Consider the following 57159-nt stretch of genomic DNA (forward strand, 5'->3'; position numbering starts at 1 on the left):
AGGAACGGACCGGGGAGGTGCCGGGCATGCCGGAGCTGTCGCAGGAGACCGAGCGGGGGAGGGCCGTGGCGCCCTTCGGGCTGGCCGAGGTGACGGGGCCGTCGATGGTTCCCACGCTCCACCACGGTGACCAGCTGGTGGTCCGGTACGGGGGGATGGTCAGGCCCGGTGACATCGTCGTACTGCGGCATCCGTTCCAGCAGGACCTGCTCGTCGTCAAGCGGGCCGCCGAGCGGCGCGAGGGCGGCTGGTGGGTGCTCGGCGACAACCCGTACGCGGGGGGCGACAGCACGGACTACGGGGTCGTGCCCGACGAGCTGGTCCTCGGCAGGGCGCTGCTGCGGTACCGGCCGCTCAAGGCCGGTCAGCGTTCGCCGCTGGCGCTCGCGCGCTGGGTGTTCTCCGCGGCCAGGCCACTGCTCACCGACCGGTCGGCCTCCAGGCGCTTGCGCGCCCGGTAGGCGGCCACGTTGGCGCGGGTGGCGCAGCGGTCGGAGCAGTAGCGCCGGGAGCGGTTGGTCGAGGTGTCCAGGTAGGCGTTGCGGCACGGGGGCGCCTGACACAGGCCCAGGCGGTCGACGCCGTACTCGGTGAGGTGGAAGGCCAGGCCCATCGCCGCGATGGCCGCGTAGCCCGCGGTGGCGTTGGACGGGTGGTCGGCCAGGTGCATGTGCCACAGGGGGCGGCCGTCCTCGTCGCGGTGGTCGTGCCCGGAGATCTGCGGGCTGACCGGGAACTCCAGCAGCAGGGAGTTCAGCAGGTCGACGGCCAGCGTCTCGTCGCCGTTGTCGGCCGCCTCGAAGACCGCGCGCAGCCGGGCCCGCACCGAGCGGAAGCGCGTGACGTCGGCGTCGGTGGCGCGGCGGGCCGCCGACGCGTTGGCGCCGAAGAGGTCGCGGACGGCCTCGACCGAGGTCAGGGAGTCCTTGCCCCGGACCGGCTCCTCGCTGTTGACGAGACGGACGGCGTAATCCGAGTAATAGGCCAGTTCCACTTGAAGTCCTTACGAGGGCGCTCTATGGTCACGAGCACGACCTTGTAACAGCCGGTCGCGCTTCCAGGGTATTACGCGGACGAGGGGAGACGGGGTTTCCATGACCACCAGTACCAGCACCGGAACCGACTGGGCCGGCTGGCAGGAGAGCTGGGACCGGCAGCAGGAGTGGTACATGCCCGACCGCGAGGAGCGGTTCCGGATCATGCTCGACATGGTCGAAGCGCTTGTCGGCACGGCACCGCGCGTCCTCGACCTCGCCTGCGGCACCGGCAGCATCACCGCCCGGCTCCTGCAGCGGTTCCCGGCGGCCACCAGTACCGGCGTCGACCTCGACCCGGCCCTGCTCGCCATCGCCCGCGGCACCTTCGAGGGCGACGACCGGGTCACGTTCGTCGAGGCCGACCTCGAGGACCCCGGCTGGCCGGCGGGACTGCCGTACGACTCCTACGACGCCGTCCTGACCGCCACGGCCCTGCACTGGCTGCACAGCGAACCCCTCGCGGCCCTCTACGGTCGGGTCGCGGAACTGGTCCGCGACGGCGGTGTCTTCATGAACGCGGACCACATGATCGACGAGAGCACGCCCCGGATCAACGCCGCCGAGCGGGCCCAGCGGCACGCGCGCATGGATCAGGCCAAGCGGGACGGCGTACCCGACTGGTCCGAGTGGTGGCAACTGGCCGCGCAGGACCCCGTCCTCGCCGGACCCACCGCCCGCCGCTTCGAGATCTACGGCGACCACGCCGACGGCGACATGCCCTCCTCGGCGTGGCATGCGCGCACCCTGCGCGCGCACGGCTTCGGCGAGGCTCGGCCGGTGTGGTGCTCGCCCTCGGACACCCTGCTGCTCGCCGTGAAGTGAACCGGCCGGGACGGGCCGAAGACGCGAGAGGGGCGGTACGGGAAGCCCGTACCGCCCCTCTCGCCCGGTGACGCTCAGAGCACCTTGGACAGGAACGACTGCGTCCGCTCGTGCTGGGGGTTCGTCAGGACGTCGCGCGGATGGCCGGATTCGACCACCACGCCCTCGTCCATGAACACCAGGCTGTCGCCCACCTCGCGGGCGAAGCCCATCTCGTGGGTGACCACGACCATCGTCATGCCCGACTCGGCGAGGTCGCGCATGACGTCCAGGACGTCACCCACCAGCTCCGGGTCGAGGGCCGAGGTCGGCTCGTCGAACAGCATCAGCTTGGGGTCCATCGCCAGCGCCCGGGCGATCGCCACCCGCTGCTGCTGGCCGCCGGAGAGCTGGGAGGGGTAGTTCCCGGCCTTGTCGGCGAGGCCCACCCGCTCCAGCAGGCTCAGGGCGCGCTCCCGCGCCTGGCCCTTGCTCGCGCCCTTGACCTGGACCGGCGCCTCCATGACGTTCTCGACCGCCGTCATGTGCGGGAACAGGTTGAAGCGCTGGAAGACCATGCCGATGTCCCGGCGCTTGAGGGCGACCTCGCTGTCCTTCAGCTCGTACAGCTTCTCGCCCTTCTGGCGGTAGCCGACCAGCTCGCCGTCGACGTACAGCCGGCCGGCGTTGATCTTCTCGAGGTGGTTGATGCACCGCAGGAAAGTCGACTTGCCCGAGCCGGAGGGGCCGATGAGGCAGAACACCTCGCCCGGCTTCACCTCCAGGTCGATGCCCTTGAGGACCTGGACGTGACCGAAGGACTTGTGCACGCCCTCGGCCCTGACCATCGGGACGCTCCCCTTCGGCGGGGTGTCCTGCACCTTGCTCAGCCTGTCCGTCATGCCATGCCTCCCTTCGGCCGGCCCAGGGAGATCATGTTCGCCTTCACCTTCTGCCAGGGGGTCGCCGGCAGCTGGCGGCTGGAGCCACGCGCGTAGTACCGCTCGATGTAGAACTGGCCCACGCTCAGCACCGAGGTCATGATCAGGTACCAGGCCGCGGCGAGGAAGTACATCTCCACCGGGGCACCGGAGTTCTGGCCGATGTCCTGGGCGAAGCGGAACAGCTCGGGATACTGGACGGCCGCCACGAGCGAGGTCGTCTTCAGCATGTTGATCACTTCGTTGCCCGTCGGCGGCACGATCACGCGCATCGCCTGCGGGATGATGATCCGGCGCAGGGTCCGGCCGTGGCTCATGCCCAGGGCGTGGGCGGCCTCGGTCTGGCCCTCGTCCACCGCGAGCAGACCGGCGCGGCAGATCTCGGCCATGTACGCGGCCTCGTTCAGGCCGAGGCCGAGCAGCGCCGTCAGCAGCGGCGTCATGAAGTCGGACCAGTAGTTCTTGTAGATCGGGCCGAGGTTGATGTACTCGAAGACCAGGCCCAGGTTGAACCACAGGAACAGCTGCACCAGCACCGGGGTGCCGCGGAAGAACCAGATGTAGAACCACGCGATCGACGAGGTCACCGGGTTCTTCGACAGGCGCATCACCGCGAGGATGATGCCGCCGACGATGCCGATCAGCATCGACAGGACCGTCAGCAGCAGCGTCTTGCCGACACCCTGCATGATCCGGTCGTCGAAGAAGTAGTCCGGGATCGCGTGCCAGTTGATCTTGCCCTGGCTGAACGCGTAGATGATCGCGACCAGGAGCGCGATGGCGATGACGGCGGAGACGTAGCGTCCGTAGTGCCGGACCGGAATGGCCCTGATGGCCTCCGGGCCGGCCGGGGGAGTGCCCTGCTCCCCGGCCGCCGTTGTGTCGATGTCAGTCACGGGTGTTGCCTCTCGGTGCCGCAGGCGCGGTCACTTGCCGCCGTTGATCACGGACTCCTTGACGGCGCCGTCCTGGGCGCCCCACTTCTGCAGGATCTGCTGGTACTCACCGTTCTTGATGACGGCGTTCATCGCGGCCTGCAGGGCGTCCCGCAGCTTCGTCTGGTTCTTGGCCACGGCGATGCCGTACGGCGCCGCCTCGACCTGGTCGCCGACGATCTGGAAGTCCTTGCCGCCGCCGGAGGTCTTCACCGCGTACGCGGCGACCGGGAAGTCGGAGGAGGCCGCGTCCACGCCGCCCGAGCGCAGCCGGGTCTGGGACTGCTGGTCGTCGTCGAACGGCTCGATGGTGAGCTTCTTCCCGGCCGGGCACTTCTTGGCCTCCTGCTTGGCCAGGTCCTCCGACACGGTGCCGCGCTCGACGGCGAGCTTCTTGCCGCACAGGTCCGCCCAGGAGGTGATGCCCTTGGTGTCGCCCTTGCGGGTGTAGATGGAGACGCCGGCGGTCAGGTAGTCGACGAAGTCGACGCCCTGGCCGACCTTCTTGCCGGTGTCCGGGTCGACGCCCTCCTGGCGGTTCTTGTTGTCGGTCATCGCCGACATCGCGATGTCGTAGCGGCCCGAGCGCAGACCGGTGAGCAGGGCGTCGAAGGTGCCGTTCTGGAACTCGAGCTTCACACCGAGCTGCTTGCCCATGGCGGCGGCGAGGTCCGGGTCGAGGCCGGCGACCTTGCCGGAGGAGTCCTTGAACTCCACCGGGGCGTAGGCGATGTCCGATCCGACCCGGATGACACCCTTGCTGCGGATGTCCTGGGGGAGCTTGTCGGCCAGCGGGGCAGTGCTGGTGGACGCGCTGCCGGAGTCCTTGTTCTTGGTCTGGTCACCGCAGCCGGTGAGCAGCAGGGCGCCTGCGACCGCGATCGCACCGACCGCGGCCAGGCGGGAGTGCGCGGCGGTCGTACGACGGGTGGAGCTTGCGGTCATCGTGGGTTCCTCCGGCGGATGGGAAGCGTTGCCGATGGGTCGACGGAAACACACACCTTCGGGTGTCGCGACCTCGTGGGTTTACGGCATCTTGCCATTCGGACTCCGCCAATCAGGCGAGTGCCAATGTCAAAATCGGATAACGGGTGACCCCCGAACCACGTCATGTCCCGTCCGGACGGCACATCCGGGCCGCACCATCTGCGGAAACCCGTCTTTCCGGCCGGAAAATCTTCGGATCGTCTCACGATGTGATCAAGGCTTGCGTGTGCGGCCCACGGCGAGGCGCGGACCGGGTCCCAGCCGTCGTCGAGTCACACCCGTGTCGCACTCGTGTCGGCCCCGTGTCATTCGCGTGTGGCGTTCCGGTGTCGCGATGTGACCTTGCACCTAATGGACTCGTCGTGAGCGCCGTCCGTCCGGTAAGAAGGTTCTTTACACCCCTCATCCGGGGCTCAGGGCGCGTGTGCGGCGCGCCCGTCGCGCAGCCGCTCGTACGTATCAGCAACCGGGCCTGCGCGGTGCCCGCCCACCCCTCACCAGGAGTGGTCGACCCTCAAACCATGCATACCTAAGGGGTAAGACAAAGTGGCAGCGGAGATCGTCAATCCTCGCAGCGACAGCAGTACGGATCAGGAAGGGGCCGAGCCCCTCGATTCCTTCGATCCGGCGTTCGCGCTGCACCGCGGCGGCAAAATGGCCGTGCAGGCCACCGTGCCGGTGCGCAACAAGGACGACCTTTCCCTCGCGTACACGCCCGGCGTCGCGCGCGTGTGCACCGCGATCGCGGAGCAGCCGGAGCTGGTCAACGACTACACATGGAAGTCCTCCGTGGTCGCCGTCGTCACCGACGGCACGGCCGTGCTGGGACTCGGGGACATCGGTCCCCAGGCCTCCCTCCCCGTGATGGAGGGCAAGGCGATCCTGTTCAAGCAGTTCGGCGGCGTCGACGCGGTGCCCATCGCGCTCGACTGCACGGACGTCGACGACATCGTCGAGACCGTCGTCCGGCTCGCTCCCTCCTTCGGCGGAGTGAACCTGGAGGACATCTCGGCGCCCCGGTGCTTCGAGATCGAGCGCCGGCTCCAGGAGCGGCTGGACATCCCGGTCTTCCACGACGACCAGCACGGCACGGCCGTCGTGACGCTCGCGGCGCTGCGCAACGCGGCGCGGCTGAGCGGACGGGAGATCGGTCAGCTCCGGGCCGTCATCTCGGGCGCCGGCGCGGCCGGTGTCGCCATCGCCAAGATGCTGGTCGAGGCCGGTATCGGGGACGTGGCCGTGGCGGACCGCAAGGGCGTCGTCTCGACCGACCGCGAGGACCTGACGCCGGTGAAGCGGGAGCTCGCCTCCTTCACCAACAAGGCCGGGATCAGCGGCTCGCTGGAGGACGCCCTCGCGGGTGCGGACGTGTTCATCGGCGTCTCCGGCGGTACGGTCGCGGAGGCGGCGGTCGCCTCCATGGCTGAGGGCGCCTTCGTGTTCGCGATGGCCAACCCGAACCCGGAGGTGCACCCGGAGGTGGCGCACAAGTACGCCGCCGTGGTCGCCACCGGGCGGTCGGACTTCCCCAACCAGATCAACAACGTGCTGGCCTTCCCCGGGATCTTCGCGGGCGCGCTGCAGGTGCGGGCCACACGGATCACCGAGGGCATGAAGATCGCCGCGGCCGAGGCACTGGCCGCTGTCGTCGGGGACGATCTCGCCGCCGACTATGTGATTCCGTCGCCCTTCGACGAGCGGGTCGCTCCGGCCGTGACCGCCGCGGTGGCCGCGGCCGCTCGTGCCGAGGGCGTCGCCCGTCGCTGAGTGAACCGGCCCCGCCCGGACGGGCGGGGCCGCCTCTTCACCCACCACGCGATCGGGTGATTCCACGGCACCGCCGCCCGGGGGCCACCGTCCCCGGGAGGCGTGCACCGGCTGTCACGCAAGAGGGCATGTGTCACAGCCCTGCCTGGTTCCGTCGGCTGCACGGCGCACCTATCGTCGAGCCATGTTCGCTGCCTACGCCGCCCGAATCGACCGCGACCAGCCGCTGACCGGCCTGGAGTTGGGGGAGCGTCCGGCCCCCGAGGCCCGGCCCGGCTGGAGCACCGTCACCGTGCGGGCCGCTTCCCTGAACCATCACGACCTCTGGTCCCTGCGCGGCGTGGGCCTCGCGGAGGACAAGCTGCCGATGATCCTCGGCTGCGACGCCGCCGGGATCGACGAGGACGGCAACGAGGTCGTCCTGCACTCCGTCATCGGCCAGACCGGTCACGGCGTCGGCCCCAGGGAGCCCCGCTCCATCCTCACCGAGCGCTACCAGGGCACCTTCGCCGAGCAGGTCGCCGTGCCGACCTGGAACATTCTGCCCAAGCCCAAGGAGCTGTCCTTCGCGGAGGCCGCGTGCCTGCCGACGGCGTGGCTGACGGCGTACCGGATGCTGTTCACCAACGCCGGTGTGCGGCCCGGTGACTCCGTCCTCGTCCAGGGAGCGGGCGGTGGTGTCGCCACAGCCGCGATCGCGCTCGGCCGTGCGGCGGGCCTCAGGGTCTTCGCCACCAGCCGGGACGAGGCGAAGCGCAAGCGGGCGCTGGAACTCGGCGCGGTCGAGGCGACGGAGCCCGGGGCCCGGCTGCCGCAGCGGGTGGACGCCGTCATCGAGACCGTGGGCGCCGCCACCTGGTCCCACTCGGTGAAGTCCCTGCGGCCCGGCGGCACGCTCGTCATCTCCGGCGCCACCAGCGGCGACCGGCCCTCGAACGCCGAGCTGACCCGGATCTTCTTCCTGGAGCTGAAGATCGTCGGCTCCACGATGGGCACCAAGGACGAGCTGGAGGACCTGCTCTCCTTCTGCGCCGCCACGGGCGTACGCCCCGTCATCGACGAGGTGCTGCCCCTGGACCGGGCCCGCGAGGGCTTCGAACGGCTGGCGTCCGGCGAGCAGTTCGGCAAGATCGTGCTCACCAACTCCTGAGCCCCTGCCCGGAGGCACGGCGAGGCGGGTCCGGGGCCGGGCCCGCCCCTCGCGTTCCGGCGGCTCAGACTCTGGGGCGGCGCAGTATCGCCCCGATGTGCGCCGCCGCCGCCGACAGGTGGCGGCGGGCGTCGCGGAGCTGGTCGTCGGTGACGCCGTGGTCGCGGGCCGCGTCGCGGATGTCGTCACGGAAGCGGTCGAGCAGGCGGTCCAGGTCGCGGGACGGGTCGCCGCTGCCGGCCTCATGGGCCCAGGACGGCTCGTACTCGGCGGGGAAGTCCTCCGGGGCGGCGGAGTGGTCCGGCCCCGCCGCCGGGGCGGACTTGCGGGGGCCCGGGCCTTCGGCGGTGCGGCCGAAGCCCCAGTCCTTGCCGAACTCCCTGCCGTGGTCCCGACCGAACTCCCCGAACTCCTTGGCCAGTTCGGCCAGGCCGTCGCGCACGCCGGTCGGCCAGTCGCCGCGCGCGAAGTGATCCTGCACGCGCTCCTGGACCCGGCGGGCGATGCGCTGCATCTCCTCCTGCGCCTGGGCCCGCGCCCGCGCCTGGGCCTCCTGCGCCTGGTGCCGGGCCCGCTGGGCCTCCTCGCGGGCGCGCCGGCTCTCGTCCTTGGCGCGGCGGGCCTGCTCCTTCCACTCCTGCTTGACCCGGCGCATCTCCTCCTTGGCGGCCTGCCAGGCCTCCTTGTCGTCCAGGTCGCCGTACTCCCCGGAGAAGCCCGCGCGGGCGCCGGAGGCCCGGGAGCCCTTGCGGGCCTCGGAGGCGGCCGCGCGCATCTCGCGCCGCAGATCACCGGCCGCGCCCCGTACGTCGGCCCTTATCTCGGCGGCCAGTTCGGCGACGGACTCGCGGATCTCCAGCTCCAGGTCGGCCAGCTCACCGCTGCGGTCGGCCAGCTCGGCACGGCCGGCGTCCGTGATGGCGTACACCTTGCGGCCGCCCTCGGTGGTGTGCGTGACCAGGCCCTCGGCCTCCAGTTTGGCCAGGCGCGGGTAGACCGTGCCCGCCGAGGGGGCGTACAGGCCCTGGAAGCGCTCCTCGAGGAGCCTGATCACCTCATAGCCGTGGCGCGGGGCCTCGTCGAGCAGCTTGAGCAGGTAGAGGCGGAGGCGGCCGTGGGCGAAGACGGGAGGCATGTCAGAGCACCTTCTTGTCGGTCGTGCCGTCGGCCGGGGCGCCGGGGGCGTCGGCACCGGGCCGGCCGGAGACGGAATTGTCTCCCGAGGTGGGCTCGGAGCCGGCTGTCGGGCCGGCGGCGGGACCGGTGAGGTCGGGTGAGCCGGCGCCGGCGGGGCGCGCGGGGCTGCCGGCGCCGTGTGAGGCGGACTCCCAAGGGGTGTCGTGGTCGTCCTCCGCCGGTGGGCGGCGCAGCAGGGCGATGGAGCCGGAGACCGTGGTGGCCCGCAGCTTGCCGTTGCCCGCGCCGAGGCGGCCGGTGATCTTGTGGGCGCCCCACTGGCCGTGCACGCGCAGACCGTCGAAGGCGTTGGAGATGGTGCCGCTCGCGGTGTTCGCCTCCACCTCCGCGTCCGCCGGGTGCGGCAGCCGGATGGCGATCTCGCCGGAGACGCTGGTCAGCCGGATGTCGGTGGGACCGTCCGGGTCCAGGTCGACGATCATGGAGCCGCTGACGGAGTCGGCGCGGACGGAGGAGCCCGAGCCCTCCACCACGGTCAGATCGCCCGACACCGAGTTGAACCGCAGGTCGCCGGTGACGGCCTGGGCCTCCAGGCTGCCGGAGACGGTGTCGGCGCGGACCGGGCCGGACAGGCCGACGAGCGTGGTGTCGCCGGTGACCCCCTTCACCACCGAGGGCCCGCTGATCCCGGAGACGACCGCGCCGGCGCCGACCACGCCCACCTCCACACGTGTCTCGGCGGGCACGGCCAGGGAGACGACCGCGCTGCGCCGCCAGCCCTTGCGGTCGAGCCACTTCAAAAAGCCCTTCCAGGGCAGGTCCTCATAGGCCACGGTGAGGGTGCCGCCCCGGTGCGTGACGATCAGGGGCGGTCCCTCGATCTCCGTGACCTCCAGACGGGCGGAACCTTCCTCGGTGCCCACCACGTTCACCGTTCCGTTGACGATGCGTACCTGGAGGTCTCTGACGGGCGTGTCGAAGGTCAGCTTCTGGGGCTCGGCGACGGACCACTCGGACATGGGGACCTCCTCGGCCGGACGGAACACGACGCGGGCGTCGGGATGCGACACGCCATATCGCGTCTTCTACGAACACGATATATCGCGGGCAGGTGAAGTCAAGGCACTCTTTCGGGTGAGGAGTGGGGTGGGTACAGGTGGCCAAGTGGGCACATCGACTCGCCGATGGCTGCGTCCGGGCATGCGTCGCCCCCGGATTCCGGGGCCGGGGGCCGTTGCGGAACCGGGGGCGGTCTCGCGTGGTGGTGCGGGGCGTGGAACGCCGGGGCTACTCGTCGTCCTCGTCGTCGAGCCGGGCCAGCCAGGTCGCCAGGCGTTCCACCGGCACCTCGAAGTCGGGGTTGAGGTCGACGAACGTACGCAGCTGCTCGGCGAGCCACTCGAAGGTGAACTCCTCCTCGCCGCGCCGCTTCTCCAGTTCTTCGATGCCTCGGTCGGTGAAGTACATGGATGCCGCTCCGTCGGTCAGTGCAGGGGTAGGGGCGCTTCCGGGCGGGAAGAACCCTCATCCTGCGAGAGCGAGGAAGTGATGCCTTTCCGCCGGGAGAGCCGGGCGAGAACAGGAAAATGATAGGCAGCCGTCCGGCGGGACGGGCCAGGTGGTGCCACGGGGCCAGGGGGGAACGGGGGAGCGGGGATGAACGGGGAGAGTTCGGCGACGGGAGCCACTGGGGCCACCGGAGGGGGAACCACCCGGGTGGCGCGGGTCCGGCTGCCCGACGGTACGCCGGTGTGGGCGCGCATCTCGGGGGCCGAGGAGCTGGCCGTGCCGTCGGGCGGGCTGTCGTACACGGACACCGGATTCGCCGAGCGGGTCGAGGCGAGCGTGGAGAGCCTGCACTCGCTGATCACCGGGGTCGCCCGGTCGCTGACGGGTCCGCTGCGCGCGGTGAAGCCGGACGAGGTGAGCGTCGAGTTCGGCATCGAGCTGACCGCGAAGGCCGGCAAGGTGGTGGGGCTGCTCGCGGACGGCGAGGCCAAGGCGGGCATCACGGTCACCCTGACCTGGAACGGCGGCGGCCCACCAGACCCGGACGCCCCCGCCGCCACGACACCGCCGACCACGGCACATCCGCCCGCGGCCCCCCCGACGCAGCCACCCGCACCTGCGCAGTCACCCTTGTCTGCGCAGCCACCCATACCTGCGCAGCCACCCATATCTGCACAGTCACCCCTGCCTGCGCAGCCCCCCGCTGCCGCGCAGCCCTCTGGAGCCGCGCCGCCGCCCCCAGCCACGCCGCCGGCGGCCGCAACCATGTCCGCGCGGCAGCCGGCGGCCACGCCGCCACGGCCGCCCGCAGCCGCGCCCACTTCCGACGCCGCCCCCGCGCCCGCGCCGACCCCGGATGCTGCGCACGTGCAGCTCCCCGCCTCCGCGCCGACCCGCGACGCCGCCCCCGCAGACACTGCAGCGCAGCTCCCCACAGCCGCGCCGACCCCGGGCGCCGCCCCTGTGCAGCTCCCCGACGCCGCCCCCGCGCCGCCCCTCGCCCCCGCTGCCCCGGCGCCCGCGCCTCCACCGCCCTCCGGCGCCCCCCACCCCGGCGCACCGCCCGGCGGCCGGAGGCACGAGGGGTTCGGGGTGGGCGACGGTGGGGGCAGGGCATGACGGACGGGTACGACGGGGGCGCATCGGAGGGGTTCGATGCTGCGCACCTTGCGCTGCGTGAACTCGTTCTCGCGGCCACCGTGCGCATTCATCGCCCGGGCGCCGGGTATGCCCACGACGAGCCCGGGGGGTTCCTCGGCAGTGGCTTCTTCGTCGCGCCGAACTGGGTTCTGACCTGCGCGCACGTGGTCCACGAGGGGGAGGGGGGCGAGGTCGCCGTGGTGTACCGGACGAGCCCCTACGAGGAGCCGCGTGCGGTTCCCGCGCGCGTGGCGGTCACCCTGCCCGAGCACGCCGGTGGGCCGCCGGCCGGCGGCTGGCCCGCGCCGGACCTGGCCCTCGTCCGGCTGCGCGAGCCCGCCGAGCACGCGTGCGTGTACGTCTCCGAGCGGCCCGCCGTGCACGTCGGCGGGCGCAGGGTGTTCTACGCCGGCTGGACCGCCGCCCGGGGCCGGCTGGAGATCCTGGACGGCGAGCTGTCCGTGCAGGGCACCATCAGCGCGTGGTCGTCGGAGGAGCAGGTGCGGCTCGGCCAGAACGACCTGCCGCCCGGCGTCTCCGGCGGGCCGGTGGTCGACCCGGTGCGCGGAGAGGTCGTGGGCGTCCTGAAGTCCCGCGCGGACCACGGGACGGGCGGCACCTGCATCGGCGTCCAGCAGCTGCGCACCCTCCAGCCGCCGCAGCCGGCGCGTGCCGAGCACGGCGACCCGTACCAGGTGGTCTTCCACGCCCACGACCGCTACCACCGAGACCGCCAGCAACCCTCCGACTCGCCCACCCCCACCTGGGCCGACGTCCAGGGCGAACTCGGTGTGCGCCCCGGCCGGACGCTCAGCCCGCACGAGCGCAGCGAGCTGCTCGGGCGGCTCGCCGACCTGCCGCCGCCGCTCAGCACCCGCGGCCTGCTCGACATCCTCGGCTCGCTGCCGGACTTCCGGCTGCCGTCCACCGCGCCCGCCCCGCGCGGCTGGCGGGACGGGCTGGGCACCCTGTACGAACACGCGCGCCAGGACGGCGCGTTGAAGCTCGTGCTGGACTACGCGATGCGCATCCTCGCCGTGGAGCGCCCGCGCAAGCCCGGCACGATCGCCGCCGAACAGGCCCTGTGGGACTGGGTGAAGCACGCGGCGACGGGCCTGGACAGCGGCTACCGGCGCGGTCTCGCCGAGCAGCGCGCCGAGCTGCTCGGGCCGCGCCGCACGGTACCCGGCGTGCACCAACGGGCGGAGCACACCGTGCTGCGGGAGCTGGAGGAGCGCGCGGCGGCGCATCCGCTCGTCGCGCCGCCGGGCCCCTCCGTGCTGCTGGTGGTGTTACGCCGGGGCTGGGAGCCCGACCGCTGCGACTGGTCGGTCTCGGTCGCCGAGCCCGACGGCGCGACGACCCGGCTGCACGAGGCCGAGCGCGCCCCCCTGGACGATCTGGCCGCCCATGTGGCCGCGCCGCTCACCGAGGCCTTCCGCCGCTGCGACGAACCCGGACGGCCCGCCACGTTGTACGCGGCCCTGCCGCATCTGCTGCTGGACCTGGCCGTGGACGAGTGGCGGCTGCGGCCCGGCGGGGTCCCGCTGGGCGCCGAGCGGCCCGTCCTCGTCCGCTGCGCCGACCGCGACCAGCTCCCCGACGACGAGGAACCGGCGTTCCCGGGCACCCGCCACCCGGCGGCCTGGGACCCGTACGACGACGAGGACGGCGAACGCCGGGACCGCTGGCGCCGGTTGCACGCCGGCCAGGCGCAGGCCGAGGTGCTGGACTGCGACGACGGCGTCAGAAAGCCGGTGCCCGGCGTGGCGGCCCTGCGCGGTCTCGCGCCGCACACCGTGCCGGTGCTGTGCCGCCTGGGCGACCTGCGCTACGACAACGACCCCGCCTCGCTCGGCCGGATCCTGCGGTCCGGTTTCGGTGTCGCGCTGTGGCGCCACCGCGGCACGCCCAAACCCGAGTCCGTGTGCGGCGAGTTCCACCGGGGCGTCAAGGCGGTCGTCGACGACGGGGACGGCGTGGCCTTCCTGCCCGACGTGGTGCACGGGCTGCGCCTGGATGTGCGCGCGGGGCGCACGGAGGCCTTCTGGGCCGACGGAATAGCTCTGTTGTACGACGATCCGCACCGCCCCCTGCCCGGAACCGGCGATCTGCTGGAGGCTCCGTGATGCGATCCGTTCGAGGCCCCGTGGCGCAACTCGCCAGTTCCCTCCTGTTCCCCTTACCAGGGCACCTGCGGGTCGATACGGTGATGCACGTTCGACGGCTGCCGCGGACGAGTGACGAGGACCGGACATGACCGAACCCAGTGAGTGGCTCATCTACCGGGGCGCCGGGGAACCCCACGACGGCATGAGCAGGCTCCCCCCGCCGCCGCCCTGGCGGGACTTCTCCGGACGGGACGCGGCCGGCGCCGGCGACGGCTCCCGGGACCGCAGGCTCGGCGCGTACCGGCATCTGGCGGAGCTGCACCGGCCCGGCGCCGAAGAGCTGGAGATGATCAACGCGGCCCTGTATCTGCGCCGCCCCCTGCTGGTGACCGGAAGCCCCGGTGCCGGAAAGAGCACGCTGGCCCACTCGGTCGCGTACGAGCTCGGACTGGGCGAGGTGCTGCGCTGGTCCATCGTCAGCCGCTCCACGCTCCAGGACGGGCTGTACCACTACGACGCCATCGCCCGCCTCCAGGACGTGCAGATCGCCGCCCAGGGAGACGGGGGTACCTCCCGCTCGAGCGAAGCCGAGAGGGGGGGAGGGACGGTCGGCGCCGGCCCCGGAGCCGTCGAGGCCATCGGGAGCTACATCCGGCTCGGCCCGCTCGGCACCGCCCTGCTGCCCACCGACACCCCGCGCGTGCTGCTCATCGACGAGCTCGACAAGAGCGACATCGACCTGCCCAACGACCTCCTGAACGTACTGGAGGAGGGCGAGTTCGAGATCCCCGAGTTGCAGCGCATCGCCGACCGGCTGCCCGGCGGCGAGGCCGAGGTGCTCACCGCGGACGGCACCAAGGTCGCCGTGCGCGACGGCCGGGTGCGCTGCCGCGCCTTCCCGTTCGTGGTGCTCACCAGCAACGGCGAACGGGACTTCCCGGCCCCGCTGATGCGCCGCTGCATCCACCTGGAGCTGGACCGGCCCGACCACAACCGGCTCGCCACCTTCGTCCGCGCCCACCTCGGCGACGAGGCCGCACGCGCGGGCGACGATCTCATCGGCCGCTTCCTGGAGCGCTCCCGGAGCGAACTCCTCGCCACCGACCAGCTGCTGAACGCGATCTACCTGACCGACGCGGCTGCCCCGCCCAGCCGGGAACGGCTCGCCGACCTGCTCATCCAGCGGCTCGACCGCCCGAGGTGAGGCGCTGATGCCCGACGCACCGGCGGGACACGGCCCCGTTCCCCCCGGCCCGGAGGATCCCGAGGCCGGCCGGTCCGGCGCGTCCGGCGGCGGCGATCCGCTCGCCCAACTCGTCCGCCGTCTGCGGGAGGTCGGGCTCGACCCGGACGCGGAGCAGCTGAGCGACGCGGTGTGGCTCGCCCGCTGGGCCCGGCCCGCGCCCGCGGACCACCCGGACGGCCCCGGCGCCACCGCGCGCCCCGGTGCACCGCCCCTGGCGGCCTCCTCGCCCCGGGAGCGCACGACGGCCGCCGCCCCTGCCCCGGACACCCCGGAGCAGCGGCCGCCGGTCCCGCCCCCGCCCGCTCGCGCGGACGGGCGCATCACGCTGTACTCGCTGCCCCGCGGCGCCACCCCCGGCGTCACCGTCGCCGGGCAGGTGACGGCGCTGCCGGTCGGGGTGCCCGCCGCGTCCGTGCTGCCGTCCCCGATCCGGCTCCAGCGCGCCCTCAGGCCGTTGCAGACGTACCGGAGCGTCGCACCGCCCCTGCGCACGGAGCTGGACGAGGCGGCCACCGCCGAGCTGAGCGCCCGCGCGGGCGGCTTGATCATCCCCGTCCACCGCGCCGTCACCCGGGGCGACGCCCGGCTCCAGCTCGTGCTGGACGCCGCGCCCTCGATGCGCGTGTGGGACCGGTTGTTCACCGAACTGCAGCAGGTCTTCGTCCAGTTGGGTGCCTTCGGGGACATCCAGGTCAGCCATCTGCACACCGGGCCGGACGGCGAGCCCGCGGTCGGCCGCAGCCCGGACGCCCACGCGGCCCCGCTGCACACCGTGGATCGGCTGAGCGACCCCACCGGACGTCGTATCACCCTGCTGGTCAGCGACTGCACGGGCCCGCTGTGGCGCACCGGGCACGCCCACCGGCTGCTGCACCACCTGGCCCGGCTCGCCCCCGTCGCAGTGCTCCAGCCGCTGCCGCAGCGCCTGTGGAACCGCACCCGGCTGCCCGTGACGTACGGGCAGCTGACCCGCGGCGAGAGCCCGGGCGGCGCCGTGCTGCACGTGCACACCCCGGACGGCGCCCAGGTCGCACCGCCCCCGGGCGTCCTGCCCGTGCCCGTGCTGCCGCCCGAGCCGGTGGCCCTCGGCGCGTGGGCGCGGCTGCTGTCGGGGGCCGGCTCCGGACCGGTGCCGGGCGCGGTGGGCTGGGTGCGCGCGGACCAGCCGCCCGCGCCCGAGTCCCGCGGCACCCGCCGCCCGACGTCGGTGGAACGGGTCAGCCGGTTCCGCTCCGCGGCCTCCCCGGCCGCCGGCCGCCTCGCCGTCTACCTCGCGGCCGCCCCGCTGTGCCTGCCGGTGATGCAGCTGGTGCAGCGCACGATGCTGCCCGACTCCGGGCCCTCGGAACTCGCCGAGGTGCTCCTCGGCGGGCTCGTCACGCGCGCGGGGGAGGCGTACGGGCAGGACGGCACCCAGTGGTACGAGATGGAGCCGGAGGTCCGCGAGGCGCTGCTGTCGACGCTCGGCCGGGACGAGGCCGTTCTGGTCCTCAAGCACGTCTCCGAGTACATCGAGCAGCGCTTCGGCAAGGGCGGCGCCAACTTCCCGGCCCTGGCCCTGGCCCAGCTCGGCGACGCGGGCGCCGGGCGCCCCCGCGCGTCCGGCGCCCCCTACCCCGGTGCGGACGGCGACAACGGTGACACCACGCTGGTCCCGCAGCCCTTCGCCGAGGTCGCGGCCCGTGTCCTGGAGCGCTTCATGCCCCTGCCGGAACAGTTCCGCCTCTACGGCGGCTCCGACGTCACCGCCTCCGGTGCGCGGCCCACGCACCCGGCCGTCGTCCGCGCCCGCGCGCTGCTCGAGCGGTTCGACGCCGAGGGCATGGTGCAGGACCTGATCGACGCCGTGCAGCTGCTGCGCGGCGCCACCGAGCACGAGCGCCCGCGCGGGGCCGACCCGGAGCTGTGGGCGGAGTACGCGCGCTGCACGCTGCGGCTGTGGGAGGTGCAGGGCGGCGGGGCCGAGCTGCTGCGCGAGGCGGAGCAGGCCGCCGAACGGGCCGTGGCCCATCCGCACGCCCAGCACCAGCGGGCCGCGCTGGCCCGTGTCCTGCACGCGGCTGCCACCGACCGCAGACGCCGCGGCGACCAGCACGGCGCCCTGGACCTGCTGCGCCGCGCCGCCCGGGAGTACGAGGTGGCCTGCGCGGCCCCCGGTCTGGAGCAGCAGGAGGCGCTGGCGCTCACCCTGGAGCACGTCGCCGCCCTGGAGGCCCAGTGGCGGCTCGGCGCCGACAGCGCGCTGCTGCAGACCGCGGTCGGCATGCTGGAGGCCTTCGCCGACGCCTGGCCGGACCGCGGCAGCCGCCCGCCCGAACTCCCGCTGGCGCACGGCCGCGTCCTGCTGCGGCTGGCGGACGCCACCACCGACCCGGAGCAGGCCCGCGGGTACGCCGAGCAGGCGGCCCGGTCGCTGCGGGACGTGCTGGCGGCGGCCCCCGAGAGCGGGACCGACCCGAAGGGCGAGCGGGTGCGGGTCCACCTGGACCTGGTCGACGCCCTGCTGAAGTCGGACGGCGACCTGGACGAGGCCCGGCACCGGGTGGAGGAGGCGCTGGCCGGCCCCCTCAAGCGCGGCCAGCGGGCCGCCCTGCATGTGCGCGCCGGACGCATCCGGGCCGCCCGGTACGCCGAGACCGGGGACCCGCGTGAACTGCGGGAGGCCGCCGCCTCGTTCGCGACGGCCGCCGCGGACACTCCGCGCGACGCGGCCGGATACCCCGACGTGCTGCAGGAGTGGGGCGAGGTGCTGCTGCGCCACGCGGCCTCGCAGACCGGCTTCCGTGCCTGGGAGCCGCTCTCCCAGGCGATCCGGGTGCTGCGCGACTGCCGGGCGGAGACGCCCACCGGCAGCGAACACACCGCCTACCGCCTGCTGTTGCTGGGCCGTGCTCTGATCCTGCGCTACCGGCTGCGCGGGGACCGGGTGGACCTGCGTGAGGCGGAGCACCTGTTCGGCCTGGCGGCGGCGGAGGCGAACCACCCGCTGGTGGCCGCCCGTTGCCGACTGGAACTGGGGCAGACCCAGTACGAGGCGTACCAGAGCCTCGGCCGGCCGACGCGGCTGGACGACGCGATGGACGCCTTCCGGCTGGCGGCGGAAGCGGCCCGGGACGCGGAGGAGATGGCCGAGACCGATCGCCGGCGGCAGGAGGCGGTGGAACTGGCCGCGCAAGCGCACCACTGGCGGGGTATGTCCTACGAGGCGGCGGCCCGCCCGCGCGCGGCCCGCGACGCCTACCGGTCGGCCCGCGCCGAGTGGGCGCGGCTGCCCGACGGCAGCCTCGGCACGGGCGAGCCGACCGCCGAGGACACGGCGGCCCGGCTGGCCGCACTGGAGTGACCGAGCCGCCGTACCGGCGGACCAGGGAGAGGAACGGGGACATGAGCACACGGGACGCGTCACCGCTGACGCAGCACGAGGAGCCGCTGCCGGATCTGCTGACGCTCGACCTGGAGGAGCTGAGCACCCTGCAGCACCCCGTCCTGCGCGAGGTGCTGGCGGATCTGCGTGAGCGGGCGGAGAACCCGAGCGAGATGCTCTGGGGCTTCAACAACTGTCTCTGAACGCTTGCTTGGTGAGACAGACCCCTGAAGACGAGTATCGCTATCGGTCAAGTAGGGGCAGAAAAAGACAACTTCGATCGCGCCGGGTTTGGGTCCGGTCACCGGCCGGGAATGCGCGTCCATACGGGCGGAAGAGAGCCGTGGCGCACGGACGGAAAAACGGCCGTGGCGCGCTCGTCACGCGGCTGCGCGGGGCGTACGGCATGGGGGTGCTGCAGTGTCTGGACGGACCGCGGCGCATCCGGCACCCCCGGCGCCCCGCCCCTTCCGGCAGTTCATCGTGAAGGTGCACGGCCGGTGCAACCTCGCCTGCCGCTACTGCTACCTCTACGAGGGCCCCGACCGCACCTGGCGCACCCGCCCGGCCACCGCCCCGGCCGAGGTGCTGGAGCGCACCGCCGACCGCATCGGCCGGCATGCCCGCACCCACGGCCTGAAGGCCCTCTCCCTCGTCCTGCACGGCGGCGAGCCGCTGCTGGCCGGCGCGGACACGCTGGCCCGGTTCACCGACGACGTGCGCGGGCGCGTCCCCGAGGGCTGCACCGTGCAGGCCACCGTCCAGACGAACGCCACCCTGCTGACGCGCGAGCGCGTGGCCGTCCTCGCCCGGCACGGCATCAGCATCGGCATCAGCCTCGACGGGGGCCGTGCCGCGCACAACGCACGGCGCGTCGACCACGCCGGCCGGCCGTCCTGGCCCGCCGCAGCACGCGGCGCGCGCCTGGTCGCCGACCACTTCCCGCAGGCGTACGCCGGAGTCCTCACCGTCGTCGACCCGACGACCGACCCGGTCGAGCTGTACGAGTCCCTGCTCGACCTGCGCCCGCCCGCGCTGGACCTGCTGCTGCCGCACGGGAACTGGTCGGCCCCGCCCCCGCACTGGTCCGGCGCGCGCCACGGCGCGTGGCTGTGCCGCGTCTTCGACCGCTGGTGGTCGGCCGGGCGGCGGGAGACACGGGTACGGCTCTTCGAGGAGTGCCTCGCGCTGCTGCTCGGCCTGCCCGCGGCCACCGAGTCCCTCGGGCTCGCCCCCTTCGACGCCGTGGTCGTCGAGACCGACGGGTCGATCGAACAGGTCGACTCGCTGAAGTCGGCGTACGACGGGGCCGCCGAGACCGGTCTGGACGTCTTCGGGCACGACTTCGACGACGCCCTGCGCCACCCCGGCGTGGCCGCCCGCCAGGCGGGCGCGGCGGCGCTCGCGGACCGCTGCCGCGCCTGCCCCCTGCTCACGGTCTGCGGCGGCGGCCACTACGCCCACCGGTACCGGGCCGGGCACGGCTTTCGCAACCCGTCCGTGTACTGCGCGGACCTCCAGCGTTTCATCCTGCACGTGGCCGGACGGCTCGCCGGGGACGCCAAGGGCGCGAGCCCCGCCGTCCCGGCCTCACTCGAAGGGGGCACCCCGTGATACTTCCGGCGGTCCCGGACCGGGCGCTTGCCGAACTCAGCCGTACCGAGGGAGGCCCCGACACCCTCGCGCTCCTCGTCCGCGACCAGGACACCAGGCGGCTGCTCATGGTGCGCGCCGTCCTCGACGCGGCGGAGGCCGCCGACCCCGCCGTCTGCCCGGACGCGGCGAAGCGCCGGCTGCGCGAGGACTGGGCCCTGCTGACGGCGGCCGACCGCGCGGCCCCCGGCCCCGGATCACCGGCCCGGACCCGGCTCACCCATCCGCTGATGGGCCCCTGGGCCAGGCGGTGCCTGACCGGGCTCACTCCGCGCACCGGACGCCTCTTTGCCGCGGACGCGCGCGAACTGCGCCGCGATCTGGCGCACTTCAGCGTGAACGCCGCGGTCGCCGCCGCCCGCGCGGGCCTCGCCTTCACCACCCGGCTGACCGCCCGCGACGGCGTGCTCATGCTGCCCTCGCTGGGCGCCCTGCACACCGCCGAGCGGGGCGACACGGAGGTCGAAGTCCGGCATGCGAACGGCGTCCTGACGCTGCGCCAGCCCGGTGCGCCCGACGTGACGGTGCACCTGGAGCACGGCACCGGCGCCTGGTCCGGCGCCCTCGCCTGGACCCCTGCCCACGCCCTGCCCGGGCTGGAGCCCGGCGGCGCGCCCATGCCCCTGGACGACCTCGACCCCTACCGGGTCCCGCCGCGCGAGCCGGGCCAGTCCGCGCTGAGCGGCCCCGCCGCCCCCGACGACGCCGAACGCAAGCGCTGGCTGCAGACCTGGGCCGGTACGGCCGCGGTCCTGCACTCGGGCGGGGAGCACCGGCCGGCGGAGGCGCTCGCCCTGCTGCGCTGCCTGGTGCCGCTGGAGACGCCGCCCGGCGCCGACGGCCGCGGGAGCTGCAGCGCCACCCGGCGCGAGGCGTTCGGCGCGCTGCTGAGCAGTGCCCCGGCGACCCCGGTGGCCTTCGCCGCGACGCTCGTCCACGAACTGCAGCACACCAAACTCGCCGCGCTGAGCGAGATGGTGGAACTGCACCGGGCCGGACCCGAGGCCCGCTACTTCGCGCCCTGGCGCACGGACGCCCGGCCGTACGACGGACTGCTCCAGGGGGCGTACTCGCACCTGGCGCTCGCGGACTTCTTCCAGCGCCGCGCCCTCGCCGCCGTGGACCCGGCCCAGCGGGCCCAGGCCTGGGCGGAACACGCCCGCTACCAGGCCCAGGTGGGGGCGGCCCTGCCCGCGCTCGTCGGCTCGCCCGACCTCACCCCGGTGGGCCGGCGGTTCGTGGACGGCATGGTCGCCGCCCATGAACGGCTGGCGGCGAACCCCGCGCCCCGGGGGTACGCGGCGCGCGCGCAGGCGTACGTCAAGGCCGTGCGCACCCTGTGGACACAGCGTCAGCCTCCGGCTCCCCCGCTCACGAATCGGTGAAATGCCGACTTCGCAGGCTCCGCTGCGCGAAGATCGTCGGGCCGAGGCGTTCGTTCCTGCAGTCGCCGGACTCCCCAGAGTCACGCCGAGGTTCTAGGATTTTATGACTACGCGCTGGAGGCCGCTGCATGTCTGAAGCTCGTACGCCGGTCCGCTCGACCGGGAAGGGGGCCGCGAGGCAGACCGTCACCATCAGCTTCGCCGGGTTCAACCGGGCCTGGGCGGCGTGGATCGGGGACAGGCTGGAGCGGCGCGGTCTGCGAGTGGTCTATCTGCGCTGGGACGCCCCGCCGGACCAGTCGCTGGTGAGTCTGCTGGGCGACCTCACCCTGGCCGAGGGCCGGATCCTGATCCTGGTCAGCGAGTGGTACTTCCAGCTCGGCCCGCGCACCCACGAGGAGTGGAACGCCGCCCTGCGCGAGGTCGTGGCGCCCGACCCCGACCGGTTCGCCGCCGTGTCGGTCACCAATGCCTCCGTGCCCTCCGCCACCGCCGCACTGGCCCCGGTCGACCTGACCAACATGGGCGCCGACGAGGCCGAACGGCGCCTGCTCGACCGCATGGACATCCCGCTCACCACCCCGCTGACCGCGGACGCCTCCCGCCCTGCCCCCCGCTTCCCGGCGTCCATGCCCGACGTGTGGGGCGGTGTACCGCGCCGCAACACCCGCTTCACCGGCCGCGAGCCCCTGCTCAACGACGCCTACCACCTGCTCCAGGGCAGCGAGACCGGCGCCGGCGTCCTCACCCTGCACGGCATGTCCGGCGTCGGCAAGACCCAGCTGGCCGCCGAGTACGTCTACCGGTTCGGCTCCGAGTACGACGTCGTCTGGTGGGTCAACGCCGAGAAGCGGGTGACCTACCGCCGCGGCCTCGCCGAACTCGCCCCCAAGCTCGGCCTGCAGACCGGCCAGGAGTACGGCGAGCGGCTGCGCGCCGTCCGCGACTCCCTGCGCAGAGGCGACCCGTACGCGCGCTGGCTGCTCGTCCTCGACGGTGCCGACGAACCCGACCAGGTCTGGGACCTGGTGCCCACCGGCCCCGGACACGTGCTCATCACCTCCCGCAACCCCGAGTGGGGCGAGCACAACAGCAAACTGCTCGAGGTCCGCGTCTACGACCGTGACGAGTCGGTCGCCTTCATCCGCCGCCGCGCCCCCCGCCTGACCGAGCAGGAGGCGGACCAGCTGGCGGAGGCCCTGGAGGACCTCCCCCTGCTCCTGGACCAGACCGCCGGCTGGCTCAACGACTCCGACCTGTCCGTCGAGGAGTACATCGGCCTCCTCGACGGCGGCATCGACCAGGACGTCGTCAAGGTCTCGGCCGACTTCCCGCTCGCCTTCCAGACCGCCTGGTCGATACTGCTGAACAAGCTCCGCGAGACGGTGCCCGAGTCCGTCGACCTGCTGCGGCTGTGCACCTTCTTCGCCCCCGGCTTCATCCCCGTACGGCTGCTGAAGGAGATGTCGCACGACGACCTGCCGGAGCAGCTCGCGGGGCTGCTGGACGACCCGCTGCTGTGGAACAAGGCGATCAACCAGCTCCGCCAGTACTCCGTGGTCCGCCTGGACCAGCACGAGACGGCCATGGACGAGGCCGCCTCCTCGGGCGAGTCGCTGTACCTGCACCGGATGGTGCACCAGATCGTGCACAAGGACATGCCCGAGGCGGACCGGCGGGAGTTCATCGAAGTGGTACGACGGGCCCTGGCCGACGCCGACCCCGGCCGCCCCACCGACACCCGCAACTGGGACGCGTACGCGGAGATCGTGCCGCACCTGAAGTACGCCGACGTCCTGCAGAGCAAGGACCGCAAGGTCCAGCTGCTGGTCCTCAACTGCCTGCGCTACATGTGGTTCGCCGGCGAGTACACCGCAGGCGTCAAACTCGGCGCCCGCACCCTGCGCTCCTGGCGCCGCCTCCTCGGCGAGTCCCACCCGCGCGTCTGGGAGGCCACCTACCACCACGCCAACCTGCTCCGCTCGGCGGGCCGCTTCGAGGAGACGGAGGCGATCGACCGGGCGGCGATGGAGCGGCTGCGGGAGGAGAGGGGCGAGCGCGACCTGGACTATCTGCGGATGGCCGGCGGGCTCGGAGCCGACCTGTGGAACCTCGCCCGGTACGACGAGGCGCTGGAGGTCTACGAGTGGCTCTACCCGGCCTACCGCGACCTCTTCGGCGAGCAGGACTCACGCACCCTCAACGCGCTCAACAACCTGGGCTTCAGCTTCCGTCTGCTCGGCCGGTACGAGCGGGCCCTGGACATCGACCTGAAGACGCTGGAGTCACGCCGTCTGCTGCTGAAGGGCCGGCATCCCTGGACCCTGTTCTCCGAGGTGTCCTACGCCGTCGACCTGCGCCTGCTCGGCCGGTACGCGGAAGCCGAGTCCATCCAGGCGAGAAACGTACGCGAGTACGCCAAGGTCATGGGCCAGGACAACCAGGACTCCCTGCGCGCCCAGCACAACCTCGCCCTGTGCCAGTTGCGCGGCGGCGACCGCTCCGGGGCGGGCGAGCTGCTCACCGGAGTCCTGGAGGGATACGAGCGCAAGCTCGGCGACACCCACATGCTGACCCTGGCCGCCGCCGTCAGCCAGAGCTGCTTCGCGCGGGAGCACGGCGACATCGACCAGGCCCGGGAGGCCAGCGAGTCGATCATCGCCCGCTACGAGATGCTGCTCCCCGAAGGGCACCCCTTCACCATCGGAGCCCGCTCCAACCACGCGATGATCCTGCGCAGCGTCGGCGAGCGCGAGCACGCCCACGTGCTCGTGGAAGAGGCTCTGGCCGGCATGACCGCGGCCGTCGGGGAGCACCACCCCTACACCCTCGGCTGCGCCATCAACGCCTCGGCGCTGCGCAACCTGGTCGGGGAGACGGAGTCCGCCGCCGAGCTGTCCCGGACCACCATCGCCAGGGCCACCGAGACCCTGGGCCGGACCCACCCCCTGACTCTCTCAGCGCGCATCGCCCACGCGGCCGATCTGCGCGCGCTGAGAGACCGTCAGCAGGCGGAGAAGGTCGAGCAGGAGGCCCTGTCCGATCTGGCCGCCACGCTGGGCGCGCAGCACGTCCACACCATCTCGGCCCGCTCCCGCAACCGGCCGTACTGGGACTTCGAACCCCAGGCGAGCTGAGCCAAGGGCCCGCCCCCGGATCCTTCCGGGAGCGGGCCCTTGCGCGTGCCGTGCGGTGCCGTGCCCTGAGGCCTACGCCTCGAACACCTCACGCACCAGCTGCTCCTGCTCGGCCTGGTGGCGCTTGGCGGAGCCCACCGCCGGGGACGAGCCGTGCGGGCGCGAGATGCGCCGCAGCCGCTCGCCGGCCGGGATGTCCGCGCCGACCGCCAGGTCCAGGTGGTCGATCAGGTTGAGCGCGATGAACGGCCAGGCACCCTGGTTCGCCGGCTCCTCCTGGGCCCACAGGTACTTCTCGGCGTTCGGGTACTTCTTGATCTCCGCCTGGAGCTCGGCACCCGCCAGCGGGTACAGCCGCTCGATGCGGATGATCGCCGTGTCCGTGACCCCGCGCTTGACCCGCTCGGCCTCCAGGTCGTAGTAGACCTTGCCGGCGCAGAAGACAACCTTGCGGACGGCGGCCGGGTCGACCGAGTCGTCGCCGATGACCGGGCGGAACTGGCCGGTGGTGAACTCCTCCGCCTTCGACGCAGCGGCCTTCAGGCGCAGCATCGACTTCGGGGTGAAGACGATCAGCGGCTTGTGGTGCGGGTTGTGCACTTGCCAGCGCAGGAGGTGGAAGTAGTTCGACGGGAGCGTGGGCATCGCGACCGTCATGTTGTTCTGGGCGCAGAGCTGGAGGAACCGCTCGGGACGCGCGGACGAGTGGTCCGGGCCCTGGCCCTCGTAGCCGTGGGGGAGCAGCAGGACGACGCCGCTGGTCTGGCCCCACTTCTGCTCGGCCGAGGAGACGAACTCGTCCACGACCGTCTGGGCGCCGTTGACGAAGTCGCCGAACTGCGCCTCCCACATCACCAGCGCGTCCGGGCGGGCCAGCGAGTAGCCGTACTCGAAGCCCATCGCCGCGTACTCGGAGAGCAGCGAGTTGTAGACGTTCAGGCGGGCCTGGTCCTCGGAGAGGTACTGCAGCGGGGTGTACTCCTCGCCGGTCTCCCGGTCGATGAGCACCGCGTGCCGCTGGCCGAAGGTGCCGCGCTGGGAGTCCTGGCCCGCGAGGCGGACCGGGGTGCCCTCCAGCAGGAGGGAGCCGATGGCGAGGGTCTCGCCCATGCCCCAGTCGATCGTGCCGTCCTCGACCATCGACGCCCGGCGCTGCAGCTGCGGCTGCAGACGCGGGTGGACGGTGATGTGGTCGGGGACGTTGACCTGGGACTCGGCGATCCGCTTGACGACCTCGGTGGAGATCGCGGTCGGCACGGCGACCGGGAAGCCGTCCTGCGGGGCCTGGGCGGCGCCGGCGGGCGGCTGCGAGGTGGCCTCGCGGACCTCGGTGAAGACCTTCTCGAGCTGGCCCTGGTAGTCCTGCAGCGCCTGCTCGGCCTCTTCCAGGGTGATGTCGCCGCGACCGATCAGGGACTCGGTGTAGAGCTTGCGCACCGAGCGCTTCTTGTCGATCAGGTCGTACATCAGCGGCTGGGTGAAGGCCGGGTTGTCCGACTCGTTGTGACCGCGGCGGCGGTAGCAGATGAGGTCGATCACCACGTCCTTGTTGAACGCCTGGCGGAACTCGAAGGCAAGGCGTGCGACGCGGACGACGGCCTCGGGGTCGTCGCCGTTCACGTGGAAGATCGGGGCCTCGATCATCCTCGCCACGTCCGTCGCGTACATCGACGAGCGGGACGACTCGGGCGCGGCCGTGAAGCCGACCTGGTTGTTGATGACGATGTGGACCGTGCCGCCGGTGCGGTAGCCGCGCAGCTGGGACATGTTCAGGGTCTCGGCCACCACGCCCTGGCCCGCGAAGGCCGCGTCGCCGTGGATCGCCACCGGCAGGACCGTGAAGTCCGTGCCGCCCTTGTTGATGATGTCCTGCTTGGCGCGCGAGACGCCCTCCAGGACCGGGTCCACCGCCTCCAGGTGCGAGGGGTTCGCGACCAGGGAGACCTTGATCTGCTCGCCGTCGAGGCCGGTGAAGGTGCCCTCGGCGCCCAGGTGGTACTTCACGTCGCCGGAGCCGTGCATCGACTTCGGGTCGAGGTTGCCCTCGAACTCGCGGAAGATCTGGGCGTACGACTTGCCGACGATGTTCGCCAGCACGTTCAGGCGGCCGCGGTGGGCCATGCCGATGACGACCTCGTCCAGGCGGGACTCGGCGGCCGAGTCCAGCACCGCGTCGAGCAGCGGGATGACGGACTCGCCGCCCTCCAGGGAGAAGCGCTTCTGGCCGACGTACTTGGTCTGCAGGAACGTCTCGAAGGCCTCCGCCGCGTTCAGCCGGCGCAGGATGCGCAGCTGCTCCTCGCGCTCCGGCTTGGAGTGCGGGCGCTCGACGCGGTCCTGGATCCACTTGCGCTGCTTGGGGTCCTGGATGTGCATGAACTCGATGCCGGTGGTGCGGCAGTACGAGTCGCGCAGCACGCCGAGGATGTCGCGCAGCTTCATCATCGACTTGCCGGCGAAGCCGCCGACGGCGAACTCGCGCTCCAGGTCCCACAGGGTGAGGCCGTGCTCGACGATGTCCAGGTCGGGGTGCTTGCGCTGGCGGTACTCCAGCGGGTCGGTGTCGGCCATGACGTGGCCGCGGACCCGGTAGGAGTGGATCAGCTCGAAGACGCGGGCGGCCTTGGTGACGTCGTCGTCGTGCGAGGCGTCGATGTCCCTCAGCCAGCGGACCGGCTCGTAGGGGATGCGCAGCGCCTCGAAGATGTCGTCGTAGAAGTTGTTCTCGCCCAGCAGCAGGTTCGCGACCTGGCGCAGGAACTCGCCGGAGGCGGCACCCTGGATCACCCGGTGGTCGTAGGTCGACGTGAGCGTCATGACCTTGGAGATGCCGAGCTTGTTCAGGGTGTCCTGGCTGGTGCCCTGGAACTCCGCCGGGTAGTCCATGGAGCCGACGCCCATGATCACCGACTGGCCGGGCATCAGGCGCGGCACGGAGTGGACGGTGCCGAGGCCGCCGGGGTTGGTCAGGGAGACCGTGACGCCGGTGAAGTCGTCCATCGTCAGCTTGCCGTCGCGGGCGCGGCGGACGATGTCCTCGTAGGCCTGCCAGAACTCGAAGAAGTTCAGCGTCTCGGCCTTCTTGATGGCGGCGACGACGAGCTGGCGGTCGCCGTTGGGCTTCACCAGGTCGATGGCCAGGCCGAGGTTGACGTGCGGCGGCTTGACGAGGGTCGGCTTGCCGTCCTTCTCGCCGAACGACCAGTTCATCGACGGCATGGCCTTGATGGCCTGCACCATCGCGAAGCCGATCAGGTGCGTGAAGGAGATCTTCCCGCCCCGGGCGCGCTTGAGGTGGTTGTTGATGACGATGCGGTTGTCGAACAGCAGCTTCACCGGTACCGCGCGGACCGAGGTGGCCGTCGGCAGCTCCAGGGAGGCGTTCATGTTCTTGGCGACCGCGGCGGACGGACCGCGCAGCGTCACGAACTCGGGACCTTCAGGGGCCTCGGCGGCGGGGGCGGCCTTGGCCTTCGGCTGAGCGGGCGCCTGTGCGGGCGTCGCCGGCTTGGCCGGGGCCGGGGCCGGGGCCGCGGCCTTCGCCGCGGGAGCGGGAGCCGCAGCCGGAGCGGGCGCGGGAGCGGCCTGCTGCGGAGCGACCGGGGCCGGGGCCGCGGGCTGGGCCGGGGCAGCCGAGGGGGAGGTGGTCTCTGCGGCCCCCGCGGCCGCAGTACCCGCCGGAGCCGAGGCGGCGGGCGCCCCCGGCTTGTAGTCGGCGAAGAAGTCCCACCAGGCACGGTCTACCGAATTCGGGTCCTGGAGGTACTGCTGATAGATCTCGTCGACGAGCCACTCGTTGGGACCGAACGCAGCAGCGGGGTTCTTCCCGGCTTGGTCGTCGGTCGAGATGCTCGAGTTACTGGGGGACTGTGGCGACACGGCGGCAACCGCCCTCTTCCGCTTCACAAGGTGATGGACAGCGGGAATAAAGGCTACGCCTCCAAGACCGCGAAGGTCAGGTCGGGCCGGTTCATCGTCGCGTAAGTCACATCAGAAATCTTGTTTCAGGGCTTGATATGGCGGGAAACAAGCGTGGTTCCGCATCGGGACGGGGGTGTGCGGGATCGCCGAGCGGGGCCCGGCGCGACGGCGTCACGGGCCCGCCCCTGATCACACGTGCCCGGGTGCCCGGACGCCGGTGGATCTTGCGGCTCCGGTTCGGACTTTACGTCAACTTGGGGCGGAAGTCAGTCCCGGAAGAGTGACGATGATCCGGCAGCCCCGCTCGGATTCGGCCACACCGATCCGGCCGCCGTGCAGGTCGACGGCCCACCGCGCGATGGCCAGACCGAGCCCCGTACCGCCGTCGCTGCCCGGGCCGTGCGGCCGGGTCACCGCACCGCGGTTGAACCGCTCGAACACGCGGCGCCACTCCGAGCGCGGAATGCCCGGACCCTCGTCCAGCACCTCCAGCTCCAGCGACTCCGGCTGCGGCCCGCGTCGCGCCTTGAGCGTCACGCGGCCGTACGGCGGGCTGTGCTTGACCGCGTTGTCTATGAGGTTCGCGACCACCTGGTGGATGCGCTCGGGGTCCGCGTGCGCGGTCAGCTCCGGCGGGGAGACGTCGAGGTGCAGATGGACGTCCGTACGGGTGTGGCTGCCGGAACCGGAGGCCATGCCCGCGCGCGCGGAGGCGACCATGTTGGCCTCCTTCAGCACGCCCGACAGATACGGCCACACCTCGAAGCGGCGCATCTTCAGCGGGACGACGCCGTTGTCCAGCCGGGACAGGTCCAGCAGGGTCTCCACCAGCCGGCCGAGCCGCTCGGTCTGTTTCAGGGCCGTCCGCATGGTCTCCGGGTCGGCCTCGGTGACGCCGTCGACGATGTTCTCCAGCACCGCGCGCAGGCCCGCGATCGGGGTGCGCAGCTCGTGCGAGACATTGGCCACCAGCTCCTTGCGCTGGCGGTCCTGCGCCTCCAGCTCGTCGGCCATGACGTTGATCGTCTCGGCCAGGTGGCCCAGCTCGTCGCGGCGGTTCTCCTTCACCCGGCGCGTGTAGTCGCCCTGCGAGATGGAGCGGGCGACCGCGTTCATCTCGTCCAGCGGAGCGGTGAGCGAGTGCGCGACGAACTGCGTGATGAGCAGGGTGGCGATCATCGAGAAGACCGTGATGAAGCGCAGCTCCGTCTTGGTGTGGACGGCGATCATCGACAGACCGGTGGTGATCAGCACCGAGATGACGACCAGCGCGCCCAGCTTGGTCTTGATCGAGAACGGGCGTACGCCGCCCCAGGGTTCCTCCCCGGGGCCTCTTCGTGCGGGCTCCCGTCCGTCGCTCATGGCGTCGGTGTCTCCAGCGCGTACCCGACGCCGTGCACCGTGCGGATCCGCTCGGCGCCGATCTTCCGGCGCAGCGCCTTGATGTGGCTGTCGACGGTCCGGGTGCCGGAGGCGTCCGCCCAGTCCCACACCTCGGCCAGCAGCTGTTCCCGGGAGAGCACCGCGCGCGGGGTGTTCGCCAGGCACACCAGCAGGTCGAACTCCGTGGGCGTCAGATGGACGTCCTCGGACTTCACCCGCACCCGGCGCTGGGCGTGGTCGATCTCCAGCTCGCCGAGGCGCAGGATGCCCGAGCGCGGGGTGGACGCGGCGATCGCCGCCCGTTCCACCCGCCGCAGCAGCACGTGCACCCGGGCGGCCAGCTCGCGCATGGAGAACGGCTTGGTCATGTAGTCGTCGGCGCCGACCCCGAGCCCGACCAGCATGTCGGTCTCGTCGTCGCGGGCGGTGAGCATCAGCACCGGCACCGGACGCTGGGCCTGCACGCGCCGGCAGACCTCCAGGCCGTCGAAGCCGGGCAGCATGATGTCGAGGATCAGCAGGTCGGGCTGCCAGGCCTCGGCGGTGTCGACCGCGGCCGGCCCGTCGCCCGCGGTCTGCACGAGGAAACCCTCGGCGCGGAGCCGGGCCGCGATGGCGTCGACGATCGTGGGGTCGTCCTCGACGACCAGCACCCGGCGCTGCGCGCCCGGGGTGGTCGTGGCCGCGCCGGTCTGGGAGGTGTGTGTCTGCTCCATCGCCCGCCCCTGTTGCTTTCCGGAATCCGTGGGGTGATCCCATGACTGCGATTGACGCTTGAATGATCCGCGTCAGGGCAGCACATTACGGGGACACACCGCGCCGTCGCTATCCAGGGCGGACGCCGAGGTGCACGGCGTCCGGAACGCCCCGGGCAACGGCCACCTCTTCGGTACGCACCTGCTGGAACCCGGCATTCCGCAAGGTACCTTCAAATTCCGGAGAGGGCTGCGCCGACCATACGGCAATCACCCCGCCCGGCTTCAACACCCGTGCGCACGCCTGGAGTCCAGGACGCGTGTAGAGGCCCCCGTTGTCCTCGGTGACGGTCCAGCCGGGGCCGTTGTCGATGTCGAGACACAGGGCGTCGAACGTGTCCGATGTCTCATGGACGTACCGCACGAGGTCGGACTCGACGATCTTTGTCCGCGGATCGGCGAGCGCGTCCGCGGTCAGCGCGGACAGCGGCCCGCCCTCCCGGTGCCAGTCGACGACGGCCCGCTCCCGCTCCACGACGGTGATCCGCCCCCAGCGCCGGCCGGCCGCCGCGTGCGCCAGGGAGAAGCCCACCCCCAGTCCGCCGATCAGCACGTGCGGCGCCGGGCGTCCGTCCAGTGCGGCGTACGCGGCGTCGACCAGCAACCGCTCCGAGCGGCCGTCGGAGGTGTCCATCAGGAAGCACCCGTTGGCGATGATCTGCAGCAGCGCACCGTGTCTGCGCAGCACCACCTCGCCGTACGGGCCTTCGCGACGGTCCAGGACCACGGGAGAGTCGTAGGCGGCAGTCATACGTCCATCCTGCTCGAACTCGCCATGACCTTCACGTGAATTGACGGCGGACCGGCGCCGCGCGGCGCTGATGCACCCGTTCGAGGGACCCCCGCGCGACCGGGGGCGATCCCGCTGATGCCTGAGAGGTTGTTGAGAATCCGCCCCTGGGTGGCGCCGGTCATAGACAGGTGCCTCGGCAAGGGCGAAGGGTGGGGCCGCGACGGAAGGAGCGCTGCACGTGGAACGGACCGTGACCGGCCCCGAGACGGCCGTGTCCCCGCCCCTGGACGCGCCCCTCCTCGACGGGATCCCCCGGCAGCGCGGGATGCCGGCCACCGCACCGGCCACCGCACCGGCCGCAGCGCCGGTCCCGGCGCCGGCCCGCCCCGCCTTCCGTCCCTGGCGCCTCCTGCCCACCCCCACCGGCACGCCGTTCACCTTCGGCTACGCCGCCGTCCTCGCCGCCACCTCCCTGTTCGCCGCCCACGCCAGTCCCGCGCTCGTGCACGCCCTGTACCAGGGCTCCAGCACGGACGTCGCCCACCTGGTGCGGACACCTGTCCTGGTGCTGCTGGCGAGCGCGCTGTGGATCGCAGGCGGGGTGCTGTCGCCGTACGCGGTTGCCTTCGTGCTGGTGCTCACCGCGCTGGAACGCCGGATCGGCGGCGCCCGGGCGGCCTGCGTGTTCCTGGCCGGGCACGTCCTGGCCACCCTGGCGACCGAGGTCCCGGTGGGCCTCGCCGTCCTCGTGGGTCACCTCCCCGACACCTCGCTGCACCGCCTCGACTACGGCATCAGCTTCGGCGTCGCCGCCAGCACGGGCGCCCTGGCCGGCCTGCTCCGGCCGTGGCTCCGTCGGCCCCTCCTCGCCCTCGTCACCGCCCGACTCCTCACCGACCTGATCGCCTTCCGGGACCCCATGACCAACTGGGGCCACCTGATCTCCCTGGCGATAGGCATCGCGTGCTGGCCGGCACTCCGCCGCAGCACGGCCTGAGGAACGGCCCGTACATCCAGGGGCGCGGGAGCGCCCAGCCGCACCCGCAGGCGATCGGCACCCCCAATCGCCCTGTGCGCCCCCTCTCACCTGCGCAGTCCTCTTGATCGCTCACAGCGAACACGCCGCCGGGAACAACGGCGGATCCCCCCGCAGTTGAGTCGGCATAGCTCAAGTTGACTGCCTAAGGGGAGATCATGGCTGCTGAGTCCACGGCGTTCACGCTCGCCCTGCCCGTGCTGCCGCTCGACGACGAGGTCGTGCTGCCCGGCATGGTGGTTCCGCTGGACCTGAGCGACGCCGAGGTGCGTGCCGCGGTGGAGGCCGCCCAGGCCGCCGCCCGGTCGGAGCCCGGGAAGCCCAGGGTGCTGCTGGTTCCGCGCATCGACGGCACGTACGCCAAGACGGGTGTGCTCGGCACGGTCGAGCAGGTCGGCCGGCTGGCCGACGGCGACCCGGGGGCGCTGATCCGTGGCCGCAGCCGCGTCCGCATCGGCGCCGGCACCACCGGCCCCGGCGCGGCCCTGTGGGTCGAGGGCGCCCGGATCGACGAGAGCGTGCCCGAGCCGCTGCCGGGCCACGTCGCCGAACTCGTCAAGGAGTACAAGGCCCTCGCCACCAGCTGGCTGAAGAAGCGTGGCGCCTGGCAGGTCGTGGACCGGGTCCAGGCCATCGACGGCGTCTCCGCGCTCGCCGACAACTCCGGCTACTCGCCCTTCCTCACCACCGACCAGAAGGTCGCCCTGCTGGAGACCGCCGACCCGGTGGCCCGCCTCAAGCTCGCCACCCAGCAACTGCGCGACCACCTCGCCGAGCAGGACGTGGCCGAGACCATCGCCAAGGACGTCCAGGAGGGCGTCGACAAGCAGCAGCGTGAGTTCCTGCTGCGGCGTCAGCTCGAGGCCGTCCGCAAGGAACTGCGCGAGCTGAACGGCGAGAAGGACGGCGAGGAGTCCGACGACTACCGCGCCCGCGTCGAGGCCGCCGACCTGCCCGAGAAGGTCCGCGAGGCGGCCCTGAAGGAGGTCGACAAGCTGGAGCGGTCCTCCGACCAGTCGCCCGAGGGCTCCTGGATCCGGACCTGGCTGGACACGGTCCTGGAAATGCCGTGGAACGAGCGGACCGAGGACGCGTACGACATCCAGGGCGCCAAGGCGATCCTCGACGCCGAGCACGCGGGCCTGGACGACGTCAAGGAGCGCATCACCGAGTACCTGGCCGTGCGCAAGCGGCGCGGCGAGCGCGGCCTCGGCGTCATCGGCGGGCGGCGCGGCGGTGCCGTACTGGCCCTGGTCGGCCCGCCCGGCGTCGGCAAGACCTCGCTCGGCGAGTCCGTCGCGCACGCCATGGGCCGCAAGTTCGTCCGGGTCGCCCTCGGCGGCGTCCGGGACGAGGCCGAGATCCGCGGGCACCGGCGCACGTACGTCGGCGCGCTGCCCGGCCGGATCGTCCGTGCCGTCAAGGAGGCCGGGTCCATGAACCCGGTGGTGCTGCTGGACGAGATCGACAAGGTGGGTTCGGACTACCGGGGCGATCCGGCCGCGGCCCTCCTCGAAGTCCTCGACCCCGCGCAGAACCACACCTTCCGGGACCACTACCTGGAGGTCGAACTGGACCTGTCCGACGTGGTGTTCCTCGCCACGGCCAACGTCCTGGAGGCCATCCCGGAGGCGCTCGCGGACCGCATGGACATCGTCCGGCTGGACGGCTACACCGAGGACGAGAAGATCGTCATCGCCCGGGACCACCTGCTCCCGCGCCAGCTCGAGCGGGCCGGCCTCGGCACGGACGAGGTCACGATCGACGAGGGCGCGCTGCGCAAGCTGGCCGGCGAGTACACCCGCGAGGCGGGCGTGCGCACCCTCGAGCGGTCCATCGCGCGGTTGCTGCGCAAGGTCGCCGCCCAGCACGAACTCGGCGAGCGAGAACTGCCGTTCACCGTCCGGGACGAGGACCTGCGCGGTCTGATCGGGCGTCCGCACCACGTGCCCGAGTCCGCCCAGGACCCGGCCGAGCGCCGCACGGCCGTGCCCGGCGTGGCGACCGGCCTCGCGGTCACCGGAGCGGGCGGCGACGTGCTCTTCGTCGAGGCGTCCCTCGCCGACCCGGAGACGGGCGCCGCGGGTCTGACCCTGACCGGCCAGCTGGGCGACGTGATGAAGGAGTCGGCGCAGATCGCGCTGAGCTTCCTGCGCAGCCACGGCGCCGAACTGGAGCTGCCGGTGGCCGACTTGAAGGACCGGGGCGTGCACATCCACTTCCCGGCGGGCGCCGTCCCGAAGGACGGCCCGAGCGCGGGCATCACGATGACCACGGCCCTCGCGTCCCTGCTCTCCGGCCGCCTGGTCCGCACCGACGTCGCCATGACCGGCGAGGTCTCGCTGACCGGCCGGGTGCTGCCCATCGGCGGCGTGAAGCAGAAGCTGCTCGCCGCCCACCGCGCCGGGGTGACCACCGTCATCATCCCCAAGCGCAACGAACCCGACCTGGACGACGTCCCGGCCGAGGTGCTGGACGGGCTCGACGTCCACGCCGTGACCGACGTGCGCCAGGTTCTGGAACTGGCGCTCTCGCCCGCCGCGAACGGCGCGGCGCCGGAGGTTCCGGTGGCGGCGTGACGGACGCTTCCGGATGAGGGAAGGCCCGGGTCCCGCGAGGGAGCCCGGGCCTTCGCCGTGCCCCCGCCGACAGGCGCTCGAAGGGGGCAAATCCACATGGTGGACCACCAGGGGCCCGGCATGGTCCAGGCCGCTCTTCCGCCCGTCAAGTCCCGAGTCCTCGGAACGTGACCCCGCTCTGGCGTTCCCGCCTACTTGAAGCACGGGCCGCACCGGAAGCACCGGAAAGCGAAAAGACCCGATACCGAGTAGGAGAAGTCATGAAGCGCAACCGCGAGAACCGCGAGGAAATCCGCCAGGAAATCCAGGAGGAGGCCCGGGAGGAAATGCGCGCCAAGCGCGGATTCCGCCTTTCCACCGTCGTCGCCTCGGCCGTGGTGGTCGCCGGCGGGATCCTCCTACCGGCCACCGCCGCCACGGCGGCTCCGATGCCGGACTCCGCGGCCGTGACGCTGCTGGCCAAGCACCACGACAAGAAGCACGAGCACCACAAGGACCACCACAAGAACAGGGACGACAAGAACAAGAAGGCGCCCCCCAATGGCGCGGGCACGGGCGGCACGGGCGGCGACGGCGGTGCCGGCGGTGCCGGAGGTGTCCAGGGCGGCAACGGCGGCAACGGCGGCAAGGGCGGTACCACGGGCGGCGACGGCGGTACCGGCGGTACCGGCGGTGCCGGTGGTGTCGAGGGTGGCAAGGGCGGCAACGGAGGTGACGGCGGCACCACCGGAGGCAACGGTGGCACCGGTGGAACCGGCGGTGTCGTAGGCGGCGCCGGCGGCGACGGCGGCAACGCGGTCTGACCGCACCGGCGCCAGGCGCTTCACCCCCGCCGCCGCTGCTCCCCGGGAGGAACCCATGACGAGGAACCCCATGACGGGGCCCATGGCCTGGAAACTCCGCCGGCGCGCGCTCGCTCTGGCCGCGGCCGCCGTGGCCGCCGCCGCGGGCACGTCCGGCACCGCCCAGGCACTTCCCGCCCACCGGCACCTCGCCGGCCCGGCGGCCGAGTGCGGCTCCGGTGGCGTGGGGGGCCGAGGAGGCGACAGCGGGTCTCGGACCTGGAATTCCCCGTCATCCGCGGCAGAGGAAAACAAAGTAAAGCAAAGCAGAAAAGGAAAGAAAAGGAAAGAAGAGGAAAGAAGAGGAAAGAAAAGGAAAGAACCGCCATGCGTGAAAACTTCCGTACGAACACTCTGGCCGCGGCCGCCGTCTCCGTTCTCCTGGCCGCCGGAGGCGTCCTCGTCCCCACCGGCGCGGTGTTCGCCGCCCCGGCGACACACACCCAGGCCCAGACGCACGACAAACGCGACAAGAAGTACGACAAGCGCGACAAGCATCACGACAAGCACGAGAGGAAGCGCGACCACGACTCCTGCCGGCGCGGCGACGGAGGCCAGGGCGGAAACGGCGGCGACGGCACGGGCACACCCCCGGTCTGCACGGCTCCGGGGCAGAGCGGCACCGGTGGTGCGGGCGGGCGTGGTGGCCGGGGCAAGTGCGGCGGCCGGGACGGCGGCGCCGGGCGGGGCGGCAGCGGCAGCAGCGGCGGCGGCACGGCCCACTGCCCCGAGCCCACTCACGAGCCCGGACCCGGCGAGGACAGCACGACGAGCACGACCGGCACGTACTCCGGCGACGTCGTCGTCAACTGACCTCGACCGGCCTTGAGTCAGGAGACCAACCGGCTCACCCCGCCGGGAGCGACTGCTCCGCCCACACCGTCTTGCCGACCCGGTCGTGCCGGGTGCCCCAGCGCTCGGCGAGCTGGGCGACCAGCAGCAGACCCCGGCCGCCCTCGTCGAAGATCCGGGCGCGTCGCATGTGCGGGGTGGTGCCGCTGGAGTCGTAGACCTCGCAGATCAGGGTGGTGTCATGGTGGATGAGCCGGAGCTGGATGGGCGGACGGCCGTAGCGGATGGCGTTGGTGACCAGCTCGCTGACCATCAGCTCGGTGGTGAAGGCCGCCTCGTCCAGCCCCCACGCGGTGAGCTGGTCGCTCGTGTGCTTGCGGGCCCGGGCGACGACGGTGGGCTCGCTGTCCAGGTCCCAGGCGGCGACCCGGTCGGTGTGCAGCGCGCGGGTGCGGGCGACGAGCAGGGCGATGTCGTCGTCGGGGCGGTGGCTGAGCAGGTCGGTCAGGACCCGGTCGCAGACCGCCTCCAGCGTCGGCGCGGGGCGGCCGAGCGCGGCGAACATCTTGTCCAGCGCCTCGTCGATGTCGTGGTCGCGGGCCTCCAGCAGCCCGTCGGTGTACAGCGCGAGCAGGCTGCCCTCGGGCAGCTCGGTCTCGTACGACTCGAAGGGCAGCCCGCCGAGTCCCAGGGGCGGCCCGGCGGGCACGTCGAGAAAGCGGACGGCGCCGTCCGGGGTGACCACGGCGGGCGGCGGATGTCCGGCCCGGGCGAGCGTGCACTGGCGCGAGACGGGGTCGTAGACGGCGTACAGGCAGGTGGTGCCGATGCCGCCCGCGGTCTCGGCGGCCGGGTCGGCGCTGCCCTCGTCGGCGGCCAGCCGGAGGACCAGGTCGTCGAGGTGGGTGAGCAGCTCGTCGGCGGGCAGGTCGACGTCGGCGAGGGTGCGCACCGCGGTGCGCAGCCGGCCCATGGTGGCGGAGGCGCGGATGCCGTGTCCGACGACGTCGCCGACGACCAGGGCGACCCGGGCACCGGACAGCGGGATCACGTCGAACCAGTCGCCGCCCACCCCGGCCCGGGTGGCGGCGGGCAGATAGCGGGTGGCGATCTCCAGGGCCGCCTGGTCGGGCAGCGTGTGCGGGAGCAGGCTGCGCTGCAGGGACATGGTGGTGGTGCGGGCGCGGGAGTAGCGGCGCTCGGTGCGCAGGCCGCTGGCGGCGCGGGCGGTCAGCTCCTCGGCGAGCCGCAGCTCTTCCGGGCCGAAAGGCTCCGGGCGCCGGTGCCGGCCGAAGAGGGCGACGCCGAGGGTGTTGCCCTCGGCGAGCACCGGCACCACCATCAGCGAGTGGACGCCGTAGGCGTGCAGCCACGCGGCGCCCGGGTCCAGCGCCGCCCACCCGGCGACGACCGGGTCCGAGATGTCGTACAGCACGGACTGGCCGGAGGCCAGGCACTCGGCCGGGGGCGAGCCGGGCTCGTAGGCGATCGCCTCGCCCACCCCGGGGCCGGAGACGTGGCCGTCGTGGTGCTCGGGGACGGCCCGGAGCGCGGCGCGGCGCAGGACGACCTGACCGGCGCCGGTGTCGGAGACGTCGGCCGGCCCGGACCCGGTCCGCGGGGAGTCGATCAGGTCCACGGCCATGAAGTCCGCGAGCCGGGGGACCGTGGCCTCGGCGAGTTCCCGCGCGGTGCGGCCGAGATCGGCGGACGGACCGCCGGCGGGCGGCTCGGCCTCGGCCGGGCCGGGGGCGCGCCGGCTGCAGGCGAGGCACACGGCGCGCACCTGGCCGGAGGCGTCCCTGAGCGGGGTGAGCACCGTGGGCCGGCCGAGGTTCGGGCCGAGGCCGCTCTCCAGCTCGCACGGCTCGGCGGTACGCAGCACCTGGCGCATGGCCCGGTCGGTCTCGTCGCTGGCGCGGCCGGGCGCGATGTGGACCAGGCGCAAGCCGCGCATCGCCGCCTCGGGCAGGGACAGGGCGCGCTCCAGGCGGCGGTTGGCGCGCATCAGCCGCAGCTCGGTGTCGAAGATGGCCAGCGGGAAGGGCGACTGCAGAAAGGTCCACTCCTCCAGCGGCTCGCCCCGGGGCGGCTGCGGCAGATCCGCCACGGCGGTCACCACGAGCCAGTCATTGGCCCCGGCGTGCGAGGTACGGCGGTGGGCGAGGAGCCCCTGCTCCAGACGCCGGCCGTCCCGGTGCCGCAGCGGCACGATGCCGTTCCAGCGGTCCCGGCCGGCCAGGGCGCGCCCGGCCGCCGCGACGTCGGCGGCGAGCAGCGCGGCGGCCGGCCGTCCGACGACCGCCGAGGCCTCGTAGCCGAGCAACCGCTGGGCGCCGTCGCTCCAGCCGGTGAGGACGCCCTGCTCATCGATGGTGGCCGTGGCCGTGTACGTCGACTGTCGCTCCATCGCCGCTCATCTCGCCCTTGCTCGGCAGGCTCTCCTGACCAGCATGATCCCGGCCGGCGGTGAGCACCAACGCAGCCCGCGACGCACGCCGGGGCGACCGCCCTCCGCGGACGGTCGCCCGTACGGCGAGTGCGGTCTAGCCGTTGGCGAGGGCCTGGACGCGATCCAGGGCTCCGTTGAACTTGTCGTGGTCGCCGACCGTCGGGCCGGAGGAGGTGTACTGCCACATCGTGTAGTACGACCAGCCCGCCGGCAGCGTCCCCGGGTCGGAGGCGTAGCGGGCGATCCACAGCGGGTCGTTGGCGGCGAATCCGCCGTAGTTGCCGGTGCACTGGGTCCACCAGCTCGTGGCGGTGTAGATCACCGGGTACCGGCCGGTGCGCGACCGGTAGGTGGTGATGAAGTCGGCGATCCAGCCGACCATCTGGCTCGCGGTCTTGCCGTAGCAGGCGGCGCCGTACGGGTTCCACTCGATGTCCAGCGCACCGGGCAGGGTCTTGCCGTCGCGGGACCAGCCGCCGCCGTGGTCGACGAAGTAGTTGGCCTGGGTGGCGCCGCTCGTGGTGTCCGGGGTCGCGAAGTGGTAGGCGCCGCGGATCATGCCCACGTTGTAGGAGCCGTTGTACTGCTGGGCGAAGTACGGGTTGGTGTAGTACGTGCCTTCCGTGGCCTTGGTGTAGGCCCAGCGGACGCCGCTGTTCCACAGGGTGGTCCAGGCGACGTTGCCCTGGTAGCCGGCGACGTCGACGCCCTCGGTCTGGCTGACCAGGCCGGGAGCGGGGGTGCCGCCGCTGCCGTCGTGGGCGAGGACTCCCATGCCCATGTACGCCGAGCCGCGGCGGGGGGTGGAGGCGGCGTGGGCGGTGGTGAGGGCGAGGGCGAGGGAGAGCGCCGTGAGCAGGGCCGTGAGGAGGACGGCGAGCGGACGCGGGCGGGGGGAACCGGGTCTGAGCACGGGCATGACGTGCCTCCGAGAGGGTGGGGTGGGGGGAGCGTGGAGCGGGTGGGGGGGAGCGCACAGCGCGCCGATCGCTCCACTGGCGTGGGCATGCCATTGATTGCCTGATAAAGAAGCTACGCACGTAGACAGCGACGGGGAAGGGGGTCCGGAGGCTGCCGTTGGTCTACGCCTGCGAAATACTGACGGAGCTGCGGCTATGGCGCCGTTTGACGGAAACTTTCAGGACCACGAAACCGAGCAGGGGTGCTGACGTGCACGAGGACGGAAACGGCGACGGACCACGCGTCGCCGGCCAGCTGACGCCGAGTGGTGCGGACCAGGAATTCCTGATGCTGGAGCGCGAGTTGACCGTGCTTCTGCGGCGCGCACGGGCCAGCCAGGGCGAGATGGCCCGCGAGGTCCACCCGGACCTCGAGTCCTCCGCGTACGGCCTGCTCATCCGCCTCGACGAGTGCGGCGGCCAGCGTGCCACCGACCTCGCCGGATACATCGGGGTCGGCAAGGCCACCATGTCCCGCCAGCTGCGCGCCCTGGAGGAGCTCGGCCTGATCGCCCGCGAGCCCGACCCGGCCGACGGCCGCGCCTGGCTCGTCACCCTCACCGACGAGGGCCGCGGCCGGGTCGGCCGGGTCCGCGAGGCCCGCCGCGCCCGCTACGTCCGCCAGCTCGCCCACTGGAACCGCCGCGAGGTGGCCGAACTGGCCCGGCTGCTGCACGAGCTGAACGGGGTCATGGAGAAGTAGGCCCGCACCAGGCCCGCGACACGCCGGCGACGGGAGCCACAGGCCTACAGCTCCACGTAGACGACCGTCGCGTCGTCGTGCGTCTTGCTGCGGCCGAGGAACGTCCGCTCCTCCCGGTCCGCGGCCTCCAGCTCCCGCACCCGGTCCACCAGGGAGCGGGTGCCCGACTTGGCCACGATGTCGAACAGAGCCGTCCAGTCGCCCTCGCGGAACGTGTCCGTCCAGCGGGCCGCGCCGTCCGACAGCGCCAGCAGGGCGTCGACCTCACGGCGCGGGAGCGTGCCGGTGACCGCCCGGGCGCCGACCGACGGGTCGGCGGCGGCCGTGAAGAAGCCGCCCTCCTTGTTGCGCAGATGGGCGTCGATGAAGGCGTCGGTGGCCAGCGACGCCCGGGGCAGCCGCGCCAGACGGTCGTCCAGGACCGGGGTGACCGTGCCGTCCGGGCCGCGCAGGAGCAGCAGGGAGTCGGACAGGACCAGGTACTCCACGGTGTCGGCCGACCAGCGGGCAACGACCACGGTCGCCTGGGGAGTGCGCGGGTGAGAAAGGTCACAGGTGCTCGCGTGGGCGTCGGCGGTTCGCCCGATCGCCCGCGCCAGAACCTCGGGGAGCGTCAGATCCGGGTGGGAAACGGTCAGTTCGGTCAGCGCGCCGCCGAGCCGCGCCGTGAACCAGGGGACGGAATGCAGACACCCCGCCCCGCCGCGCGGTGGTGTCACTCCGTCCAGCAAGATCACGCAACCTCCCTGTCCGGAGGCGGGTAGTCCGACACCGGCGAAGTCCTCGTTGGGGCGGGTCGCGTCGCCGGGTTCCGAAACGAGATCGGTTCGCATCCGGCCAGTCTGCACGAGCCCTTCACATGCTTCGTCAAAGGCTGGCAACACGAGCCGAATTGGCACGGCCGCGCAGCCGCGGCGCCGGGTTTGGGAGTAAATGGCGCACTCCGGGAAGGCGTGGTGGCGAATCCTGCCAAAGCCTGCCCCGCGCGTCCAACCGGCCTGCCGCACAGGGGCGTCGCACACGCCGGGGGAACTTGCCCGGCCGCTCTTTTTGGATGTTCACTCCTTCGGGTGGCGGGTCAGGTGATGCCCGACCACTGCCCACCGGCGCTGGGAGGGTCGGGAACCGAACGAACCGGGGTACCACTCGCCACCGAGACGACGGGGCGCCACCCGGGCCCTTGAGCAGACGAGTTCAGGAATGCGAGCACCGGTGCAGAAGAAGCGGCCTCGGCGCACAGGCAGTCAGACGGCTCCCCAGGGGGCCGCCGAGCAGACCCCCGTGGGCACCGGCCGCCCCACCCATGTGCGCACCCGGCTGATCGTCGCGGTGGCCGTGGTGGCCGCCGCGATCGCCGGAGCGGGCGCCCCCTCGCTGCTCACCGCCTCCCAGGACCTCAGCGACTCCCAGGACCTGGTGACCCTGGCCGCCCGCACCCAGGACGCGCTCGCCCTGGCCCACTCGCTCGCCGACGAACGCGACGAGGTCACCGCCTACGTCGCCGCCGGCCGGCCCCGCGCCAAGGCGCCCTCCGAGGACCGCAGCGCCCGCGTCGACCACCAGGTCGAGGACCTGCGCGCCGACACCGACACCCCGGCCGGGCTGCGCACCGAGCTCGACGGCATCGACACCGTCCGCCGCGCCGCCCTCACCGGCAAGAGCAACGCCCTGCAGACCCACCGGGCGTACTCCGCGACGATCACCGCGCTGCACCGGCTGGCCGACGACCTCGCCGAGAGCCTGCCGCCACGGGCCGGCTCCGGTGGCTACGCGCTCGCCGAACTGGACTCCGCCGTTCAGCAGTCCGCCGCCGCCCGGGGTCTGCTGCTGGCCGCGCTGAACATCCCCACCAGCACCCGCACGGTGATCAACCCGGTCACCGGCCTGGCCACCACGACCACCACCACGAGCGACGCCGACCGCAAGCAGCGTGACGCGCTCACCGCCGCCGCCCAGCAGGCCCGCCTGCGCGCCGACGCGGCCCTCGCCGACTTCCGCGAGACGGCCCCCAAGGAGGCGGTCGGCTCCTACGACTCCACGGTCACCGGTCCCGAGGTCAACTCCGCCGAGAAGTACCTCGCCGCCCTCACCGACCGGCCGACACTCACCGACAGCGAGTTGACGACCAGCACCAAGAAGCTGGACGCGGCCCTGTCCGCCCGCGTGGACCTGATGCGCGGCGCCGAGTCCGCGCTCTACGACCGCCGCACCAAGGATCTCGCCAAGCTCCGGGACGACGATGTCACCGCGCTGGAGATCCGTATCGCGGTCCTCGGCGCCCTGATGCTGGTCGCGGTCGGTATCGCCACCGCCATGGCCCGCACCCTGACCCGCCCGCTGTCGGTGCTGCGCCGCGGCTCGGCCCGCCTGGCGGAGTCCGCGGACCCGGCCACGCAGGAACCGATCGCCTTCACCGGCCGCAACGACGAGTTCGCGCAGGTCGTCCGCTCGGTCAACGCCCTGCACGGGCACGCGGTGGCACTCCACGAGCGGGTCACCACCCTCGAGACCGACCGCAAGCACCTGGTGGGCCAGCGCCAGAAGATGGCCGACGCCCGCGAGGCACTGCGCTCCGAACTCAGCGAGTCCACCGCCCAGCTGCAGCGGCTGCGCACCAGCATCGGCGGTACGTTCGTCAACCTGGCGCTGCGCACGCTGGGCCTGGTGGAGCGCCAACTGGCGGTCATCGAGGGCCTGGAGGAGCGTGAGCAGGACCCCGACCGGCTCTCCACCCTGTTCAAGCTGGACCACTTCGCCACGGTCATGCGCCGGCACAGCGAGAACCTCCTGGTCCTCGCCGGCACCGAGCACGTCCAGCAGAGCCACGGGCCGGTGCCGCTGGTGGACGTGGTCCGCGCGGCGGTCAGCGAGATCGAACGCTACGAGCGGGTCCGCATCGCTGCACTTCCTCCCCACGCGCACGTCGCGGGCTTCGTGGCCGACGACCTCTCGCACCTGCTGGCCGAACTCATGGAGAACGCGACGTCGTTCACCCCGCCGGACCTGCCGGTGGAGGTCTCCGGCTGGCTCCTGGAATCGGGCGAGGTCATGCTCTCGGTCCAGGACGAGGGCATCGGCATGGCCGCCGACCGCCTCGCCCGCCTCAACGCCCGCCTCAGCGACTTCGACCCCGAGTCGCCCTACGACCAGGAGGGCGAGGACGGCCTGGGCCTCGGCCTCTACGTCGTCGCCCGCCTGGCGCACCGGCACGGCGTCCGGGTGCAGTTGCGCGAGCAGAAGCAGGGCGGAGTGGCCGCGGTGGCCGTCCTGCCCGCCACCCTCCTCACCGACACCCCGCCCCACCCCACCACCCCGACGTCCTTCTCCCTCCCCGGCGCCGACGCAGAGTCCAACTCCAACAAGCTCCACACCCGCCAGAAGAACGCCGACCCCCTGGTGGCCCTGGCAGAACACGCCACACGCAAGGCCGACGCCTCCGGCGGCGCGCCGGTGAACACCACGCCGGACACCTCCGGCGGCCTGCCGGAAGGCGTTGAGCGTGGTGCTTCCGGCGGCGCGACGGAGGGGGCCGAGCGTGGCGCCTCCGGCGGTCTGACGGAAGGCGCTGAGCGTGGTGCCTCCGGTGGTCCGGCGGAAGGCGCTGAGCGTGGTGCTTCCGGCGGTCTGGCGGGAGGTGCTGAGCGTGGTGCCTTCGGTGGTTCGGTCGAGAGCGAGCGGGATGCCTTCGGCGGTCTGACGGTCGAGGCGCAGGGCACCTCCGGCGGCTTTGCGGAGGGAGCTGAGCGTGGCGCCTTCGGCGGTCTGGCGGAAGGTGCTGAGCGTGGTGCCTTCGGTGGTTCGGTCGAGAGCGAGCGGGATGCCTTCGGCGGTCCGACGGTCGAGGCGCAGGGCACCTCCGGCGGCTTTGCGGAGGGTGCTGAGCGTGGTGCCTCCGGTGGTCTGGCGGACGGGGCTGTGCCGGGTGCCTTCGGCGGTTCGGCGGAGGGTCGGCACGGTGCCTCTGGCGGTCCGGTCGGGTTGAGCGAGCAGAGCGTCGCCGGTGATGTCGCGACGGGGGACGAGCGCGAACGGGATGTGTCCGGCGGTTCGGCCGGGGGAGCCGAGTCGGCTCTCTCACGCGGCATGTCGGTGGGCGAGCGGATCGTCGCCGGGGGTGCGTCGGCAGAGGCCGAGCACGGTGCTTCCGGCGACGCGGCGGCAGAGGTCGGGGAGGACGAGCAGGCTGCGGTTGGGCGTTTCGAGAGTGGGGGCGAACCCCGGGCCGAGGGAGCCGGTGACGGTGCTGGGGGGCACCTGCGCGACGGTGGGTCCGGTGGTGCGGAGACGCACGGGCGGGCCGACGACGCCGGCGTGAGCGGGGTCGAGGGCGGTACGCGGCCCAAGGCGCCGGCCGAGACCTTCGCCGAGACGACGATGGAGCTGTTGCTGCCGGAGGTGGCGACGGGAGCCGCGGACGCCGACGGCGAGGGCGCCCCACTGGGGCCACCCGCAGCCGACGACGGGAGTGGCACCGCTGGTGCGGGTGGGAACGAGGGTCCCGCCGAGGGCGAAGCCGAGGCGGTCACCAGCAAGGGCCTCCCCAAGCGCACCCCCAAACTCACCACACCCGCCCACACCCCACGCCCACGCCCCAACTCCATCGACGCCGAAGCCCTCCGCCGCAGACTCGGCGGCTTCCGCCAAGGAGCTCAGGCCGGCCACAAAGACGTACAGGCAGAGATCGCAGAACGTACCGAACAAGCCACGGGGGGCACAGTCGAGGAGGCAAGCAGTTGACCGCGCCCAGTACCTTCGGACTGAGCAGTGAGGCCCGCAACCTGCACTGGCTGCTGACCAATCTGGTCGAGGAAGTCCCCGGCATCCAGTCCGTCGCCGTGGTCTCGTCCGACGGCCTGCTGCTCCTCTCGTCCGACCCCGCAAGGACGGCCGAGTCCCGCGAGAGGCGTACCGCGAAGGGCCCCCGCGGCTCCTCCGCCGACCTCGCCACCATCGTCTCCGGCATCGGCAGCCTCACCCTCGGCGCCGCCAAGCTGATGGACTTCGGCGGGGTCAAGCACACGATGGTCGCGATGGACGAGGGCAGCCTGTTCGTCATGTCGATCAGCGACGGCTCGCTGCTCGGCGTGCACGGCTCCGCCGAGTGCGACATGAGCGTCGTGGCGTACCACATGGCCCTCTTCGTCGGCCGCGCCGGCCACGTCCTGACCCCCGAACTCCGCAGCGAGCTGCGCAAATCCCTGGAGGCCGGCGCGACGGGGAGCGCCCGGTGAGCGCCGCCGCGAAGAAGCTCCCGATGCGTGGCGGCGACCGCAAGCCCGCCCGGGTCCGCCCCTACTCCCTCACCGGCGGCCGTACCCGCTTCGGCCACGTCCTGCTGGTCGAGACGTTCGTCGCGGCCCTCGAAGCCCCCGAGGAACGCAAGGAACTGACGAGTGCGCCGCTCTCCGCCCGGGTCATGCCGGAGATGCGGGCCATCGTCGAACTGTGCCGCCGTATGCGCACGGTGGCCGAGATCGCCGCGCTGCTGAAGATGCCGCTCGGCGTGGTCCGCGTGCTGCTGAGCGACCTCGCGGACCAGGGAAAGATCCGTGTGTACGGCACCGGAACCGGTCACGGCACCGGCCGTCCGGACCGGGCGCTGCTGGAAAGGGTGCTGAGTGGACTCCGCCGTCTCTGACGCCACCGCCTCCGTCGGGGGCACCCCCCTCGTCGCCGGGTTCGCCGAGCCCGACGAGGACCTGAAGGCCTGGCAGCAGGACCGCACCAAGGCGCCCATCGCCACCAAGATCGTGCTGGCGGGCGGCTTCGGCGTCGGCAAGACCACCCTGGTCACGGCCGTCTCGGAGATCACTCCGCTGCAGACCGAGGCCCTGATGACCCAGGCGAGCGAGGGCACCGACGACCTCACCGCCACCCCGGGCAAGCTGACCACCACCGTCGCCATGGACTTCGGGCGGCTCACGCTCGCCGACGACCTGGTGCTCTACCTGTTCGGCACGCCGGGTCAGCAGCGGTTCTGGTTCATGTGGGACGACCTGGTGCGCGGCGCGATCGGCGCCGTCGTCCTGGCCGACACCCGCCGCCTGAAGGACTGCTTCCCCGCGCTGGACTACTTCGAGAGCTGCGGGCTGCCGTACGTCGTCGCGGTCAACCACTTCGACGGCAGCGAGCTGTTCGAACCGGAGGACGTGCGGGAGGCGCTGACGATCCCCGCGCACATCCCTGTCATGATCATGGACGCGCGGCGTCGAATTTCGGTCATCGAGACACTCTTGGCCCTGGTCGGCCACGCGCTGGACGAAACCCCCGAGTAGTCCCGGTAAGGAGTCCCCACCCGCATGCGGAAGATACTCGTTGTCGGAGCCGGCCAGTCCGGCCTCCAGCTCGCCCTCGGCCTGCAGTCGCACGGCTACGAGGTCACCCTGATGTCGAACCGGACCGCGGACGAGATCCGCTCCGGCCGGGTCATGTCGACGCAGTGCATGTTCGACACGGCCCTGCAGCACGAGCGCGACCTGCAGCTGAACTTCTGGGAGTCCCAGGCCCCGAAGATCGAAGGGCTCGGCGTCTCGGTCGCGGCCCCCGGCTCGCACGACCCGGGCCCCACGCAGCGGGCCATCGACTGGGTGGGCCGGCTGGACGGGTACGCGCAGTCGGTCGACCAGCGGGTGAAGATGGCCGGCTGGATGGAGGCCTTCGCCCAGCGCGGCGGCCAGCTGGTCATCCACGGCGCGGCGGTCGGCGACCTCGACTACTTCTCCCGCACCTACGACCTCGTCCTCGTCGCGGCCGGCAAGGGCGAGCTGGTGTCGATGTTCGCCCGCGACCCCGAGCGCTCCCCGTACAGCGAGCCCCAGCGGGCCCTCGCGGTGTCCTACGTCCACGGCCTCGGCCCCCGCCCCGAGCACCCGGACTTCCACGCGGTGCGGTGCAACGTGGTGCCGGGCGTCGGCGAGCTGTTCATCATGCCGACGCTCACCACCTCCGGCCCGGCCGACATCCTGTTCTGGGAGGGCATACCCGGTGGCCCGCTCGACGTCTTCGACGGCGTCAAGGACCCGGCCGAGCACCTCTCCCTGACCCTGGAACTCATGGAGAAGTTCACTCCGTGGGAGTACGCACGGGCCACCAAGGTCGACCTCACGGACGCCGGAGGCACCCTGGCCGGACGGTACGCCCCCACCGTCCGCACCCCCGTCGGACAGCTGCCCGGCGGTGGCCTCGTCCTCGGCGTGGCCGACGTGGTCGTCGCCAACGACCCGATCACCGGCCAGGGTTCCAACTCCGCGTCCAAGTGCGCGGCGGCGTACCTCGCGTCCATTCTCGAGCGGGGGGACAAGCCGTTCGACGAGGAGTGGATGCGGGCGACGTTCGACCGGTACTGGGCCACCGCGTCGCACGTGACCAAGTGGACCAACGCGATGCTGGCCCCGCCGCCGGAGCACGTGCTGAACCTCCTGGGCGCGGCGGGACAGCTGCAGCCGGTGGCCGACCGCTTCGCCAACGCGTTCAACGACCCGTCCGACTTCGAGAACTTCTTCTACGAGCCGGAGAAGACGGGCGCTTATCTGGCCTCGGTCTCTGGAGCCTGATCGGCCTCTGACCTGAGGTTCGGCCGTCGTCGTCTGCCGTTGTCGGTCGACGTCGGCCGCCCTCGGACGGCCCGCAGACGGCCCCGGATCCAACGGGGCCGTTGGGGTCCGCCGGTGCCTGGCCCCCTCAATGTGACGGTCGGCTGCATGCGCGGGGTTGCGGTACTTCGTTGCTGGACCACCGGGACAGAGTGCCCAGTCATCGCTTTCGGCGCTTGTCGCGCCTGACGCCCTTGATCCAGTCGCGAACACCCAGCACGTCCACGACGAAGGACGCCACTGACGCGACGGCTCTCAACCCTCGAGACACGAGCGACGCTGCCAGATCTTCCATGGCACCCCCAGATCGGTACGAGCACCTTACAGCGCGGTCGGCACGGGTAACGCCGTCGGCGGGGAGTCTCAATGACCGAGGTGAGCCGGTAGCCGCCGCGCATCGGTTCAGGGTGGTTATTACTGCGCCGGACACGGGGTCGATCACAGGCCGCGGTCTTCGCAGGGGGCGACGCTGTTGAGCGATCGGGACGGTCCCTGGTGTGGCGGAGGATGGTGCTCATGTGCGCTCTGTTCGACCCTCCCGAGCCTCGCCGCGTCCCGCCGGGCGACTACCCCGTATGGGACCAGGCTCTCGCCCTGCTGAACCGGGACCTGGCGGTGACGCTTCCCCGGCTGGAGCCCCTGCACCTGCTGGCCCTTCCGTCCCACGAGGCGGATGAGCCGGAGAACGTGTACGTCGCCATGGCCCACGGTGAGTGGCACGGCAATCACCTGGACTCGACCTCGCAGGACAGCCTCGCCTCTGCGCTGGCGAGCGTCGCCGACGCTGCGCAGGAGACCGTCATGGAACTTCTGTGGCAGGCGTGGCCCCTGTGCCCCGAGCATGGGCTGGGCATGCATCCAAGGGAGGATGCAGAGGAGCGACTGTCCTGGTGGTGCGCGGGAGACCGGTTGCGTCGCGGTCCGGCTCATGTCCACACGGCCGTGGGCGCCCTCGATTCCTTGGGTTCACATCCCACCGCCTCCGCACGATGAGCAGTGAGAACGGCCATGGATGGGGCACGGGCTTCAGTCGCCCTGGAACCAGAGATAGCTGCCTGGAGTGCTGGCGCACTGGTCCAGCAACCTTGCAAGGTCGTCCAAGGCAGCGAGCTGACGATCATCGGTGCACCGTTTCCGCAGATCGGAGATCTCACCGAGAGCAACGGCAGCCTCCTGCTCGTTCATCAGAGCATCCCCGTACGGATCCACGGCGGTCAGCCGCCCAGGCACTCCGAGCAGCCGGAGCGAGCCGATCGCATCGGCCAACGCGTCCCCGTGCCCGTACGAACTCTGCAGCAGCGTCGCTCGGGACTTGCGCCAGTTACGCGTTGGCCGTGCCGAGTGCAGCTCCACGTCTATCCCCATGGGCTCATGATGCCTGCTGCAGAGGCTCAGCATCCGATCCGCAGCCCTATGTGAGACCTGCGCGTTTCTCAGCCCGGGACACCTTCCAGCGGCAGGTGGTCGCGGTAGTACTCCGACTCCAACCACTCCTCCTTCACGAAGAGCGGGCGCGTCAGGAGCGCTCCCCCGACCCGCTGCTCACGCAGGAGGATTCCGAGATCGGTCAGGGAGAGCGATGCGTCCGGGGTGTAAAGCACCCAGTTCCCGTGTTCGGCGGCGTGGTCCAGGAGGAACTGGTGGCCCTGCGCCGGATCGCTGCCTGCCAGCGGGAAGCCCGCCAGGTAGACCTGCGGACCGGCGACCGCATCCAGCGCGACGCATGCAAGCTTGCCGCCGTCGTAGAACGCCTTCACGCCGCCCGGGAAGTCCTCCTGCCCGTACGGGCCGCCCACGCGTGCCTCCGGCTCGGGGACCTTCAGTACCTCGGCAACCTCTGCCGGTGACATCCCGAACCGCAGCGGCCCCACGCCGCCTTCAGCCCGCAGCTCCCAGCGTTCGCGCTCATCCATCCCACTCCTGCTTTCCAAGCCCCAGTATCCGCCACGACGTGCCCTAGAGGGTGTCGTCCGGGCGGACGGCGCCCAGGATCGGGTAGGACGCCAGAGGTGACAGCTTGACCCTGTCTCCTGGGCGGGGTGCCTGGACGACCCTTCCCCTCCCCACATACATCGCCACGTGGGTGGCCTCCGGGTAGTAGACGACCAGGTCGCCCGGGCGGAGCCGGTTCAGGGGGACCTTCCTCAGCCGGGCCCACTGCTGTTGGCTGGTGCGGGGGATGAGGGTGCCGGCGTGGTGCCAGGCGTCGGAGGTCAGGCCCGAGCAGTCGTACGACCGCGGGCCCTCGGCGCCCCACTGGTACGGCTTGCCGATCTGGGCCAGGGCGTAGCTGACCGCCCGTTCGCCCTCGCTGGACGGGGGCCGGTCGTCGCCGAGGGCCCCGGCGGCGGTGAGGTCCTGCTGGGCCCGGGTGACCCCGGTCCGTTCGAGGCTTGCCACCGCGCTCAGTTGCTGCGGGGTGAGGCCGGCGAGGAGGCGTTCCACCTGGGCCAGCCTGGACCGGACGTCGTCGCGCTGCTTCTTCTGCTGCTCGGTGAGGGTCAGCCGGGAGTCCAGGGCCCGCCGGGCCGCGCGGGCCAGCGTGTCCTGCTTCTGCTCGGCGGTGGTCAGGCGGCGCACCGCCTCGGCGCGCCGCTGGGCCAGCTGCCCGATCACATGCCCCTCGTCCAGCGCGTGCTGGGGGTCGTGGGCGAGCAGCAGGCGGAGGTAGGGGGAGAGGTCGGAGCTGTTCTGGTACTGCTCCCGGGCCAGGCGTCCGGCGTCGGTACGGCCGGCCTGCAGGGTGAGCCGGGCGCGGGCCAGTTCGCCGTCCAGCCGGGCCACCTCGGCCTGCTGCTGTCTCAGCTTCTCGGCGGTGGCGTTGTAGGTCTCGGTGGCCTGCTCGGCCTGCCGGTACAGCCGCTGCAGGTCGGTCAGCAACTGAGCCACGGACCGCTGCGGGTCGGGCGCGGCCGCCGACGGTACGGGCGCGAGAACGGCCTGGGCCGCCACCGCTGCCGTACAGGCCAGACGCAGAAGCACTCCTGACACGCCATCACCTCCGGTGCGGGCTGGCGGGCGGGCCTTCCGCCTGCCGCCGCACCGGGATCATCAAGGGTGATTGTGCGATCTGCGTACGGAGTGTGCGCCGGTCGGCGCAACGGAGTCACCCGGGCGTGTCACCCGGGTTGCGGGACGGGCCCGGCTTGGACCAGGGCCAGCGGAGCCGGGCACCGGGCTCGCCCTCCGGGTCGTACCGGTACTTCCACCCCTGCACCAGCCCCAGCCTCTTGCTGTGCCCGCGCGGCATGCGGTGGTAGACGAACACGGTGGGCGGGCCGCCGGCCGCGTCCGGAACGGGGATGCGGTACGTCTTCGGGGGGTGGCCGGTGGGGCCGAGCAGGACGGGCAGCACCCGTCCGTCCATCGGGCCGCCCTCGAAGGGGGTGTCCTGACTCTTCACGGGTCCAGTCTCAGGCATCCTCGGCGAGCGCGCCGACGACGGCCGCCGTCTGCGGATCGCGGCCCGCAGTGACCGTGAGGATGGCCACGAACTGCTCGACCAGCCAGTCGCGCAGCTCACCGGCCGGGGGCTGCTTGTCCTCGTCCAGCCAGATCAGCGAGGCCGCCTCCACCGCCGTGATCCACATCCGCACCGTCATGCGCAGCCGGGGGCCCGGGTCGGTGACGCCGAGGTGTCGGAAGATGTGCTCGGCGGCGGCCCGCCGTACGCCGTCCACGATGGCCGTCGTCCGGGACGTCTCCACGACGCTGCCGCCCTGGAGGAGGGCGCTGAAGCCGGTGTCGTGCTCGTCGACGAAGGCGAGGTAACGGTCCAGGGCTCTGGACAGGCGGGGCATGAGGGGGCCCTTGCGGGGCTCGTCGAAGCAGTGCTGGAGGTCTTCTGCGGCCGACCCGAGCGCGGCCTCGTACAGCTGCTGCTTGCCGCCGGGGAAGTACCGGTACACCAGCGGGCGGGAGACTCCGGCTGCCTCCGCCACGTCGTCCAGCGAGACGTCCTCGGGGGCGCGGTGCGCGAAGAGGGTGAGGGCGGCGGCGAGCAGTTGGCTGCGCCGCTCCTCGACACTGAGCCGGCGGTAGGCGGGGGTGGTGGCCGGGGTCATGCGTTGCAGCCTAATCGCTGCGCGGCGTGGGCCGTCTTCTGTCTGCCGGTCCGTCGTGGCTGGTCGCGCCCACGCGGCGCAGCCGCATGTCGACACACCCCCGCGCCCCCGGGGGGGCGCCGCACCGTCGCGGGCAGGCGAACCCCACCGCCCCGGCCGCGGGCGCAGGGCACCCGGGTCGGGCCGGTGAGCGCCCCAGGCCTACGCCAGCAGCCCCGACGCCCTCCACAACCGGCGCCCCACGCCCCGCAGCACCCCGATGTCGTCCAGGAAGTCGGTCAGCCGCTTCGCGCCCGTCTGCATGACCTCCCGCCGGTGTCCACTCGCCTTCACCTGCGCCATCGCCTCCCGCTTGTCCAGCCCCACATTTGTGTAGACCTCGGGATTGACGAACGCCACGGAGAAGACCCGCGCGAACTCACCGGAGGTGACCCGCGTGAACTCCTGCGACCACTTCGGCGCCGTGAGCATCTGGCGCCGAAGCTCCTCACGGGCGTAGCGCACGTGCCGGGCCTCCTCGACCACGTGGATGCGGGTGACGCCCCGGATCAGCGGCTGCACCCGCTCGTCCGGGAAGGTCAGCCGCTGCATCCAGTCCAGCACCTCCTCCCCGAGCAGCGTGGCGGTGAAGGAGCCCGGAGTGGTGGAGATGGTCTTGAACACGCGGCCCAGGTTCTGGTGGGCCCGGCTCACCGGGTACCAGGGCGCGTCCCCGCGCGCGATCAGCCGCGCGAACATCTTCGAGTGCCGGCACTCGTCCTCGATCTCGGTCAGCGCGTACCGCACGTGCGCGCTCGTCGCCGCCTTGTCGTAGATGTGCCGGACCAGCAGCTGCATCAGGATGATCTCGAACCAGATCCCGAGTGAGGCCAGCGCCGCCGCCTCGTGCTGGGAGAGCAGGATCCGCTGCTCCTCGCCCATCCGCTTCCACAGCGGCGTGCCGTACAGCGACACCAGCTCCGGCGGCCAGAACCACTTGCCCTCCTCGAAGGGCGCGTCCCAGTCCAGCTCCTCGTCCGGGTCGAAGGAGTGCTTGGCGGAAGAGACGAGCAGCCGTTCGGCCACCTGCTCCCGGTCCTTGAGCAGGCCCAGCGCGTCGCGCAGGCCGTCCAGCGCGTCCGCTTCCGTCAGGGTCGTCATGGCTCCCTCACCTCGTTACCGGGGGTACGTCGTCCGGCTCTTATGAGACTGCCTGTCAGCAAGCACGTCAATCCCTCGCACATGACTTGTTGACTCGGCGTCTACGTGTGAGCCTGCGAAGTATGCCGACCTATGACCTCTACGCCAACGACCCCGGAGACTCCCCCTGGCGGGTGCCCGCGAGCGGCGCGGCCCGCTTCAGCTGGGAGTACGACGGCGGCCGGGACCGGCTGCTCGCCCTGTACCAGAAGGGCAAGGACAAGCAGTGGGACGGGCAGAAGCGCATCGACTGGGACCTGGAGGTCGACCCGTACGACGCGCTCGGCACCCCCGAGGAGTCGATGTCGCTGTACGGCACGAAGTACTGGGACAAGCTCACCGACCGGGACAAGGGCGAACTGCGCAAGCACTACGCCTCCTGGCAGTTCAGCCAGTTCCTGCACGGCGAGCAGGGGGCCATGATCTGCGCCGCCCGGATCGTGGAGTCCGTCCCCGACCTCGACGCCAAGTTCTACTCGGCGACCCAGACCATGGACGAGGCCCGCCACGCGGAGATCTACGCCCGCTTCCTGCACGAGAAGATCGGGATGGTCTACCCGATCAACGACAACCTCCAGTCCCTCCTCGACGACACCCTGCGCGACAGCCGCTGGGACATGCCCTACCTCGGCATGCAGGTGCTGATCGAGGGCCTGGCCCTCGCCGCCTTCGGAATGATCCGGGACACCACCAACAAGCCGCTGCCCAGACAGATCCTCGCCTACGTCATGCAGGACGAGGCCCGGCACGTGGCCTTCGGGCGCATGGCCCTGCGGGACTACTACCGGCAGCTCACCGACGCCGAACTGCGCGAGCGCGAGGAGTTCGTCATCGAGGGCTGCTACCTGATGCGCGACCGGCTGCGCGGGGTGGAGGTGCTGGAGAACTTCGGCATCCCCAAGGCGGAGGCGGAGGCGCTGAGCGAGCGGTCCGAGTTCCTCCGGCTCTTCCGCAAGCTGCTCTTCAGCCGCATCGTGCCCTGCGTCAAGGACATCGGCCTGTGGGGCAAGCGGCTGCAGGAGGCCTATGTCGACATGGGCGTCTTCGAGATGGGCGACTCCAACCTCGACCTGCTCATGGCCCAGGACGAGGAGATCGCCGAGAAGCTGGACGCCGAGCGCTTCGCCGCCGAGGAGCGGGAGCGGGTGGCCGAGGTGGAGGAGGCGATCGAGGCGGGGGCGGCCGAGTCGTAGCGTCACCCGGGTGCAGTACGGTGCTGGCGTGTCCATGCCTCCGCCGCAGCAGCCGCCGTACCCGAACCAGCAGCACCCGGGCCAGCCCCCGTACCCGAACCAGCCCCAGTACCCGTACGGGCAGCAGCCCCCGCAGGGCCCGGGCCCGTACGGGCAGCAGCCTCCGCAGGCTCCGGGTCCGTACGGCTCCCCGTACCCCCAGCAGCAGCCCTACCCGCCTCAGCCCCAGCAGCCGTACCCCGCCTGGGGCATGCCCCCGGTGGGCCCGCCGCCGAAGAAGCGCGGGCCCGGTCTCGCGCTGGGCATCGTGGGCGGGGTCGTCGGGCTGGCCGTGCTCGGCGGCATCGGCGGTTTCGGCGCGCTGCTCGGGACCGACCTCCCGGCGGCGGAGAACAAGCTGACCCTGCCGCACCAGCTGCTCCACGGGACGTACGCCCTCGCCGAGGACCTCTCCGACAGCGAGGGCAAGAAGGTCGAGGACGAGGCCGACGGCGCCTGGGACGCCCAGGACATCCACGCCCTCGTCGGCCGCTACAGCCAGGGCGGCGACGACACCAAGGGCATGCTGCTGGTGTCGAGCATGTACGGGCGGTTCAAGAACGAGGACGACGTCCGCAGCGGAATGCTCAAGGGCGCCGCCGACACCGAGGGGGTGACGGTCGAGGAACCCGCCCGGGACGTCACCCCCTCCGGCTCCGACGTCACCGTCACCTGCGAGGTGCTCACCCAGAAGTCGGCCCTGGTGACGCTCACCTACCCGGTCTGCTCCTGGGCGGACGGCAACACGGCCGCGGTGGTCGGCCAACTGGACTCGCAGCGGCACAAGGACCCCTCCGACATCGACCTCGACGCCGCTGCCCGGGACACCCTCACCATCCGCTCTGAGATGATCAAACCGATCGGCTGACCGCCGGCGCCGCCTCCTGCGCCGGGAAGGAGGTCCGGAGCGTGAAGGCGTACGGCGTCGGGCCGTGCGCCCTCAGATGCAGCAGCCGCTCCTCCGCCTCGGCCACGGTCGGGCGGTGCCCCGCCGGCACCCACCACAGCGCGGTCACCGCCTCCTGAAGCCGCTCGAACCACTCCCGCCGACGCGCCAGCAACTCCCGATGCAGACCCTGGTACATGAACGCGGTCAGCGCCTCGGGGTCCCGCCACACCGTCAGGTTGACGATCAGCCAGTCGTCGCCGAGGACCGGGATGTCGGTGGCGTTGCCGGCGTCGCTCTGCAGCCGCCAGACGAACCCGTCCGCGGCGTCCGCCGCCGCGTTCACCGGGTCGAGCCCGTCGACGAAGTCCTTCAACCGGGGGGAGTCCAACGGGTACTTGAGGCGGGCGATGTTGACCTGGGCGAGTTCACGGGCGACCGGTGCATGCGTCATGACCGAACGGTAGGTCGGTCGGGCAGGGGCCGGCAGCCCCCGTCTCACGCACCGAGAACCGCCCGCATCACCTCGCGCGCGATCGGCGCCGCGTCCCCGCCGCCGCTGATCTCGCCCCGGTCAGCCGAGGCGTCCTCGACCACCACCGCGACCGCGACCTTCGGCTCCATGTCCTCGTCGGCCTGCGCCCAGGAGACGAACCAGGCGTACGGCACACCGGAGTTGCCCAGCCCGTGCTGCGCGGTGCCGGTCTTGCCGCCGACGACGGCACCGGGGATGGCCGCGTTGGTGCCGGTGCCCTCCCGGACCACGTCGGTCATCAGCTCCTTCAGCAGCGCGGCCGTCGCCGGCCGCATCACCTGCCGGTCGGGCCGCATCCCACCACCCGTGATCAACTCCCCGCCGTGCCGGGTCGTCTGCTCCACCAGGTACGGCGTCCGCAGCCGCCCCCCGTTGGCGACGGCCGCCGCGACCATCGCCATCTGCAGCGGCGTCGCCCGGGTGTTGTACTGCCCGATCGAGGACAGCGCGAGCTGCGCCCGGTCCACGCGGGTGTCGAAGGTGCTGGGGGAGACCGCGAACGGGATGCGCAATCGGGTGTCGTTGAAGCCGAACGCCCGGGCCGTGGCCACCATGTCCGTCGCCCCGACGTCCACGCCCAGCTTGGCGAACACCGTGTTGCAGGACCACTCGAACGCCTCCCGCAGCGAGGCGTTCCGGCAGCCGTCGCCCTCGTTGGTCAGCCGGGTCCGCGTGCCGGGCAGCCGGTAGGGGTCGGGGGAGTCGGTCGCCGCGTCCAGATCCCGGACCACCCCCGCGTCCAGCGCCGCCGCCGCGGTGACCACCTTGAAGGTCGACCCCGGCGGATACGTCTGCCGCACCGCCCGGTTGAGCATCGGCTTCTCCGGGTCGTGGTTCAGCCGCGCCCAGGCCGAGGACGCCGCCTCGCTGTTGCCGGACAGCTCGGCCGGGTCGTACGACGGCGTGGAGACCAGGGCGAGGACGCGGCCGGTGGCCGGTTCGATCGCGGCCACCGCGCCCTTGCGCCCGGCCAGCCCGCGGTACGCCGCCTCCTGCGCGGCCCGGTTCAGGGTCGTGACGACGTTCCCGCCCCGGCCCGGAGCGCGGCTCACGTCCTGCCACAGCGGCAGCGGCGCCAGCATCGGGTCGGTGCCGGAGAGGATGCCGTCCTCCGCGTCCTCCAGGAACGTCGTGCCGTACAGCTGCGAGGCGAAGCCGGTGACCGGGGCGTACAAGGGGCCGTCGCGGTAGGTGCGTTCGTAGCGAAGCTGCTCAC

Annotated in this window: 46 protein-coding genes and 1 pseudogene (1 of these 47 running past the window's edge); 25 read left to right on the forward strand and 22 right to left on the reverse strand. The window is 72.2% G+C overall.

What is annotated here, in order from left to right; all coding sequences use genetic code 11:
- The first annotated feature begins 26 nt into the window (after positions 1–26).
- A complete protein-coding gene (gene sodX, locus ACZ404_RS14210) occupies positions 27–461 on the forward strand; it encodes a nickel-type superoxide dismutase maturation protease (RefSeq protein WP_468439834.1) in 435 nt (144 codons plus the stop codon).
- Here the strand turns inward: sodX and ACZ404_RS14215 are convergent.
- A complete protein-coding gene (locus ACZ404_RS14215; RefSeq protein WP_468439452.1) occupies positions 365–994 on the reverse strand; it encodes a CGNR zinc finger domain-containing protein in 630 nt (209 codons plus the stop codon). The genes sodX and ACZ404_RS14215 overlap by 97 nt on opposite strands.
- Positions 995–1094: 100 nt before the next feature.
- Between ACZ404_RS14215 and ACZ404_RS14220 the strand changes: the two genes are divergently transcribed.
- Positions 1095–1859 carry a class I SAM-dependent methyltransferase gene (locus ACZ404_RS14220; protein WP_468439454.1) on the forward strand — a complete coding sequence of 255 codons (765 nt, stop codon included), beginning with the start codon at positions 1095–1097 and terminating at the stop codon, positions 1857–1859.
- Positions 1860–1933: 74 nt separating this feature from the next.
- Here ACZ404_RS14220 and ACZ404_RS14225 read toward each other — a convergent pair whose 3' ends face one another.
- Genes ACZ404_RS14225 through ACZ404_RS14235 form a run of 3 tightly spaced genes read right to left on the reverse strand, consistent with a single transcriptional unit; the run spans position 1934 to position 4659 of the window.
- Positions 1934–2686 carry an amino acid ABC transporter ATP-binding protein gene (locus ACZ404_RS14225; RefSeq protein ID WP_468439836.1) on the reverse strand — a complete coding sequence of 251 codons (753 nt, stop codon included), beginning with the start codon at positions 2684–2686 and terminating at the stop codon, positions 1934–1936.
- Positions 2687–2736: 50 nt separating this feature from the next.
- Positions 2737–3675 carry an amino acid ABC transporter permease gene (locus ACZ404_RS14230; RefSeq protein ID WP_468439456.1) on the reverse strand — a complete coding sequence of 313 codons (939 nt, stop codon included), beginning with the start codon at positions 3673–3675 and terminating at the stop codon, positions 2737–2739.
- A gap of 30 nt (positions 3676–3705) precedes the next feature.
- Positions 3706–4659: an ABC transporter substrate-binding protein gene (locus ACZ404_RS14235; RefSeq protein ID WP_468439458.1), complete on the reverse strand. Its 954-nt coding sequence runs from the start codon at positions 4657–4659 to the stop codon at positions 3706–3708.
- A gap of 588 nt (positions 4660–5247) precedes the next feature.
- On the opposite strand from ACZ404_RS14235, the gene ACZ404_RS14240 reads away from it, so the two are divergent.
- Both ACZ404_RS14240 and ACZ404_RS14245 read left to right on the forward strand, forming a co-directional pair.
- Positions 5248–6468, forward strand: coding sequence for an NAD(P)-dependent malic enzyme (locus ACZ404_RS14240; RefSeq protein ID WP_468439460.1), 1221 nt, complete (start codon positions 5248–5250; stop codon positions 6466–6468).
- A gap of 184 nt (positions 6469–6652) precedes the next feature.
- Positions 6653–7618 (forward strand): zinc-binding dehydrogenase, encoded by a 966-nt coding sequence (locus tag ACZ404_RS14245; RefSeq protein WP_468439462.1) that lies wholly within the window; start codon positions 6653–6655, stop codon positions 7616–7618.
- Between the two features lie 64 nt (positions 7619–7682).
- On the opposite strand, the gene ACZ404_RS14250 is transcribed toward ACZ404_RS14245, so the two are convergent.
- The 3 genes from ACZ404_RS14250 to ACZ404_RS14260 all read right to left on the reverse strand — a co-directional run bounded on the left by ACZ404_RS14250 (position 7683) and on the right by ACZ404_RS14260 (position 10222).
- Positions 7683–8753, reverse strand: coding sequence for a helix-turn-helix transcriptional regulator (locus ACZ404_RS14250; protein ID WP_468439464.1), 1071 nt, complete (start codon positions 8751–8753; stop codon positions 7683–7685).
- Position 8754: 1 nt separating this feature from the next.
- Positions 8755–9774 carry a DUF4097 family beta strand repeat-containing protein gene (locus ACZ404_RS14255; RefSeq protein ID WP_468439466.1) on the reverse strand — a complete coding sequence of 340 codons (1020 nt, stop codon included), beginning with the start codon at positions 9772–9774 and terminating at the stop codon, positions 8755–8757.
- Between the two features lie 268 nt (positions 9775–10042).
- Positions 10043–10222 carry a DUF6104 family protein gene (locus ACZ404_RS14260; RefSeq protein ID WP_383677852.1) on the reverse strand — a complete coding sequence of 60 codons (180 nt, stop codon included), beginning with the start codon at positions 10220–10222 and terminating at the stop codon, positions 10043–10045.
- A 189-nt stretch (positions 10223–10411) separates the two neighbouring features.
- On the opposite strand from ACZ404_RS14260, the pseudogene ACZ404_RS14265 reads away from it, so the two are divergent.
- The 8 genes and pseudogenes from ACZ404_RS14265 to fxsT form a co-directional block, all read left to right on the forward strand.
- Positions 10412–10990 (forward strand): annotated as a pseudogene (locus tag ACZ404_RS14265) (CU044_2847 family protein); the annotation flags it as partial.
- A 389-nt stretch (positions 10991–11379) separates the two neighbouring features.
- The gene (locus ACZ404_RS14270) at positions 11380–13533 is read left to right on the forward strand and encodes a VMAP-C domain-containing protein (RefSeq protein ID WP_468439468.1); all 2154 of its coding nucleotides are present in this window, start codon (positions 11380–11382) and stop codon (positions 13531–13533) included.
- A gap of 127 nt (positions 13534–13660) precedes the next feature.
- Entirely contained in the window at positions 13661–14719 is a 1059-nt protein-coding gene (locus tag ACZ404_RS14275; protein ID WP_468439470.1) for an AAA family ATPase, read from the forward strand.
- Between the two features lie 7 nt (positions 14720–14726).
- Positions 14727–18104, forward strand: coding sequence for an SAV_2336 N-terminal domain-related protein (locus tag ACZ404_RS14280; RefSeq protein WP_468439472.1), 3378 nt, complete (start codon positions 14727–14729; stop codon positions 18102–18104).
- Positions 18105–18145: 41 nt separating this feature from the next.
- Positions 18146–18328, forward strand: coding sequence for an FxSxx-COOH cyclophane-containing RiPP peptide (fxsA, locus tag ACZ404_RS14285; protein ID WP_468439474.1), 183 nt, complete (start codon positions 18146–18148; stop codon positions 18326–18328).
- A 217-nt stretch (positions 18329–18545) separates the two neighbouring features.
- Positions 18546–19739 carry an FxsB family cyclophane-forming radical SAM/SPASM peptide maturase gene (locus ACZ404_RS14290; RefSeq protein ID WP_468439476.1) on the forward strand — a complete coding sequence of 398 codons (1194 nt, stop codon included), beginning with the start codon at positions 18546–18548 and terminating at the stop codon, positions 19737–19739.
- Positions 19739–21163: an aKG-HExxH-type peptide beta-hydroxylase gene (locus ACZ404_RS14295; RefSeq protein ID WP_468439838.1), complete on the forward strand. Its 1425-nt coding sequence runs from the start codon at positions 19739–19741 to the stop codon at positions 21161–21163. Before ACZ404_RS14290 ends, ACZ404_RS14295 begins: the two co-directional genes overlap by 1 nt.
- A 128-nt stretch (positions 21164–21291) precedes the next feature.
- The gene (fxsT, locus tag ACZ404_RS14300; protein WP_468439478.1) at positions 21292–24300 is read left to right on the forward strand and encodes an FxSxx-COOH system tetratricopeptide repeat protein; all 3009 of its coding nucleotides are present in this window, start codon (positions 21292–21294) and stop codon (positions 24298–24300) included.
- Positions 24301–24372: 72 nt separating this feature from the next.
- Here the strand turns inward: fxsT and ACZ404_RS14305 are convergent, their stop codons facing one another.
- The 4 genes from ACZ404_RS14305 to ACZ404_RS14320 form a co-directional block, all read right to left on the reverse strand.
- On the reverse strand, positions 24373–28179 hold the full coding sequence (locus ACZ404_RS14305) for a multifunctional oxoglutarate decarboxylase/oxoglutarate dehydrogenase thiamine pyrophosphate-binding subunit/dihydrolipoyllysine-residue succinyltransferase subunit (RefSeq protein WP_468439480.1): 3807 nt from the start codon (positions 28177–28179) through the stop codon (positions 24373–24375).
- A gap of 291 nt (positions 28180–28470) precedes the next feature.
- Positions 28471–29583, reverse strand: coding sequence for a HAMP domain-containing sensor histidine kinase (locus ACZ404_RS14310; RefSeq protein WP_468439482.1), 1113 nt, complete (start codon positions 29581–29583; stop codon positions 28471–28473).
- Complete coding sequence (locus ACZ404_RS14315) at positions 29580–30320, reverse strand: response regulator transcription factor (RefSeq protein ID WP_468439484.1); 741 nt, start codon at positions 30318–30320, stop codon at positions 29580–29582. Before ACZ404_RS14315 ends, ACZ404_RS14310 begins: the two co-directional genes overlap by 4 nt.
- A gap of 109 nt (positions 30321–30429) precedes the next feature.
- Positions 30430–31110, reverse strand: a complete 681-nt coding sequence (locus ACZ404_RS14320; RefSeq protein ID WP_468439486.1) for a spermine/spermidine synthase domain-containing protein — start codon at positions 31108–31110, stop codon at positions 30430–30432.
- A gap of 220 nt (positions 31111–31330) precedes the next feature.
- Between ACZ404_RS14320 and ACZ404_RS14325 the strand changes: the two genes are divergently transcribed.
- From ACZ404_RS14325 to ACZ404_RS14340, 4 genes are all read left to right on the forward strand, one after another.
- Positions 31331–32089 carry a rhomboid-like protein gene (locus ACZ404_RS14325; protein WP_468439488.1) on the forward strand — a complete coding sequence of 253 codons (759 nt, stop codon included), beginning with the start codon at positions 31331–31333 and terminating at the stop codon, positions 32087–32089.
- 197 nt (positions 32090–32286) lie between these two features.
- Entirely contained in the window at positions 32287–34707 is a 2421-nt protein-coding gene (lon, locus tag ACZ404_RS14330) for an endopeptidase La (protein WP_468439492.1), read from the forward strand.
- 260 nt (positions 34708–34967) lie between these two features.
- Positions 34968–35510: a hypothetical protein gene (locus ACZ404_RS14335; RefSeq protein WP_468439494.1), complete on the forward strand. Its 543-nt coding sequence runs from the start codon at positions 34968–34970 to the stop codon at positions 35508–35510.
- A gap of 366 nt (positions 35511–35876) precedes the next feature.
- Complete coding sequence (locus ACZ404_RS14340) at positions 35877–36362, forward strand: hypothetical protein (protein WP_468439496.1); 486 nt, start codon at positions 35877–35879, stop codon at positions 36360–36362.
- A gap of 34 nt (positions 36363–36396) precedes the next feature.
- On the opposite strand, the gene ACZ404_RS14345 is transcribed toward ACZ404_RS14340, so the two are convergent.
- Together ACZ404_RS14345 and ACZ404_RS14350 are read right to left on the reverse strand one after the other, a co-directional pair.
- Positions 36397–38751 carry a SpoIIE family protein phosphatase gene (locus tag ACZ404_RS14345; RefSeq protein WP_468439498.1) on the reverse strand — a complete coding sequence of 785 codons (2355 nt, stop codon included), beginning with the start codon at positions 38749–38751 and terminating at the stop codon, positions 36397–36399.
- Between the two features lie 136 nt (positions 38752–38887).
- Complete coding sequence (locus tag ACZ404_RS14350) at positions 38888–39712, reverse strand: lysozyme (protein WP_468439499.1); 825 nt, start codon at positions 39710–39712, stop codon at positions 38888–38890.
- Between the two features lie 251 nt (positions 39713–39963).
- Here ACZ404_RS14350 and ACZ404_RS14355 point away from each other — a divergent pair, with 251 nt between their 5' ends.
- A complete protein-coding gene (locus ACZ404_RS14355) occupies positions 39964–40455 on the forward strand; it encodes a MarR family winged helix-turn-helix transcriptional regulator (RefSeq protein WP_468439501.1) in 492 nt (163 codons plus the stop codon).
- A gap of 44 nt (positions 40456–40499) precedes the next feature.
- On the opposite strand, the gene ACZ404_RS14360 is transcribed toward ACZ404_RS14355, so the two are convergent.
- A complete protein-coding gene (locus ACZ404_RS14360; RefSeq protein WP_468439503.1) occupies positions 40500–41288 on the reverse strand; it encodes a protein phosphatase 2C domain-containing protein in 789 nt (262 codons plus the stop codon).
- A 379-nt stretch (positions 41289–41667) separates the two neighbouring features.
- Here ACZ404_RS14360 and ACZ404_RS14365 point away from each other — a divergent pair, with 379 nt between their 5' ends.
- The 6 genes from ACZ404_RS14365 to ACZ404_RS14390 all read left to right on the forward strand — a co-directional run bounded on the left by ACZ404_RS14365 (position 41668) and on the right by ACZ404_RS14390 (position 49040).
- Complete coding sequence (locus ACZ404_RS14365; protein ID WP_468439505.1) at positions 41668–45192, forward strand: sensor histidine kinase; 3525 nt, start codon at positions 41668–41670, stop codon at positions 45190–45192.
- Entirely contained in the window at positions 45189–45686 is a 498-nt protein-coding gene (locus ACZ404_RS14370; protein WP_468439507.1) for a roadblock/LC7 domain-containing protein, read from the forward strand. The genes ACZ404_RS14365 and ACZ404_RS14370 overlap by 4 nt, the downstream gene beginning before the upstream one ends.
- Before the next feature lie 23 nt (positions 45687–45709).
- Positions 45710–46093, forward strand: coding sequence for a DUF742 domain-containing protein (locus ACZ404_RS14375; protein WP_468439840.1), 384 nt, complete (start codon positions 45710–45712; stop codon positions 46091–46093).
- A complete protein-coding gene (locus tag ACZ404_RS14380) occupies positions 46074–46730 on the forward strand; it encodes a GTP-binding protein (protein ID WP_468439509.1) in 657 nt (218 codons plus the stop codon). Before ACZ404_RS14375 ends, ACZ404_RS14380 begins: the two co-directional genes overlap by 20 nt.
- A gap of 24 nt (positions 46731–46754) precedes the next feature.
- Complete coding sequence (locus tag ACZ404_RS14385) at positions 46755–48008, forward strand: styrene monooxygenase/indole monooxygenase family protein (RefSeq protein ID WP_468439511.1); 1254 nt, start codon at positions 46755–46757, stop codon at positions 48006–48008.
- A gap of 555 nt (positions 48009–48563) precedes the next feature.
- Positions 48564–49040, forward strand: coding sequence for a hypothetical protein (locus ACZ404_RS14390; RefSeq protein WP_468439513.1), 477 nt, complete (start codon positions 48564–48566; stop codon positions 49038–49040).
- A 33-nt stretch (positions 49041–49073) separates the two neighbouring features.
- Here the strand turns inward: ACZ404_RS14390 and ACZ404_RS14395 are convergent, their stop codons facing one another.
- The 6 genes from ACZ404_RS14395 to ACZ404_RS14420 form a co-directional block, all read right to left on the reverse strand.
- A complete protein-coding gene (locus ACZ404_RS14395) occupies positions 49074–49412 on the reverse strand; it encodes a hypothetical protein (protein WP_468439515.1) in 339 nt (112 codons plus the stop codon).
- Between the two features lie 68 nt (positions 49413–49480).
- A complete protein-coding gene (locus ACZ404_RS14400) occupies positions 49481–49960 on the reverse strand; it encodes a hypothetical protein (RefSeq protein ID WP_468439517.1) in 480 nt (159 codons plus the stop codon).
- Between the two features lie 43 nt (positions 49961–50003).
- Positions 50004–51038: a C40 family peptidase gene (locus tag ACZ404_RS14405; protein WP_468439519.1), complete on the reverse strand. Its 1035-nt coding sequence runs from the start codon at positions 51036–51038 to the stop codon at positions 50004–50006.
- Positions 51039–51153: 115 nt separating this feature from the next.
- Positions 51154–51450: a hypothetical protein gene (locus tag ACZ404_RS14410; protein WP_468439521.1), complete on the reverse strand. Its 297-nt coding sequence runs from the start codon at positions 51448–51450 to the stop codon at positions 51154–51156.
- Positions 51451–51460: 10 nt separating this feature from the next.
- Positions 51461–52111: a TetR/AcrR family transcriptional regulator gene (locus tag ACZ404_RS14415; protein WP_468439523.1), complete on the reverse strand. Its 651-nt coding sequence runs from the start codon at positions 52109–52111 to the stop codon at positions 51461–51463.
- 201 nt (positions 52112–52312) lie between these two features.
- Positions 52313–53251, reverse strand: a complete 939-nt coding sequence (locus ACZ404_RS14420) for an AurF N-oxygenase family protein (RefSeq protein ID WP_468439525.1) — start codon at positions 53249–53251, stop codon at positions 52313–52315.
- 122 nt (positions 53252–53373) lie between these two features.
- Here ACZ404_RS14420 and ACZ404_RS14425 point away from each other — a divergent pair, with 122 nt between their 5' ends.
- Both ACZ404_RS14425 and ACZ404_RS14430 read left to right on the forward strand, forming a co-directional pair.
- Positions 53374–54483, forward strand: coding sequence for a ferritin-like domain-containing protein (locus ACZ404_RS14425; protein ID WP_468439527.1), 1110 nt, complete (start codon positions 53374–53376; stop codon positions 54481–54483).
- 34 nt (positions 54484–54517) lie between these two features.
- A complete protein-coding gene (locus tag ACZ404_RS14430; RefSeq protein WP_468439842.1) occupies positions 54518–55390 on the forward strand; it encodes a hypothetical protein in 873 nt (290 codons plus the stop codon).
- Here ACZ404_RS14430 and ACZ404_RS14435 read toward each other — a convergent pair.
- Together ACZ404_RS14435 and ACZ404_RS14440 are read right to left on the reverse strand one after the other, a co-directional pair.
- Positions 55374–55862, reverse strand: a complete 489-nt coding sequence (locus ACZ404_RS14435) for a DUF3291 domain-containing protein (RefSeq protein WP_468439529.1) — start codon at positions 55860–55862, stop codon at positions 55374–55376. The genes ACZ404_RS14430 and ACZ404_RS14435 overlap by 17 nt on opposite strands.
- A 44-nt stretch (positions 55863–55906) precedes the next feature.
- Positions 55907–57159, reverse strand: the 3' portion of a protein-coding gene (locus ACZ404_RS14440) for a penicillin-binding transpeptidase domain-containing protein (RefSeq protein WP_468439844.1). It continues 205 nt past the right edge of the window; 1253 of the gene's 1458 nt are visible here — the last part of the coding sequence; its start codon lies off the right edge, out of view; the stop codon is at positions 55907–55909.

It is taken from the genome of Streptomyces sp. NPDC030798, assembly GCF_055572275.1.

What these genes read in the sequence shown, in the direction of transcription:
- ACZ404_RS14415 (WP_468439523.1), bottom strand. Translation starts at nt 52,111, where the DNA reads ATGACCCCGGCCACCACCCCCGCCTACCGCCGGCTCAGTGTCGAGGAG.
- ACZ404_RS14250 (WP_468439464.1), bottom strand. Translation starts at nt 8,753, where the DNA reads ATGCCTCCCGTCTTCGCCCACGGCCGCCTCCGCCTCTACCTGCTCAAG.
- ACZ404_RS14315 (WP_468439484.1), bottom strand. Translation starts at nt 30,320, where the DNA reads ATGGAGCAGACACACACCTCCCAGACCGGCGCGGCCACGACCACCCCG.
- ACZ404_RS14235 (WP_468439458.1), bottom strand. Translation starts at nt 4,659, where the DNA reads ATGACCGCAAGCTCCACCCGTCGTACGACCGCCGCGCACTCCCGCCTG.
- ACZ404_RS14335 (WP_468439494.1), top strand. Translation starts at nt 34,968, where the DNA reads ATGAAGCGCAACCGCGAGAACCGCGAGGAAATCCGCCAGGAAATCCAG.
- ACZ404_RS14390 (WP_468439513.1), top strand. Translation starts at nt 48,564, where the DNA reads ATGTGCGCTCTGTTCGACCCTCCCGAGCCTCGCCGCGTCCCGCCGGGC.
- ACZ404_RS14220 (WP_468439454.1), top strand. Translation starts at nt 1,095, where the DNA reads ATGACCACCAGTACCAGCACCGGAACCGACTGGGCCGGCTGGCAGGAG.
- ACZ404_RS14310 (WP_468439482.1), bottom strand. Translation starts at nt 29,583, where the DNA reads ATGAGCGACGGACGGGAGCCCGCACGAAGAGGCCCCGGGGAGGAACCC.
- ACZ404_RS14385 (WP_468439511.1), top strand. Translation starts at nt 46,755, where the DNA reads ATGCGGAAGATACTCGTTGTCGGAGCCGGCCAGTCCGGCCTCCAGCTC.
- lon (WP_468439492.1), top strand. Translation starts at nt 32,287, where the DNA reads ATGGCTGCTGAGTCCACGGCGTTCACGCTCGCCCTGCCCGTGCTGCCG.
- fxsT (WP_468439478.1), top strand. Translation starts at nt 21,292, where the DNA reads ATGTCTGAAGCTCGTACGCCGGTCCGCTCGACCGGGAAGGGGGCCGCG.
- ACZ404_RS14245 (WP_468439462.1), top strand. Translation starts at nt 6,653, where the DNA reads ATGTTCGCTGCCTACGCCGCCCGAATCGACCGCGACCAGCCGCTGACC.
- ACZ404_RS14340 (WP_468439496.1), top strand. Translation starts at nt 35,877, where the DNA reads ATGCGTGAAAACTTCCGTACGAACACTCTGGCCGCGGCCGCCGTCTCC.
- ACZ404_RS14225 (WP_468439836.1), bottom strand. Translation starts at nt 2,686, where the DNA reads ATGGTCAGGGCCGAGGGCGTGCACAAGTCCTTCGGTCACGTCCAGGTC.
- fxsA (WP_468439474.1), top strand. Translation starts at nt 18,146, where the DNA reads ATGAGCACACGGGACGCGTCACCGCTGACGCAGCACGAGGAGCCGCTG.
- ACZ404_RS14430 (WP_468439842.1), top strand. Translation starts at nt 54,518, where the DNA reads ATGCCTCCGCCGCAGCAGCCGCCGTACCCGAACCAGCAGCACCCGGGC.
- ACZ404_RS14375 (WP_468439840.1), top strand. Translation starts at nt 45,710, where the DNA reads ATGCGTGGCGGCGACCGCAAGCCCGCCCGGGTCCGCCCCTACTCCCTC.
- ACZ404_RS14350 (WP_468439499.1), bottom strand. Translation starts at nt 39,712, where the DNA reads ATGCCCGTGCTCAGACCCGGTTCCCCCCGCCCGCGTCCGCTCGCCGTC.
- ACZ404_RS14420 (WP_468439525.1), bottom strand. Translation starts at nt 53,251, where the DNA reads ATGACGACCCTGACGGAAGCGGACGCGCTGGACGGCCTGCGCGACGCG.
- ACZ404_RS14400 (WP_468439517.1), bottom strand. Translation starts at nt 49,960, where the DNA reads ATGGATGAGCGCGAACGCTGGGAGCTGCGGGCTGAAGGCGGCGTGGGG.
- sodX (WP_468439834.1), top strand. Translation starts at nt 27, where the DNA reads ATGCCGGAGCTGTCGCAGGAGACCGAGCGGGGGAGGGCCGTGGCGCCC.
- ACZ404_RS14270 (WP_468439468.1), top strand. Translation starts at nt 11,380, where the DNA reads ATGACGGACGGGTACGACGGGGGCGCATCGGAGGGGTTCGATGCTGCG.
- ACZ404_RS14360 (WP_468439503.1), bottom strand. Translation starts at nt 41,288, where the DNA reads ATGCGAACCGATCTCGTTTCGGAACCCGGCGACGCGACCCGCCCCAAC.
- ACZ404_RS14260 (WP_383677852.1), bottom strand. Translation starts at nt 10,222, where the DNA reads ATGTACTTCACCGACCGAGGCATCGAAGAACTGGAGAAGCGGCGCGGC.
- ACZ404_RS14395 (WP_468439515.1), bottom strand. Translation starts at nt 49,412, where the DNA reads ATGGGGATAGACGTGGAGCTGCACTCGGCACGGCCAACGCGTAACTGG.
- ACZ404_RS14435 (WP_468439529.1), bottom strand. Translation starts at nt 55,862, where the DNA reads ATGACGCATGCACCGGTCGCCCGTGAACTCGCCCAGGTCAACATCGCC.
- ACZ404_RS14425 (WP_468439527.1), top strand. Translation starts at nt 53,374, where the DNA reads ATGCCGACCTATGACCTCTACGCCAACGACCCCGGAGACTCCCCCTGG.
- ACZ404_RS14320 (WP_468439486.1), bottom strand. Translation starts at nt 31,110, where the DNA reads ATGACTGCCGCCTACGACTCTCCCGTGGTCCTGGACCGTCGCGAAGGC.
- ACZ404_RS14280 (WP_468439472.1), top strand. Translation starts at nt 14,727, where the DNA reads ATGCCCGACGCACCGGCGGGACACGGCCCCGTTCCCCCCGGCCCGGAG.
- ACZ404_RS14255 (WP_468439466.1), bottom strand. Translation starts at nt 9,774, where the DNA reads ATGTCCGAGTGGTCCGTCGCCGAGCCCCAGAAGCTGACCTTCGACACG.
- ACZ404_RS14345 (WP_468439498.1), bottom strand. Translation starts at nt 38,751, where the DNA reads ATGGAGCGACAGTCGACGTACACGGCCACGGCCACCATCGATGAGCAG.
- ACZ404_RS14275 (WP_468439470.1), top strand. Translation starts at nt 13,661, where the DNA reads ATGACCGAACCCAGTGAGTGGCTCATCTACCGGGGCGCCGGGGAACCC.